The sequence below is a fragment of the Thermomicrobiales bacterium genome (genome assembly GCA_041390825.1).
Lineage (GTDB): Bacteria > Chloroflexota > Chloroflexia > Thermomicrobiales > UBA6265 > JAMLHN01.
Genome location: JAWKPF010000018.1, coordinates 1 through 57,671 on the forward strand (window position 1 = coordinate 1; position 57,671 = coordinate 57,671).

A 57,671-nucleotide genomic window follows, 5' to 3' on the forward strand; every position below is an offset into this window, starting at 1 on the left:
CGCGGCGATCACGACCAGGAAGATCTGAATCAGGAGCAGCGTGCTGTTCTGCTCGGACTCACCGGGGATATGGTCGCTCACTTGCTTCTTGCTGCCGACCATCGTGTCGGGAACGGCAGTCGGAATCTGCACGAGCGCTGTCCCGGATCCCTTTACCAGCACGGCCGTCGCGGTCGATTCCTGGTAACCGCCGCCGGCGGCTCGCGCCGATTGCCAAAGCTCGAGGGGCATGAAGATCACTGGGGCAATGCGATAGGACTGCCCGGAGACGATGCCGGTGACGTCGAGCTCGATGCCCTCCGGTTCGAGTGTTAGCGAGTCGCCGACCCCGATCCCTTTCTTTGCCAGCGATTCGTCGATGACGACTCCGTTCGTCGTGTCACCGATCCACGTCCCCTCGTCGATCGAAGGCGTCACCATGCCAGCCGGGTCCACTCCGAAGAGCGAGACCCCAATGAGCGAATCGCTCGCCTCCGACTTCACGCTCGCGGAGGAGATACCGATCAGTTCCGCCGCTTCGACTCCGGGCAGCGACGCGATCGACGACGCATCGTTAGCCTTGATCGTGGAGCGATCCAGTTGATAGTCGCTTCCTGCGCTGACGACGATGCCGTTGGCGGGTAGCGCCTCGATGGCTGCGGTGTTGCCTTCACTCAGCCCATTCGCGAGTCCGGAGATGATGAAAACCAGACTGGACACCATGACGATGACTAGCGTGATCAGGGCGAATCGCAACTTCGCGTGCCAGATTTCTCGCAACGCCAGAAACACAGTAGTTCTCCCGCAACCGCTCGTCCGCGCAACCGCCGTCGAGCCAAACCCATTCTTTCCTAGTCAAGATTGACTAATCACGGATATACTATCGTCGAGCACGCGGATAGTCAAGAATGACTAATCGAAAATGAAATGAGCAGCGCCTTGGATACTCAGATCGAGCAGACGCAGATCGACACGACGGGATGGGACGAACGAGCCCTGCTCCTGCTTGGCGTCCTCATGAGTCAGGATCAGCACGGATACCAGATCAATGAGTTCATCGAACGGGCGCTCTGTCGTGTGACGACGATGAAGAAGCCAACGGCCTACGCGCTGCTCGATCGGCTATCCGCGCGGGGGTATATCGACGAGTATCACGAGCAGGCAGGCAACCGGCCGCAACGACGGGTCTATTCGATAACCCCGGACGGGCGTTCGTTGTTCTACGCACTGCTCAGGGAGAATCTGGCTGAAACAAGCAGCGCCACCGACGAGGGCGACATTGGCTTGATGCTGATGCAGTATCTGGAGCGGAAGGATGCGATCGAGCGGCTGCGACAGCGACTGGCGAAGGTCGAGGCGCTGATCGCGGATCAGGCGGAGATTCCGCCCCACAAGGGCAAGATCAGTGTCGACCTGGCGCTCGACCATCTGCGCGCCATTCGCATCGCCGATCGGGATTGGCTCACGCGGAAAATCGCCGAGCTCGAATCCGAATCGGCCGCATCATGACCCATCGACGATACTCAGATCGTCGACTTCCCGCTTGAGATCCTCAAGATCGGTGAACTCGCGATAGACCGATGCGAATCGAATATAGGCGACGTGATCGACCTGTTTGAGTTGCTGGAGGACGGCTTCGCCGATCGCCGACGACGGGATTTCGGCATTGCCCTGGGCGAGGAGATCGGCTTCGACTCGTTGGACGAGTTGATCGATCTGCTCTTCGCCGACCGGGCGCTTGGTTAGCGCGACGCGCAGTTTCTGGCGCAGCTTCTCCGGATCGAACTCCTGGCGGCGCCCGTCCTTCTTGACGACTACCAGGCCCGCGAGATCGATTCGCTCGAAAGTCGTGAAGCGTCGTCCGCACAGCAGGCATTCTCGCCGGCGGCGAATAGCGCTCCCTCCGGAGATCTCCCGGCTATCGGTTACTCGCGAATCAGGCGCCTGACAATATGGGCATTTCATCCGCGCGCCTCCTCTCGTTCATCGGGCCCACGGACATGTCTGTCATGCGATCTGGCTAACGTTCACGCAGGAAGCGGATGATGCTCGATTCTTCATCGAACTCATCGTCCGGCAGGACCGGGCTGTAGTGCGGCGCGCGTGGCGCGTGGTCATTCTGGCCCGTTCGATAGACCTGTTGGCGCTGCTGTTGCGGGTGCTGACGCGACGGCCGGCGCATCTGGTGCTGGAATTCCGGCATCTGATCCCGGTCGTTGAAACCGGTGGCGATGAGCGTGATCATCACGGAATCGCCCATCGATTCATCGATCGACGTGCCGTAGATGATCTCGGCATCTTCGTCTACGGCCGCGCGGATGATCTCCGCCGCGTCACTCGTTTCGGTCAGCGTGAGATTTGAGCTCCCGGTGATGTTGTAGAGCACCCCGGTGGCGCCTTCGATGCTGGTCTCCAACAGCGGGCTCGCGATCGCTTCCTTGGCCGCATCGATCGTGCGGGTTTCGCCAGTGCCGAACCCAATCGCCATCAACGCCGACCCCGCGTTGTGCATGATCGTGCGCACGTCGGCGAAGTCGAGGTTGATGACGCCCGGCTTCGTAATCAGATCCGAGATACCACCGATCCCTTGCCGCAAGACATCGTCCGCGGTGCGGAACGCCTCGGTAATGGGCGTTTTCGGATCGACCAGTTGCAACAGCCGTTCGTTGGGGATCGTGATCAACGCGTCGACGCTTTCACGCAGCGCGGTGATCCCCTCGTCGGCAGCCTTACGTCGCCGCGTCCCTTCGAATTCGAATGGCCGCGTGACGACACCAACTGTCAGCGCGCCCGCGTTCTTGGCAATCTTGGCAATCACGGGCGACGCGCCGGTGCCCGTGCCTCCACCCATCCCGGCCGTGATGAAAACCATGTCCGTGTTGCGCACCAGCTCCTGAAGCTGGTCGGCGCTTTCTTCGGCGGCCCGCATGCCCACCTCGGGCCGCCCACCGGCGCCAAGCCCCTTGGTTAGCTTGTCACCGATGCGCACCGAGATGTTGGCGTTGCTGTTGAGCAGCGCCTGGCCATCGGTGTTGACGGAAACGAATTCGATCCCGTCGACCCCCATCTCCACCATCCGGTTGATGGCGTTGCCACCGGCGCCACCGACGCCGATGACCTTGATGCGGGCGAAGGTCTGAGGTGCAAGACGATTTGACACAGGGCGCTCGATTGGCATGACGGGCTGGTCGCCCGAGACGGTGCGTGGAGTGGTCTGAAACGGTGTTGGACTGGGCTCGGAGGGCGACCGAAAGTCACGGCGCGGCTGCTCGGCTGATCGCTGTCCCTCTGCTGGCATCCACTCGTCCTTCGCACCAGCCGGGGAAACTTGCCGCCGATTGGTGAGTTTTGCGACACGTGACCGAAGTCACTCGATGATACGGTCCGGCCGTCCAGTTCGATCGGTTTTCGCTTGCGCGGGAATCACGAGACGCCCGGACGGCGAGTTACCGGACGGTTGGGCAGTATATCACGGCAACGGTTCGGCTCTGGCGTACAGCGTCCCAGCGCGCAAACCCTCCCGGCTCAGAACCGAATCACGAGTGGGCTGCGGATGCCTTTCGGTCCTCGGAACGGGCAAGCGCGAGTTGCAGCAGGCGCTCCACCAACTCGGGAAGACTGATCCCGGAGGCTTCCCACAGCCGTGGATACATGCTGATCGAGGTGAATCCTGGCATCGTATTCACCTCGTTCAGCAAGACCTGACCGGTGTCGACGTCGAGGAAGAAATCGACCCGCGCCAGCCCGGCAAGATCGAGCGCAATGAACGCTTCCACCGCGATGCGCTGTATCTCTGCCTGCACGTCAGCAGGAATGTCCGCTGGAACCAGGAGCTGGCTCCCCTCGTCGACGTACTTCGCGCTGTAGTCGTAGAACTCGTTGACCGAGACGACTTCGCCGACGACAGATGCAATCGGATCCTCATTGCCGAGCACAGAGACTTCCAGTTCGCGCGCGTTGACGCCCTTCTCGACCACGATGCGCCGGTCGAGCCGGCCAGCCAATTCCATCGCCGCAGCCAACTCGGTCGGGTTGTGCACCTTGCTCACGCCGACGCTGGAGCCCATGTTGGCCGGCTTGACGAAGCATGGGTAGCCCAACTGGATACTGATCTTGCCTGCCACGGCGCCAGGGTCCCGTTCCCAATCCCGCCGGTTCACCAGCAGCCACGGCGCTTGTGGAATACCGTGCTGCTCGAAGACCAGCTTGGCCATCGCCTTGTCCATGGCAAGCGCCGAACCGAGCACATTCGAACCGACGTAGGGGATACCCGCCAGCTCCAACATCCCCTGGACCGTCCCGTCTTCCCCCATCGGACCATGCAGGACGGGAAAGACTACGTCGATGTCGGCCCCGAAGCCGCCTGGCAACGATTGCGAGGTCGAAGCCAACGCAATCTCCAACGTTTCCGCATCAGGCTCGGAAGGACCCTCGAGCGCAAAGAGCGGCGACGAAGCCGTAAGCTGCGCCATCGAGTCAGACCCGGTCAGCCACTGCCCCTCCCGCGTCACGCCGATGGGTATCGCTTCGAAGCGGGTTTCATCGAGCGCTCCCAGAACGGTCTGCGCCGACCGGAGCGAAACATCGTGCTCGCCCGACTGGCCTCCAAAGATGACCGCGACCCGCACTTTCCGCCCGGCTGCGTCGTCGATCCGATCCTGTCCGCTCATAGCACGCTCCTTCCGGCGAATTCGCCGATGGGTTCGATTTCGGTTTCCAGATGCACGCCAAAGCGGTCGAGCACCACCGCTTGCGCGTGCGCGATCAGCGCCAACACCTGTTCCGCGGTGCCAGTGCCATCGTTGACGATGAAGTTCGAATGAATGGTCGAGAACCGCACCCCACCGATCGCGAAGTCCTTCAGACCGGCCGCTTCGATCAACCGACCTGCGTAGTCGTCTGGCGGATTGGTGAACGTCGAGCCGGCGCATCGTCCGGTTGGCTGGGTACGGTGGCGATAATCCGCATGGTCGTCGGCCAGGCGCCGGAGTTCCACCGGATCGCCTTTCGGCAGCACGAGTTCCACCCAGTTCACCGCCACGCCGCGGGGTTGGGAAGCGTCCTTCAGGCGAGTATGCCGGTAGGTCGGGTTCAGCCAGGCTCGGTCGTGCCGCTCGGTCGATGCGTCGGACAGCGCAATCTCGACAACGTCCAGGTGGTCCTTCATCTCCGTGCCGTGCGCTCCGGCATTGTTGACGGTGGCGCCACCGATTGCCCCGGGCAGCCCGACGCCCCAATCCATGCCGGCCCATCCCTGCTCGCAGCAGTGACGGCCGACCCAGGAGAGCGGCGCCTGCGCCCCAACCCGAACCCGCACCCAATCGCCCTGGTCTTCATGCGTGAGCAACGACTCTGCGCGCTCGCCCGGAGTGCGCGCCACGATGACGAGCCCTCGAATGCCCTCGTCCCCCACCAGCAGATTGCTGCCACCGCCGATAACGGTCACCGGCAGGCCTTCGTCGTGCGCCCATGACAATGCGGCCATGACCTTGTCGGGGTGTCCTGCACGGACGACATAGTCGGCTGGGCCACCGATTCGCCAGGTCGTCATGTTGGCCATCGGCGCATTGGCCAACAGCTTGAGGTCAGGAAAACCGGGAATGGTCGTCTGGGCAAGCGAAGATACGGTGCGGTTCATAGCAGGGACCGTGCGGACTAGTCGATCGAACCTCGTTCGAGCGCGCGAACGAGGGCGGGAGCGGCATGGGTGACATCGCCAGCGCCGATAGTGAGCACCACATCCCCTTCCTGCAGAAGAGGATAAACCGCCGGGACCACATCGGACACCCCGCCGACCAATTGGGCACGCGGTCCAATCAGCCGTTGCACGTCCGCTGACGACACCGTGCCGCCGTCGATTTCTCGTGCAGCGTAGATGTCCAGCAGGGCTATCTCATCCGCCTCAGCAAGCGCGGCCGCGAAATCATTCAGCAACGCCTCTGTGCGCGAGAAGGTATGCGGCTGGAAGACAGCCCAAAGTCTGCGATCTGGGAATCGGTCACGAGCGGCATGCAACGTGGCCGCGATCTCCGTCGGATGATGAGCATAGTCGTCGATGACCGTCACACCGGCAGCCTGGCCCACCAGTTCGAACCGGCGGCCTACGCCGCCGAAGGTTGCCAGCGCCACGACGCTCGCTTCCATGTCGAAACCGAGGTGGGTCAACACCGCAAGCGCGGCGACTGCGTTCATGACGTTGTGCTTGCCAGGCACCTGAAGCTCGAGCGGGATTGGCCGACCGCCACGCGGCGTGACAAACCAACGGTCATCTCGCTTCGTCACGCGCCAATCGCTGCCAGGCTCCTCACCAAACGTAATGACCTGAAACGGTTCGACTGCCAACCCGGGCAGGATGCGCGCCACACCGGGATCATCCCCTCGTGCGACCAGCACCCCGCCGGGCTCGATCTGCCGCGCGAAACGGGCAAATGCCTCGTCGTAGCTCTCAGGCGTGAAGAGATCGGGATGATCGAACTCGATGTTGGTGATAATCGCGGCATCGGGATGCAAGGTCCAGAACGATCGGTCGTACTCGTCCGCCTCGACCACGATGTGCGCTCCATCGGTCCAGGCCGAGTTCGAACCGCTGCTGCCAACGACTGCGCCTACGAAATACGACGGTTCGGCTCCGAGCGCATGCAGCGCCGTTGCAAGCATTCCGGAGGTGGTCGATTTTCCGTGCGATCCTGCCACCGCGATGGACGTTTTCTTGCGGGCCAGCATGCCGAGCAGGAGCGCGCGCTTGATGATCGGAACGCCTGCTTCACGCGCTGCAATGATTTCGGGATTGTCGCGGACCGCCGCCGTTATGACGACCAGGTTCGCTATTGCGGCCAATTCTGTGAGGTCATGACCGCGTTGAATGACGATCCCCCTGGCCGCAAGCTGCTCGGTTTGGGCATTGGTCCCGGAATCAGACCCGGTCACGACGAATCCCTGCTCGTGCAAGACCGCCGCAAGCCCGCTCATGCCGATCCCGCCGATACCGATGAAATGAACACGAGCGGGTGGATTGGGAAGCACGTCGAGCGTCATCGGGTTGCCCTCGCGTTGTGTCCGGAAAGCGTTGCCACGGCCTGTCGGAACTTGTCGCCCCGATCGAACTCGTCACGGAACAGTCCGAATGAGGCGCACCCTGGGGAGAGCAGCACGACATCCCCCGCTCGCGCAAGCGAGGCCCCTTTCTCAACGGCGGCGTCCATCGAGTCGAATGGCCCAAACCAGGAACCTCCCGCAGCCGCGATCGCATCCATCAGGAAGGGCGTGGCAGTACCCTCGAGCAGGATCACGGATGCGGCTTTGGTCGCCAGGGCTGTTCCAAGCGATGCCAGATCGAGCTTCTTGTCGAAACCGCCCGCAATGACGTGCACGCGGCGTCCGGGATACGCATCCAACGCCGCGATTGCAGCGGCCGGAGCAGTGGCGGCAGTATCGTTCACGTAGAGCACGCCATCGATCTCGGCCACGAGCTCGTTCCGGTTTGGAACCCCCTGGTAGGCATCGAGACCAGTTCGAATCGCCTCCTCGCCAGCGCCTCGCATGATTGCCGCGGCGATAGCGGCCATCGCGTTCATGCGCTGATGCATCCCCTGATAGACGAATCGATCGGGCAGCTCGACGCAGCCAATCGAAACAGCAGTCACCCAGCAGACGGTGCGGTCTTCGAGCCAGAATCCATGATCGACTGGCCGAACCGAACCAAACGAAACGATGCGGGCCCGGGTGTGCTCGGCCGCGCGCCAGGCTTCTGCGTTGTCCCGGTTGACGATCAGCGAGTCGTCTGGCGAGAGGTGCCGAGCAATGCTGCGTTTGGTCTCGGCGTAGTCGTCGAAATCGTCATAGGTATCGAGGTGATCTTCATGGATGTTGGTCAGCACGGCGATCGACGGTCCAATCTGACGCTCGTCCATCGCCTCCAGCTGCCAATTGGAGATTTCCAGCACAACCGGGGTGTCGGCTTCGAGCTCGGCAAGAAACGCCACCGCGGAAACGCCCATGTTGCCAGCAAGCACCGTATTCGGGCGCCAGGCCCGCAACAGGGCTCCAGTCAGCGTCGCGGTGCTGGTTTTCCCCTTTGTGCCCGTGATGCCGATGACCGGGGCCGGCGAGGCCTGCAGAAAGATCGACATTTCCATTTCGACAGGAACGCCGCTGTCCCGCGCCAGCGCAAGAAAGGGTGACGAACGACGCACCGCAGGGTTGCGCACCACCAGATCGGCGCCTTCTGGCGTGAAATGGCGCTCCTGATGACCACCGAGCGCGAATTGGATGGGAAGGTCGCGCAACTCGCTCAACGTGTCGGCCAGTTCCGCTTCGGATTTTCCGTCGGTGACCGTTACGATCGCGCCCTGTTCGGCGAAATACCGCGCGACGCCCAGACCGCCGGCACGCGTGCCGAGACCCATCACGGTAACCCGTTTTCCCTGATATGAGATCACCCTGGGGATTCCTGGAGCACGGGGATCAGAGGAGCGCGAACGCCACGCCGATCAAACCAAACATCATGCCGATGATCCAGAAGCGCAGCGTCACCTGCGTTTCCGACCAACCGTCTTCCTTCTCTTCGAAGTGATGATGGAGCGGGGTCATCTTGAAAATGCGCTTGCCGCCCGTCCACTTGAAGTAGCTGACCTGAAGCATAACCGAGACGATTTCGGCCACGAACACGATGCCAACGATCGGAAGAAGCAACCATTGGCCGGTCATGAAGGCACAGACCGCAAGCGTCGCACCCAGCATCAGCGAGCCGGTGTCCCCCATGATGACCTGAGCGGGATGCGCATTGAACCAGAGAAAACCCAGCAAGCTGCCAACCATGGTGAAGCTGAACGTCACAACGCCTACCTGCCCCTGCTGGTAGGCAATCACGCCATAGGCGACGAACGCGATCGCGGAGAGCCCACCGGCGAGGGAGTCGAGCCCATCGGTGATGTTGACCGCGTTGGACATGGCGATGATGGTGAGAATGGCGATCGGGAGGTAGAGCAACCCCAGGCTGTAGCTCCCCATGAAGGGGATATAGACGTGATGCAGTCCGAGGCCGTACGGGTCGGGGAGATAAAGCAGCAACCCCGCTATGAACGAAATCCAGGTTTGCCAAAAGAGCTTGCGGCGCGCCGTCATCCCATGCCGCTTGGCGCCGACGAAACTCTGCCGATCGTCGAGCGCGCCCAGGATGGCAAACGCCACCAGAATGCCAACCGGCAGCAACATCGAGAGCCGACCGGCGAGATTGAACACCACCGTCAGGATGACCACCGTGGTCGACACCATGATGCCGCCCATTGTTGGCACACCCATCTTGACGATATGGCTGGCTGGGCCCTCTTTGCGGATCTGCTTGCCGGCCTTCTTGACGCGCAGAAGGGTGACGATAGGCCGGCCGATCAGCACAGTAACGATGAACGCCAGGCTCGCCAATGCCAGCGAGACGGCCATGTTCTGATTCGGATCGGTCGGCATGACGCTCGTCACGAGAACGCCGAAGTTCAGGTGACCGGCAGCAGTGGCATCGCTCATGCGATTGGGTTCGAATCCTCAGTAACGTTCACGAGCGCTCGCACGATACGCTCCATTTCCAGCCCGCGCGATCCCTTGAGCAACACAAGATCCCCGTCGGAGAGTTCAGACAGGAGGCTGGCGGTGAGTTCCTCGCGCTGGTCTTCGTGGAATGATTGCACGCTGAGGGATGAACCGTCGACTTTGGCCGTTTCACGCGCGGACTCGGCAATTTTCATTGCCAACTCGCCAAACGTCAGGAGCAGGTCAACCGATCGCGCCGCCGTCTCCCCCACAATTCGATGCTGTTCATCGGTTTCCGCGCCGAGCTCGCGCATTCCGCCGAGTACGGCAATGCGGCGCGCAGCAGGAGTCTCACGCAGCACGCGGAGCGCGCTGAGGACCGATGGGGCGCTGGCGTTGTAGGTGTCGTCGATCAAGCGTGAGCCGTTAGGACCTGCAACCGCCACCAGGCGGATCTGCACCGACCGGTCGCTCAACGGTTCGAGCATGTCATCGAGCTCGAGTCCGAGCGCATGGCCGCACAGGAGCGCCGCCATCACAAGCTCCACCGAATGCGCGCCCGCAAGCGGCAGAGAAATCCGCCGTGTCGGCCAAAGCCCGTGCAGCGTGAACGCGATGCCGTCGTTCCCGAAGGTTTCCAGGTCGCCGTACCAAAGCGTGTTCGTCGCATCCGAACCATAGGTCAAGACCGTGGCCCCGGTATGTTCGGCCATGGCGCGAACGCGAGGATCATCCCCATTCAGCACCGCGAAACCGGACGAATCGAGCGCGGCCGGGAGTTCGCGTTTGGTCTCGGCAATTGCCTCGATGCTGCCCAAGCGCTCCAGATGGATTGGATGCACAGTGGTGACGACCCCGACGTGCGGTTTGGCGATCTGCGCCAACAGCGCAACTTCGCCCATTGCGTAAGCGCCGCCCATTTCGAGCACCGCCGTCTGAACGTCCGGCCCGATCTCCAGAATCGAGAGCGGAAGTCCGATTTCGCTGTTCATGTTCCCAGGGCTGCGATAGGTGACGTATCTGGCCCCGAGCACCGCGGCTATCGTCTCCTTGGTGCTGGTCTTGCCGAGACTCCCGGTGACCCCTACCACGCCAATATCGAGCTTCGCGCGCCGCGCGGCCGCCAGCTGCTGAAGCGCTTCGACTGGATCGGGGACCGCGATCAGTGGAATGCTCATGTCGGCGTGCTGTGCCGCCCAATCGGCGCGCACGAGCGCGGCGGACGCCCCGTGCGCAGCCGCATCGGCCACGAACGCGTGCCCATCGTGCACCTCGCCCTTGACCGCGATGAAGAGATCGTTGGGCTTCACATCGCGGGAATTGCGCTCGATCCAGCGGAATTCGGTCTCTGGATCGATGACTCCGATCACCTCTGCGCCGGACGCATCGAGTAGTTCCGACAGGGGAATCGGAGGTGAAGTCCGCGCGCGAGCAGGTGCGGGCACTGGTCGAGGTCCTCTCAAGGTAGCCGCTCAGCCACGCGCATGATGGCGCTGCGGCTGCGCGAGTTGCGTTCGATTTCAGCATCGGTTGGCCGAATGGCTTTGCCTATGGGCCGAACAGATGGCTTGGCTGCGCAAGTGCAAACTGGCTGCTCTGGCGGGCAAATGCAGGTTGCGCTCTCACGAGCGATGAATTGCTTGACGATGCGGTCTTCCAGGGAATGAAAACTGATGACCGCCAATCTACCGCCCGGACCCAGCGCACGCACCGCGGCAGCGAGCGCGCGTTCGAGTGTTGCCAATTCGTCGTTGGTGGCAATGCGCAAGGCCTGAAAGGTGCGCGTCGCCGGGTGAATTTTCCCACGTTTACCACCTGAGGCGCGCGCCACGATCTCTGCCAATTGGGACGTGGTTGCGATCGGCTGCCGTTTGCGTTCCTGGGCGATGGCCGCAGCGATTCGGCGCGAATTCCGATCCTCACCATAGCGCCAGATGAGATCGGCGATCGATGGTTCGTCCAGCGTGTTCACCAGGTCGGCAGCGGTCGGGCCGGACGAACGATCGAAGCGCATATCGAGCGGTCCATCGAGTCTGAGCGAGAAGCCGCGTTCCGGGTCGTCGATCTGAAACGACGAAAAGCCAAGATCGAGCAGCACGCCGTCGAGCGGGAGCATATCGGCCACCTCCGCTGCCTCGTAGAGCGTGTCGAACGAGGCGTTGACCAGCACCAGCCGATCTCCGAACTCCATCGCCTCGCCTCTGGCAATCGCTTGCCGATCGAGATCGAAGGCGATTACCCGGCCATCGGGAGCCGATCGCTCGAGCAAGAGCCGCGTGTGCCCACCTCCCCCAAGGGTGCCATCGGCGTAGCGTCCCCCTGGCTTCGGACGGAGCGCATCGACGGCCTCCTGCCAGAGAACTGGGAAATGGTGGTCGGGTGCGAGGTCGATCACGCGATTCACCGCCCCGAACGTCTCCTGGGGTCTAGATCAATCCGGCAAAACGGCTGGCGAAATCGGCCGATTGTTCGTCCATCGCCGTCTGTTGCGCCTGCCACCCCGCCTGACTCCAGATTTCGATCGAGGTGTTGACCCCAACGATGATTGCTTCGCGCTCGATACCGGCCCACGCTCGTAGCTCTGGTGGGAGAAGAATGCGTCCCTGGCTGTCGAGCTCGAGGTTCGCCGCCTCGGCGTACATCAGCCGCCGGAACGCTCGGGCGTCCGGATCGGCCAGCGGGAGCGCGTCGACCTTCGCAGCCAGCGGCACCCAGCTTTCCAAAGGATAGAGCACGAGGCAAGCATCGATGCCGCGCGTCAGGATGACCGTGCCGGACAACGATTCACGAAAGCGGGCTGGCACAGCCAGTCGCCCCTTTTGGTCGACGTTGTATGCATATCGCCCGAGAAACATAAACCCGCGTGTGGATCGCGTGGTCAGTGGGCCTGGCGCTGCGCGAGCCAGGTTATCCACATTATCCCCCACTTATCCCCACATTTCCCTCCACTTGTCCACATGGTAGGGATTTTGGCCTCCACGGACAAGCTGTTGTTGCGGTAAACGAGGAGCGAGCGCCAGACGGTGGCCAGGACGCGCAACACGAATCGGTCGGAACGTAATCTGGTCGATGCTCTCCAGGTCAAGGCGAGAAGAGCTGCTCGGCCAGACTATCCAGGTCGCGGATACGTGTACCGGCGAGCAGTTCCGGGAGCCGGTAGAAGACGTCTCCGCCCGGACCATGTTGGCCATGGATCTGCGCATGGCGTCGCAACGCCATCGCCAGCGCGCGCCGAGCGAAATCAGCGTCGACGGGCCATTCATAGCCATCGATGAATGCGCGTAGCAGTCGCCTGTCGCCGGCGAAGACATCGAGGTGGAGTTTGGCGAGTTCGACATGAGGATCAGCAGCCATTGCGTCGCCCCAATCGATGATCCCGGTCAGGTGTCCATTGGCGACAAGCGGGTGGCGCTCGAAAATGTCGCTGTGGACGAAGCACGGCGGAGCAACCGGAACGGTGTCGATCCAGGCATCGACCTTGTTCACGAGTTCACTCGGAAACGCGCCCAAGCGCGCGCCATCACCGGCGGTGCCGGTTTGCCAGTGGGCGATCGACGGAAGCCCATCATGCGGCAGAGTGTGGATCAGGCGGAGTTGCTGGCCGAGTTCGGACGCGATGGTGATCCGCTGATCGATCTCCAGAGAAACCTCGCACCAGCTTTGCCCCCGCATTCGGGTCAGAATCAGATATGGCAGCGGTTCGGGTTCACCCGGAAACAACACCCCATGCGCGATCAGCTTCGGCGCGCGAATTCGATCGTCCTGGGCCAGACGCTGATAGGCGCGGCGCTCGTTCTCCCAGGTGGCATGCCATTCGCCCGCGAACCCGAAAAACTTGACAACCAGGTCAGTCGCAACAACCACAGGATACGAGCCCCCGGGTCCAAGGAACGCGTCGGCGGCGAGCCGCAAGCGATGCCGGTCGAACGCTTCGGACGCATATGGGAGCCACACTTCAGGACGCTCCCGGAGCTCAGACCAGCGTTCACCTGGTGCGAGTCGTGGCGGCTGCAACTGGGCCAGCGGCTCAGCCGTCGCCGATGCGGGCCAGCACTGCGCCGGCTGCGATCCGGTCCCCGACTGCCACCAGCATCTCTTTGACGGTTCCCGTGCGATGAGCGCGGATCTCGTTCTCCATCTTCATCGCCTCGACGACAGCGATCAGGTCCCCCGCCTGCACACCTGCGCCGGGCTCGGCGCCCAAACGCAGCACGGTCCCCTGAATGGGACTGACCAGATCAGCGCCGTCCTGCCCACTCTTTCCACGTCCAGATCCACTGCGCTTCGGCGCCGCCTTGACCGGTTGCGCGGCCAATGGGTTGCGCGGCCCGGCGCCAATGGTGCGCACGGTGAAGCGCCGTCCATTCACCTCGACGATCTGGTCATGCACGGCAGGCGGTTCGGCCACCGCCTCGGCGCTTCCCTCCCAGGCTGGCGGAATGACCTCGGGATGCTCCGTGAGGTAGCGGGTCGTGACACCGCCGGCTACGAACGATGGTTCGTCCACTACGCGACGGTGGAAACCGATTGTGCTTGGAACCCCGCCAATCTCGAACTCGTCCAGCGCTCTCCGCGCGCGGGCAATCGCCTCGTTCCGATCTCGCCCGGCAATCACGAGCTTGGCGATGAGCGAGTCATACGCCGGAAGCACCGCGGTTCCGGGTTCGGCGGCGGAATCGATCCGCACGCCCGGCCCGAGTGGAAAACGCAACTGCTCGATCGTTCCCGGCATCGGGGCAAAGTCCCGTCCCGGATCCTCGGCGTTGATGCGAAACTGAATTGCGTGCCCCCGGATCTCGATCGAGTCTTGCGTGAAGCTCAACGGCTCTCCCATCGCGACCAACAACTGCTCCCGCACCAAATCGATGCCGGTGGTCGCTTCGGTGATGGTGTGCTCCACCTGGATACGGGTGTTCATTTCCAGGAAGTAGAACTCCCCGGACGGCTCGACCATGAACTCGACTGTGCCGGCGTTCACATAGCCGACCGCCCTGGCCAACGCGACCGCCGCCTCGCCGAGCGCGACACGAGTTTCGGGAGCCAGGCGCGCAGCAGGGGCTTCTTCGATCAGCTTTTGGTGGCGGCGCTGGACAGAGCAGTCGCGTTCTCCGACCCAGACCACATTGCCGTGCGTGTCGGCCATGATCTGCATCTCGATATGCCGGGCGGCGCCGAGGTAGCGTTCGGCATAGACGATCGGATTGGCAAAGTAGCGGGCCGCTTCTCCGGTACTGCCGTTGAACGCGGCTTCGACCTCGTCAGCCGACTGCGCGACACGGAATCCGCGTCCGCCTCCGCCGGCCGACGCCTTGAAGGCGACCGGAAAGCCGATCTTGCCGGCAGTGTCGATGGCATCATCGATACCAGTGAGCGGTTGTCCCGTACCAGGCACGACCGGAACGCCCGCAGAGAGCGCGATCGCGCGCGCTTCGATCTTGCTGCCCATCGCGGCGATCGCCGAAGCAGGAGCGCCAACATAGACGAGTCCCGCTGACACGCAGCGCTCTGCGAAGATCGGATTCTCAGAGAGAAACCCGTAGCCAGGATGAACCGCGTTCGCGCCGGCCTCCCCGGCACGCGCAAGAAGCTGATCGATATCCAGGTACGGCAACCCATTTGCATCCGAAAGGGCATAGGCGTCATCGGCCAGGCGCACATGCAGGGCGCGTTCTTCTCCCGGTCCATACACGGCAACCGGGGAAAGACCCAAATCCCGGCAGGCGCGAATGATGCGCACGGCGATTTCGCCGCGATTGGCGATCAACACCCGATCGAACGACATGCGGGACTACTCCTCAGCTTCGGCCGGCTTCACAACGGTTTCGTAGAACCAGGTATCGATCAAGTCGGGATCTTTCAAATCCCACGGGAGGGGCGCATACCGGATGCTCAGATTGTCTTCCACGCCCCGGCAAGCGCCATGCAGCATGGCGACATCGGCATTGGCAAGGCATGCGCGGCGGAAATCGGCATAGCCGTTGATCTTGCGCGCCATCGCCCACCCAATGAAACTGGCAAGTTCGGCGTTTTCGGGGTCGAGCATGTACGCGTTCACGAAACGCGCATACCGCGTGCGATACGACCCCCAGGCAACCCCTTCTCGGAAATGACCGACCACGGCATTGTTTTCCGGTGAGTAGAGCTGTGTGAAGGCCTCCTGGACCGACCCCGGAAGCGTCCCCTCGAGCGCACTGACCTGTTCGGCGATCGACGCCCGTGCTTGCTCGAGTTGCTGGAGTTGCTCGTCGGTCAAGCTCGACTCATCGAGCGGGCCAGCGCCATACATCGAGCTGGCCGCAACCCAGCTTCCATCTTCCTGATAGCGGCAGTTGGTAAACCGCTCGAGCGATCCAGGATCGATGTTCGCGCCGGAGGTTTCGGTCCAATAGCGGCCGAAGTTCTCGCACCCTTCATCGGCCGATACCGTTGCCAGTGGCAGCCGATCGGCAAGCCCGGTAGTAGCAGACGGCGCATTGCGCGATGCAAGCCAGACGGTCAGCAACAATGCGCCGCAGATCAGTCCTGCCAGCACCACTCCACCGAGCGACCGACGGTCGAAACGGCGGCGAATGGTATTGGACTGTGCCGGCGTCTCGATACTCACGCGTGTGGATACATCCCGACCTTGGGGCGAAAAATCAACGCGCGCAACGGTACCACGCCGGCGATTCGGTCTGGCGATCGCTTCGCCAAACAACGCGCGTGACTTCTTTACAATTCCGGCCAGCAGCGAGCAATTGACGACTCGTCGAGGAGGACGATATGGCAGTGGGACACGATGAAACAACACGGAAAATGACCGGATGGCAGGCAGTCGTGGAGGCGATGCGGGCGGAAGGCGTGCCGTACGTTTTCGGCTTGCCAGGAGACCCGGGGCATCTCTACGACGCGGTGTACGAGTTGGAGCAGGACGGCGGTCCGCGAGCGATAGGTGTGCGCTATGAGACCTCGGGCGCGTTCCTGGCAATGGCCTACACGCGGGTGACCGGCAAGATCGCGGCATGTTTCGGGTGTCCCGGACCCGGGATTGCCAACCTGGTTCCAGGCGTCCTGGAGGCGTTCTCCGGTTGCACTCCGATGCTGGTGCTGGGTGTGCGTGCCAGCCGGCAGACCAACGGCATGGGCGCGTTTCAGGAAACCGATCATATCGGCATGATGAAACCGATCACCAAATGGGCCACAACGGTCGAGGTGGCTGAGCGCATCCCGTGGACCATCCGCCGCGCCATTCAGCTCGCAAACACGGGACAGCCTGGCCCCGTCTATGTCGAACTTCCCGCCGATATCGGCATGGGCGTGCATGAGATCGGCCCTTACCGCAAGGCGAGCAGCGGCACTCGCCCAGGTCCGAACGCGGACGATCTGTTGCGAGCGGCCGATCTGATCGCCGGCGCGAAGCGGCCGCTCATCATCACCGGAGGCGGGTGCTACCTCTCGGGAGCTGGCAACGCGGTAGCCGAGCTCTCGGAGCGATTCGGAATCCCGATCCAGACCACGCCGGCCGGCCGCAGTTCGGTGGCAGAGACGCATCCCCTCTTTTGCGGAGTGGTCGGGCTCTATCGCACCACCTTTCCGAAACAGGTCTATGAAGCCGCCGATCTGATCGTGACGGTCGGCTCGCGCATGGAAGAGTTCCAGGGCGGTTTTCTCGATCCGGGCGCTCCGAAACAAGTCATCCAGATCGAAATCGATGATTTCGAGATCGGGCGCAACTGGGTTCCTGAAGTCGCGATTCAATCCGACGCGCGCCTGGCAGTCGAATCCCTGACCGGGGTGCTGATGGATCGCGGGTTGCCGCGATTCACGAGTTGGGCAGATGAGATCGTCGCTGGCCGCAAGCAGTCCATCGCGGCCGCACGGGAAGATGCGGAGGCCTCGATGGCCACCGCTTCGATGCCGATGCAGGGGAAAGCGATCGTGTCCGAAATCAACCGCGTGTTTGGGCACGACACGATCCTGGTGAAGGAAAACGGCGGACAGGATCTCTGGGTCTACTACTGGCCGTACTACCAGGTGCTCGACCAGCAATGTTGCGTCGCTCCGGCCGAGCAGACCGCCATGGGCTACGGCATCATCGGCGCGATGGCCGCCAAACTGGCCGAACCCGACAAGAAGGTCGTTTCCACCTCGGGTGACGGCGCCTTTCAGATGTCGACCCACGAGCTTGGCACCGCCGCGCAGAACAAGCTGGGCATCACATGGGTAGTGCTGAACGACAACGCGTTCGGCTGGGTGCAATGGATTCAGCGGCGCGCGCTCGATAGCCGCATCGTGGCGACGTCATTCGAACCAGGAATCGATATCGTCGCCACGGCGAAAGCGGCTGGTTGCGACGGGATCAAGGTCGAATCACCGGACCAACTCGGGCCAGCGCTCGAAGCCGCCCTCGCCGCCAATGCAAAGGGCATTCCCTTTGTGGTCGAGGTACCGGTCGATCAATCGCACCATCACGCCGAGTTCGACCGCTTCCACGGCTATGAGCCGCTCGCATCGAGCGCGACGGCATAGCAACGCATTCCGGAGTCCGGCGTCTGAAACGAATGAGCCAATGGCTCTATTTCAGCTCGTCGCCGAACTCCGGATCCAACACCCCCGCCACAGCGGGTTGCATGCCTCGGTCGATGAGATCCTGGCGATTTGGGCGTTTCAAGGTAATGATGTCTCCGAGCGTGGCGAAGTTGCTCCCGGAGAGGCGGCAAATCGGTCGGAGTTTTTCCGGATCCACCCGGTCGTTGGTGATGATCCGCTCGGCAATGTGGATACGCACCACCTCACCCGCCACCAGGTTGCCATCACCCCCGCCGAACGGAATCACATCCACGAGTTTGCATTCCATCGAGATTGGCGCTTCGCCCAGCCGCGGGCTCTTCACAATGTCAGAGGCGAGCGGAGTCAGTTTTACCCAGGCAAATTCGCTTTCGTGGCGATGCAAGTCCGCGGCGGTCAGGTTCAGTTCTTCGAGCAAGTCCTCGCCACCGACGTTGTAGACAAAGTCTCCGGTTTCTTGCGCGTTGCGCATCGAGTCCTTGATACCCGAGCTGACGAAACAGACAACCGGCGGTTCGGACGAAAGAATCGTCGTGAACGAGAAGGGCGCGATGTTGGCCGTGCCATCGGGCGCAAGCGTGGAGATCCAGGCCACCGGCCGGGGAATCACCATACCGGTAAGCAGGAAGTAGGTCTCGCGTTCGCCAGGATTCGCGAGGTCGAAGGTGCGGAAAGCGTCACTCATACCAGCGGCCGCAGTCCAGCCAAGATCTCGTCACGCCGCTCCTCCAGCCATGGAGGCAATTGCACCGCCGATCCGAGCTCGGTCTCATCGACACCGAAGCCGGGCGGATCGGTGGCAACCTCGACCAGCAGCCCGTCGTGGGTGCGCAGATAGATGCTCTTGAAGTACTTCCGATCGCGCACCTCGGTGACCTCATAGCCAAGGCCCAGGAGATGTTCGCGCCAGGCGCCGAGCTGTTCGTCATCGGTAGCCCGCCAGGCGACATGATGCGTCTGCCCGACCCCTTCCCGCGCTTTCGGTGAGGTCGGACGCCAGCCAAAGAGCGTGAAATCCGAACCGTACGCCACATTTTCGCCGTCATAGTTCGCCCAGAAGTAGTGCTTCGTGTCCGGGTCGTCCTGGTTCAGGCTCATCTTGACCAGGTTCAAACCAAGTGCTCGGGTGTAGAAGTCATGCGCGGCGTCGAGGTCGTCGGTCATGCCGGTGACATGGTGGATGCCATGCAGCCGCATCTCATCGGTCGGCGCGGTGATCGTCTCCGGCCAGGTCTTGGCGCGGATCGCATCTTCGTCGCGTCCTTCCGGGAATCGACTCGGCGGAGGAATCATGAGATCCCGGCCCAGCGCGTTGGCGGGTTCGTCGATCTGGAATCCCGGGCCGTCGGTGGCGATTTCGATCACTTGCCGGTCGGGATCGGTGAAATAGATGCTCGTGAAGTAGCCGCGGTCATATGGTCCGGTGACGCGGACACCGTTGTCGGTCAGCCAACGTTTCCACATGAGCAGCGTGTCGTCGTTCCTGGTACCGAGTGCGACATGGTGGATTCCACCCACACCATACCGACCGCGCATCGCCTGCGGCCATTCGAAGAACGTGAGCAATGAGCCGGGTGCTCCCGCTTCGTTGCCGAAATAGAGATGGTACGTATCGGTCTTGTCGAAGTTGACCGTCACCTTCACCATCGCGAGCCCGAGGAGATCCCGATAGAAGCGCATGGTCTGGCGCGCATCGCGGCAGACGAGGGTGACGTGGTGGAATCCCGCGGTGACGAGCGATGACATGCGGCCCTCCTGGTGGTCAATAGCCCCGATCGCCGTAAAGCCGGCGATAGAGACCCGCGAGGAACGTGAGGATCACGCTGCAACCAGAGCGCGCTGTGAGATCTTTCACATCGCGCGTGGGATCGATTTCGACGACGTCCATGGCCGCCACTTTGGGATGCTGACCGCACAGCCACATCGCTTCCAGCAACTGCCAGGCGCTAAGTCCCTCCGGGGAGGCCGCAGATGTGCCGATGGTGAACGGGTATGCCAGGCAATCGATATCGACGCTGACGTAGATGAGATCGGTTCCGTTGCCGGCCAACTCCAGCGCTTCGGCGGCGCAGGCTTCCATGCCCCGCTTTTCGACCTCGCGGCCGGTGATGATCCGTGTGCCCTGGTCGAGCAGCTCCTTGTAGTAGGTCGACGAATTCATGAAACCGTGAATGCCGACCTCGACGAAGTTCGCCGGTTCGATATTCGGCGCGCGTTCGAGGATCTGGCGAAACGGCGTGCCGTTGTGATTGCCGTAGTCGAAATTGCGCACATCCATATGCGCGTCGAAGTTGATCACCCCGATCTTTTTTCCGGGATTGGCCTTCGCGAAGCCCCGGATCGCGGGCGCGGTGATGGAATGGTCCCCGCCAACGATGATCGGTACGAACGGTTGGCCCAGACCGAGCACGCCGGCAATCGTGTCCTCGATGTTTCGATGCGCGGTTTCCACGTTTGTGAGACTGCCGGCGATATCGCCGAGGTCGCGAGCAGTCATCTTCTGAATATCCGTGTCCCAGTCAGGCGAAAAGGTGACATTGAAGCGAAACGCCATGCGCACCGCTTCCGGTCCGCCGGCCGCTCCCGACGGTGTGATCGAGGCGCCCGAATAGGGCGCGCCGATAAAGCCGGCATCGAGGGGAGACGCGAAATCCCATTCCGTCAGCCAGTTGCTGATGCGGACTTCGTGCGTGTCCTGCCATGGCGCCCGCTTGGTAACCGAGGGCGCCTTCAGTGTCGGAATCGAAGGGTGAGGCATGGCGAACGGCAGCTCCTACGCAGTGACGGTCTCGTTCTCAGTCTCTTCGTTGCATGGAACATTGAGCCAGCCGGACTTGAACGGCTCGACCGTGCCAGCTTCCGGGTGGAAGCGATGCCGCCAGAGGCAACCGTTGTCATTCCCGAGCAGATGCAAGGAAACCGATGTGAACTCCGATGTCGTCTTGACCTCATGGATATCGGTCGCAGGAAGAAGCTCATACATGTCGCCCGGAACCAACGACCGGCTCACCTGGGTTTCGAGCTTGGCGACGCCGTCCACCGAGCCATCGTCGGTGCGGGTGTAGACGATTTCGTCCTGGTTGCCCCGATAAAGCCCGACGATCCCCCAGGCAAGATGGTCATGAACTGGTGTAGAGGCTCCCGGCGGAACGACGAGACTGGAAAATGCCAGACTTCCGTCCCCCGCGCGATAGAGCAACCACATGCCAATGCCGCTGCCCATGCCGCTCTCGGCTTTGGGCTCCATGAACTCCTGCGGCAGCCAATCTGGGTCGCGCATCAGCTCGGCCAGATACGGCTCGATCCACTTCACGATGGCGGCCGTGTCGTTGGTGCTGCCGCGAATCTCGTCCACCTTCTCGATGAAGGCGCGCATCTTCGGCGAATCCACATGCCACTCATCGCGGCCAGTGGGAGGAGCAGTAATGACGACGCACATCGATCGTTCTCCTGACGTTTCAGACAATGCAAACCGCCGCGCGGCCTATGGCCGCACGGCGGAAGTCTCCCATAATCAGATCGACAACTTGGAATGGCGAATCAATCCTCGCCGAGATACGCCTTGCGCACCATGTCGTTTGCGATCAGCTTCTCGGCTGAATCGGCAAGCACGATCTCACCGGTTTGCAGGACATAGCCGCGGTTGGCGACACTGAGCGCCATCAATGCGTTCTGTTCGACCAGTAGCACCGTGGTCCCCTGCTCGTTGATCTCACGAATGATGCTGAAGATCTGGTCGACCAGAATTGGTGAAAGCCCCATGGACGGCTCGTCGAGCAGCAGCAGCTTCGGATGCCCCATGAGGGCCCGCCCGATCGCCAGCATTTGCTGCTCGCCGCCGGAGAGTGTGCCGGCTTTTTGCCCGGCCCGTTCCTTCAACCGGGGAAAGAGCTCGTAGACGCGATCCAGATCGCCGTCATCGACCTTGCCACGGGCATAGGCGCCCATCTCGAGGTTCTCCAGCACGGACATGCGCGGAAAGACACGGCGCCCTTCCGGCGATTGCACAACGCCGAGCGATGTGATTTCGTGCGCGGGCATCCCGACCAACGATCGGCCTTCCAGGTTGACCGTTCCAGCGCGAGCATGCACCAAACCAGAGATCGTCAGCAGCGTCGTGGACTTTCCCGCCCCGTTCGAACCGATCAGGGATACGACTTCGCCCTGATCCACCGACAGCGAGATGCCCTTGAGCGCATGAATGTTGCCGTAATACGTGTGGACGTCGTTGAGTTCGAGCATTGCCATTGCGTTAGCGTCCCTCGCCCTCGCGGGCTTCGCTGGATGCCGCAGCGGCTTCCGCTCCCGATTTGCCCAAATAGGCTTCGATGACCTGCTGATTGCGCTGCACATCAACCGGCGAGCCGTCCGCGATCTTTTCCCCGTGGTCCAGCACCGCGACCTGGTCGGAAATGCCCATGACCACGCGCATGTCGTGTTCGATCAGCAAGACGGTCAGATCGAGCTCCTTGCGCATGCGGTCGAAAAACCGCGTCATCTGTGCAGTTTCCTGTGGGTTCATGCCTGCGGTCGGCTCGTCGAGCAGAAGCAACTTCGGCCAGCTCGCCAACGCTCTGGCGATCTCGAGCCGCCGCTGATCGCCGTATGACAGATTCTTGGCCGTCTCGTTTTCCTTTCTCGAGAGACCAACGTAGGCCAGCCATTGAATCGCCGCATTGCGGGCGTTGCGCTCCTCGATCGTCACTGAGCGGAGCTTTAGCAGCGCGCCAAACGGTCCCGACTTGAGCAGTGGGTGCATACCGATCAGCACGTTTTCCAACGCGCTCATGTTGGCGAAGAGGCGAATGTTCTGGAAGGTTCGGGAAATGCCCGACGCCGCCACCTGGTCCGGGCGAAGCCGAGTGCCGGTAGCCGACTGAATCACTTGGCCGTTGAACTCGATCTGCCCCTCGGTCGGCTCATAGATGCCAGCAATCATGTTGAAAAGCGTCGTCTTCCCTGCCCCGTTCGGACCGATCAACCCCTGAATCGTCCCGCGTGGAATTGCCAGATCGACATTGTTTACGGCGGTCAAGCCGCCAAAGCGCTTGGTGACGCCAGTCGCGCGCAGGACCACATCGGTCGCAACTGCTGCTGGCGCAGTGGTGGGTGCCGTGCTCATCGACCTTCGTCTCCCAGGCTCAGCTGCTGCTCGTCTTGCTCGACATCCCAGAACTGCTGATTCTGCGCTTCAGCGATGTCCTCGGTTTCAGGATGAAGCTCTGCCTTGCGTCGCGAGCTTGGGATAAGGCCCTCGGGCCGCAATAACATCATGATGACCAGCGCCAACCCGAAGACGAGGAATTTGTCCTGCTTCAGGTCGTGATGGGCAAGAAAATCGTTGCCGATCTTGTCGCCGAACCAGTGCATAGGCCGGTTGAACTCTTCGGCGAAGATGCGGTCGAAGAACCCGATCAGCAACGCGCCGACGATGGCGCCGTAGATATTCCCGATTCCTCCCAGGATGACCATCGCCAGAATCGTGATCGAAACGGAAAACTGGAAGTTGTCGGGGTGGACGTACTGGAAGTAGGACGCATAGACCGAGCCAGCGAACCCAGCAAAGGATGCGCCGATCGCGAAGGCCAGCAGTTTGGTCTTGACGAGATTGACGCCCATGCTGGAGGCGGCTATCTCATCCTCACGGATGGCGGCCCAGGTGCGGCCGAGCCGCGAATTGTAGAAGCGCCTGATCATGAAGAACGAAAGCACCGCGATCGCCAGAATGAGCCAATACCAGTTGCGCTGGTCCGTTGGCGTGAACGAGATCGTGTGCCCAAAGATGGTGATTGGCGTCGGCATGCCGATCGGGTTGATTCCGGCAGTGCCGCCCGTGATGCCCTCCGCGTTCAGGAAGAAGTTGGGAACGATCTCGCCAAATCCAAGCGTCACGATGGCGAGATAGTCGCCACGCAGGCGCAAAGTTGGCGCGCCAAGCAGAATGCCGAAGACCGCTGCCGTGACCCAGGAAAAAGCAAGCGCCGGCCAGAAGTGCTGCAACCACTCAGGCACATAGCCACGTTGCACGAAAACGCTCGTGGGCGAGGTCAGGAACCCCATCGTGTAGGCGCCGATGGCGAAGAACGCCGCGTATCCGAGGTCGAGCAATCCGGCATAGCCAACCACGACATTCAGGCCCATGGCCAGAATGACGTAGATCATCATCGGACCCAGTGAGCCGAGCCGACCCAGGCCAAGCCAGGAATCAATGATGGGATAGGCCGCGAAGATTGCGATAGCGAGCGCGAGCAACAGGCTCTCGCGGTGCTTCAGGCCCCAGCTTTCACCGTTGGGTGAGGACGAGCCGCCGGCAGGGAGTGACTGAACGACCGTGGCCATCTCAGACCTTCTCCGCCGTGTGCTCGCCCAGGAGACCGCTTGGGCGGAAGATCATGATGATCACCAGGATGCCGAAGATGACCGAATTGGTCCACTGGGCGCCCCAGCCAGGAATGTACTCCTTGACCATGCCATCGCTCATTGCCCAGATGAGGCCGATCAGGAATCCGCCCAGGACTGCACCGCTCAGGTTGCCAATCCCGCCCAGAACCGCGGCAGTAAAGGCAAAGAGCCCGTAGCGGAAACCCATTTGGGCGCGCGCGATGTTGTTGTAGTACAGCGCGATCATGCCGGCAGCGCCGGCCAGCAAGCCGCCAATGATGAACGCCATGGAAATCGTGCGATTGACATCGATACCCATCAGAGCCGATGCCTGCCGGTCTTGCGCGGTGGCGCGCATGGCCTTGCCGGTTCGCGTCGTTCGAATGAACCAGGACAGGAGCAGCAACAAGGGAATGGTGATCACGAAAACTGCCACGTCGGCCGGTTTGAGCCTGACTTTGGTGTCCAGCCCGAAAACTTCGGTGAGAATGTTGTAGGTTCGATACTTGGTGGGAATGAGTGCCGGAGGGGAGATCGGCACGGGACCCTTCCAATAGATGGCAATCTGCTGCAGGATGAAGCTGATACCGATTGCGCAGATAAGTGGCGCGAGTCTGGGAGCATTGCGTAAACGCCGGTACGCAAACCGGTCGATGGAAAAGTTGATCGACGCGCTGAAGATCATCGCCCCGAGCAGCGCGATCAGGAAGACCCCAATGATCTGAAAAACGGGGTCGGTGCTCGTGATGCCCGTGGCCGTCACGATGGTGATCGCAATGAACGCGCCCATCATGAAGACCTCGCCATGGGCGAAGTTGATCAGTTCCACGATGCCGTAGACGATCGTATATCCCAGTGCAATCAGTGCGATGAGCGCACCATTCGCCAATCCCTGAATCACGTAGTTCAGGAACAGTTCGTAGTTGAATTCCATCGACTACCTATTCTCGGCGTGCTCGCGTCGGCGATACCGCCGATCGAGGGGTTGATGGGGCCGGATCGGAACAGGGGCCGGATGACTCCGGCCCCTGTTCCGTCGAGGTGCTATGAGATGGCGGCCTGGAAGGTGATCTGATTGTCGATCACCTGCGAAAGCCCGATGACCGAGCTGTCGGTATCGCCGTTCTCGTTGAAGCTCCAGGTGAAGCCAAGGAGACTGACGAATCCCTCGGTGCCGAAAAGCTCGCTCAAGATCGCGGCGCGGTCATTGACGCCGGCGCGGCCGATCGCCTGGATGACTGCAACGACCGTCTCATAGGAGTAGACCGCGTAGGCATCCGGGGAGTGCCCGAGGCGCTCCGTCACACGGGTCACGTAGTCTCCACCCGGGCCACCCAGCTCGAGCAGCTTGTCAGGCGTGTAACCGCCGAAGGTGATGTAGGCGCCGTTGGCCGCATCGGCCGCGCCATCGACAAAGGTCTGGTTGTTCAGACCGTCAGAGCCCAGGAAGATGACTTCCTCGCCCATCACACCGCGCATGTCCTGCAGGACCTTGGACGCGTTGTTCTCGACGGTCGCGCCGAGGTAGACGATGTCCGGACCCTTGTCCGCGATCGAGGTCATGAGCGTCTGGTAGTTGTCCAGGCTCTTGTCGTAGCTCTCGGCGCCGAGAATCTCGCCACCCAGCTCCTCGAAGACATTCCGGAAAACGGTCGCGACGCCCTTGCCGTAGAGGCTGTTGTCGTCGAGGACATACGCCTTGGTGCGGGCCTGCTCATTGAACGCCCAGCGCGCGCCAGCGCCTCCCTGAATCTGGTCGGCCGGGCAGACGCGCATGTAGTTGCGCGTTCCGGTCGGATAGTAGACGTCTGGCTCGCCCTCTTCGGTGGCGCCCTCGACCGCGACAGTCAGACCCGGATAGGTGTTGGCGAAGGAGATCATCGCCATCTGGGGGGTCGCCTGGTTGAGGATCGGGATCGCAATCTTGGCGGCGCCGGAGTTGTAGGTACCCATCAGCACCATCGCATCGGCGTCGTTGATCGCCTTGTTGGCGTTCTCGGTTTCCTTACCAGCTTCCCAACCACCGTTGTTGGCAGCCACACCGTCGTCCAGCGGCTCATAGACCAGGGCATAGCCGCCAGCGGCGTTGCCGAAGTCCTCGAACGCCATTTGCGCTGCGGCAACGGCGTCGCCGCCGGTCAGTTCCATCGAACCGGTGAGGGGCCAAGACGAATAGATCTTGATCGTGCCCTTGCTGGTGTCGGAGCTATTGACATAGCCCGGCTGGCCAATCGTGGCGGCTGCTGGGAGATCGGTCTCCGCATCCTGCGCGCGCGTGGCGTGCACCGCCAGCGCTTGCCCGATCAAGCCCGCCGACAGCCCTGCGGCTGCTGCGCGCTTTCCGAACTCGCGGCGGCTGATCTTGGAGCCATACAGCTGCGCGACCAATCCGGCAATCGAATCCTTTGCCATTGGATTACATTCCTCCTGCGTTGCCGTGCAGTCGGCCCGCTGCCGACCTAAGAACACGGCGAGCTCTTAAGGACCAAATCCCGACAACGTACCCGCGAGTCTGCCGCTCGATCGTGGGCCGCAACCGACCCAATGCCTGATCGTGCCCTCGGACCCGGTACACTCGTTCATAACGCTACGGAATTCTGACACCAAAAAATAGCGAAGGCCCTACCGAATGTCAACCAGCTAGGCATTCTGCACAATCGTTGCTCGGCTAGACTTTGCGAATGCCGGAATTCTCGCGGCCGCTCTGGCCGTCTACGACGCATACCTGGGACCCATGACCGACGCATCCATTTCTCGACTCGACCGCTACCTGGTTGATGACCGGTTGACGCCGGATCAAAAGGCTCTTTTGGCTCGAGCGCGTCAGTCTCTGGTGGACGAGGGCTTCTATGCGTACGGGATGCTCGATGAACGGCAGCAGTGGGTGGTAGCGGTCGACGACGAACTGGGGCAAGCTGACGTGCGCCTGGACGCGGATGCTTTCGTCATCGAAATCCGAGGGGTGTCGCCTGGATTATTTTCCGAAGAGGAAAGCGAGTGGAGGCGTCGCGCGCTGGAGCGTTTGGCGCGGCGTGTGATCCCCAATGTCGCCAGGGGCATGCTGGAACCCAATCAAACTGCAAGCTGGAGCGACAACGATCAGGGCGTTGCCGTCGGCATGACCTACCGACTGCCGTTCGAACAATCCAACAACATCGGTCCTTTTGTGCGGGCAGCGCTCCCGCGCATCGACGACCTCGTGACCGAGGTCGAATCGCAACTTCGTTCATAGGAAGACGATCAGGAGTTCGAGCATGAGTGGTGACTTCGATAGTCACGGTTGGCGCATGCGGGTGGCCGCGGCGCGCGGCACCGGCCGATCTGGCCTCACGCTGGCTGGCGGCATGGTGCTCAATGTGTTCACCGGCCAGCTGGAAGAGAAATCGGTCTCGATTGCTGACGGCCGCATTACTGCGGTCGGTGGCGCTGGAGGCACGGCGGAAATCGTCGACTGCCGAGGCAAGATCATCGCTCCGGCCTTTGTCGATCCCCACATTCACACCGAAAGCTCGCTGCTGTGGATGCCCGAGTTCGCGCGCGCCGTGATCCCCCACGGCACCTGCGCCATCGTTACCGATCCACACGAGATCGCCAACGTCGCCGGCCTGCCCGGTCTCGACGCCATGCGAGCTGCCGCCGTTGGCTTGCCGATTCACATTCGTTTCACAGCGCCGTCCTGTGTGCCAGCAAGCGCCTACGAGAGCCCTGGCGCGAAATTCGGAGCCGAGCAAATTTCCGAAATGCTGGCGTGGCCGGAGACCGTCGGTCTGGGCGAGCTGATGAATGTGGCCGGGGCGGTCTCTGGCGACCGCATCATCGGTGAGAAGTTGCACGCTGCATCAGGACGCCGCAAGGACGGACACGCACCGGGTGTCGGGTCGCTGCGATTGCAAGCTTATTTGCAGTCCGGGGTGACATCTGACCACGAATCGACCGAGCTCGCGGAAGCGCGCGCGAAGCTGGAGCTCGGGCTCTTCATCATGATCCGCCAGGGCACGACCGAACGAAACCTCGAGGCGCTTCTGCCGTTGGTCGATGACTGGACCTGGCCGCGTTGCGCATTCTGCTCCGACGACCGGGATTGCTTCACGCTGCAGCACGACGGTCATGTCGATGCCATCGTGCGCGACGCTATCGCTGGCGGCATGGACCCGTTCCGCGCTTATCGGTTGGCCACGTTCAATCCGGCCGACTATTGGCGGCTCGACGGCATCGGCGCGGTCGCCCCAGGATATGAAGCCAATCTCAACATCCTCACCGACTTCGAAAAGGTCGAAATCGAGTCAGTGCTCTTCCAGGGCCAAACCGTCGCGTCTCGGGGCGAAATGGTGGTCGACCTGCCCGAGAATCGGCCGCCGGACTTCCTTCTGAACACGATGCATGTCGCTCCACTCAGCACTGCATCCTTCCGGCTCGAACCGGCACACGCCAAGAAAGCAATCGTTGTCTACGATGGCCAGATCGTCACAGGTGTGCAGAACGTCGACCCGGTCGTGGTCGACGGTCAGGCCGTCACCGATGTCGAGAGCGATTTCCTGAAGGTGGCCTGCATCGAGCGGCACAATGCCACCGGGCGTGTGGGGGTCGGCTATGTGCGCGGATTCGGTCTGCAACGAGGCGCGATCGCGAGCTCGATTGCGCATGATGCGCACAACATCGTAGTCGTCGGCGTTTCGGACGAAGACATGCTGGCCGCAGTGGAGCACGTCATTTCCATGAAGGGGGGACTTGCCACCGTGGCGGGCGGGACCGTGATTGCCGATCTGCCCCTTCCGATCGGAGGCATCATCTCCGACCAGACACTGGCAGCGGTTTCGGAGCGTCTGGAGCACGTCGAGCAGTCCGCCAACGATCTCGGCTGCCGGTTGACGTCCCCGTTCGGCCTGCTTGCGTTCATGGCGCTGTCGGTGATCCCGAAGGGTCGCGTAACTGACAAGGGATTCGTGCCCGTTGCCTGAAAAAGCGGTACAAGTCCAGGCGCCTACAACCTGGCATCGGGGCCGACGAGGGAGCGGCTCGAGCTGGGGTTCGGTACCGGCTGGTGTGGCGAGTCGATACTTCGTGTCAGTGCTACACTAAGTCGCCCAAATCAGGGCGCAGTTTCGCTCGCTGCATGAGGTTTTCCTTGCCACACCGCTCGACGTCGAAAATCGACATTCGTACCTATGATGTGGTCGTCATCGGCGCTGGTGTCGCCGGTCTCGCCTTTTCGTTGGCGCTCCCGGTCGGGTGGACGGTCGCGCTCCTCACCAAAGGCGTCCTTGGCGAGAGCAACACGCGATACGCGCAAGGAGGCATCTCCGCCGCCATCGGTCCGGACGATTCGACTCGCTTGCACGAAGAGGACACCCTTGTCGCCGGTGCGGGCTTGTGCGACCCGGCAGCCGTTCGCACTCTGGTCGATGGCGCGCCCGAGGCGGTCGACCGCCTCCTGGCGATCGGCGCGAAGTTCGACCGCAGTCCGCAATCCGGTGAGATTCTGCTCGGCCGCGAAGCGGCGCACAGCCGCCACCGCGTGCTTCATGCCGGTGGCGACGCAACCGGGGCTGAAGTTGAGCGGGCGCTCGTCGCGGCCGCCCGGTCGCATCCGGATATCGACGTGTTCGATCACGCGTATGCGCTCGATCTCATCGTCCAGGATGGGAGGGCCACCGGGATCGTGGCCGAGCTCGCAAGCGGCGACCGCGCCGTACTGGCGGCTCCGTGGGTGGTGGTTGCTGCAGGCGGCGCCGGGCAACTCTGGGCGGTGACCTCGAATCCCAAGGGCGCAACGGCCGATGGCCTCGCCATGGCATTACGCGCCGGGGTGGCCGTGGCCGATCTCGAATTTGTGCAGTTCCACCCAACCGTGCTCGCGTTGGCCGGCACCGAGCCGTTCCTGGTTACCGAGGCGGTGCGCGGTGAGGGCGCATATCTCCGCGACGACGCCGGCGAACGCTTCATGCTCGACATTCATCCGCTGGCCGAACTGGCTCCCCGCGACGTGGTGGCGCGCGGTATTCAGAGCGCGATGGCGAGCGGCAATACCGACCATGTCTGGCTCGACTTGCGTCACCTCTCTGATGAGCTGGTCTACGAGCGCTTCCCCACCATCGCGGCGGAACTGAAGGCGCGAGGTCTCGATTTGGCCAACGACCTGATTCCAGTCGCGCCCGCAGCGCACTACTTCATCGGCGGCCTCGCCGCGTCGACTGACGGCCGAACAAGCCTGCCGGGACTGCTCGCGCTTGGGGAGGCTGCGTGCACCGGTGTCCACGGTGCGAACCGGCTGGCCAGCAACTCTCTCCTGGAAGGCCTGGTCTTTGGTACCGAAGCGGCGGCCATGGTGACCGCGCAAGGTCGCCCCGCATCGATCGATGCTGCGACGCTCGATCTTTCCGGTATTGCCGCCGAATCGACAGAGGGGGACATGACTGCGATCGCGGAGGCCGTCGACGCGATCCAGCGCACCATGAGCCTGCATGTCTCTGTCGTGCGATCGGCAGACGGATTGCGCGCCGCAGCCGAGGATGTGGCAGCCCAGCTGCAAGTGCTGGAGACGGCGGGCGGCACCGACCGGATCGCGGTCGAAGCACGCAACATTGCCGAGGCCGCCAGCAAGGTCATAGCCGCCGCGCTTTTCCGGGAAGAGAGCCGCGGAGCGCACTACCGCTACGACTTTCCGTCCACCGATCCAGCGCTCGCGGGTCAACATTCGTTGCTCTTGCCAGATGCCAACGGGATCTGGCGATTTGGCGCGCTCTCGGATGCGTTCGACCGGTCGTCACGTCCACTCGAACCGGTCGCGCGCTGAACGGCACACTGCCCTTGCCGCATCCCAGCTACGCCTCGGCGCTCGCCTTCATAGAGGCGCGCAGCAACTACGCGCGCGGATCGATCAGCAGTCCGTCGAGTTCGACGGGCGGCCCGCAGATGGGACTCATCCGCACCCGGGCGCTGCTCGATGCCCTCGGCGCTCCCGACCGCGCCTACCCCATCGTGCACATTGCCGGAAGCAAGGGCAAAGGCTCGACCAGTGCGTTTCTGGCCACGATCGGGAAGGCCGCGGGATACCGCACAGGACTCTCGACCTCGCCTCATTTGCATTCGTTCCGGGAGCGGATGGCGATCGATGGCATGTCGATCGACCAGGCCGAGTTCGCGCACATCGCGAACCAGGTGCGAAACGCCACGGAGACCATCGAACTAGAGCGGCCGGAGTTTGGGGCGACAACCGCCTTCGAGATCTTGACGGCGATGGCGCTCCTCTACTTTGCAGAAATGGACTGCGAGCTTGCGGTGGTCGAAGTTGGCCTCGGAGGCGCTTTCGACGCAACCAACGTTGTGACATCCGCGGTCTCGGTGATTACCCGGCTCGACCTGGAACACACCCAGGTGCTCGGCGACACCTTGGCCGAGATTGCCGCCAACAAGGCCGGCATCATCGAGCCGGGCAGACCGGTGATTGCTGCCTGGCAAGCAGCCGAAGCCCTCGACGTAATCGAGCAAACTGCCAGGGCGTCAGGCTCGCTGCTCCTGGCCGCCGGGCGCGACTTTTCGTGGCAGGGAAACTGGCAATCGTTTGCATGGGCGGATGCTGCCCATCGCATCGACAATCTGCGCAGCGGTCTCATCGGAAATCATCAGATGGAGAATGCATCGCTCGCCATAGCCGCCTGGCGCGAACTGGCGCATCTTGGCTTCCACGCTTCAGACGATGCGATTCGCGCCGGCATCGCGCAGGCGTCGCTTCCTGGGCGGTTCGAGCAGGTTGCAACCAATGAACGCACATGGATTCTCGATGGAGCGCACACGCCAGTCTCTGCGGCAGCGCTGGCCGATGCAATCATTGATGCGTTTGGGCAACCGATCGGCGCTATCGTCGGACTCCTGCGCGACAAGCACCCTGCCGAGTTCTTTGATGCGCTCGCTCCCGCAATTTCCCATCTGATCGTGACCCAGCCGAAGAACCCGCGTGCAGTTCCAGCGGATGACCTGATTCTCACCGCTCCCACAGTCGATTCCCAGACAGTTGCCAGCAAAGATCTCGAGACTTCTCTGGTAACGGCACGAGAGCGATTTCCCGACGGCCTTCCCGTTGTCATTACCGGATCCTTCACACTCGTCGCCGAAGCCCGAGAACGCTTCGGGCTGGCCCTGCCTGATCGATGAGAAGCGCAACACCCGTTCATCCCCGCGGATTTGCGGTCAATTTCGATCAGGTAGACTGAACGAACGGGTAATTCCTACGAACATTGCAAGTTCTTCGAAAAAAGGACATCCCGATTGGCAGTCGCTGACGTATATGAAGCGAACGAGAGCCGGGCGGACGGCATCGGCCTCCGATTCAGGGCAAGCAGCAGGTCGTAAGATGGCTGGCTTCCCGGGAACGGACCCGCTTGCCGACCAGACCTCGGTTTCCGACGCCGACCTGATCTCATTGGTGACCCAAGGTGATCAGGATGCGCTCGCCGCCCTGTATGAGCGGTATTCGCGGGCGGTGTATTCGTTCTCGCTGCGAATCGTCGGCGATGCACAGGTGGCCGAAGAAATCCTGCAGGAGGTCTTCGTCCGCGCCTGGCAACAAGGAGGATCGTTTCAGTCGTCGCGTGGGACGCTCATCACCTGGTTGTTGAGCATCACCCACAACCTGTCGATCGACGAAGTACGCCGCCGGAAACGCCGGCCGCAAAAAGCAGAATCGGAGCAGCCGGAATCCATCCTGGCAACATTGCCAGACGATGGGCTCGAAGTCGAAGAAGAAGTTTGGCTCTCGAGTCTCCGGGTATCGATTCAGGACGCGCTGCAGCAACTGCCAGCAGCGCAGCGTGAGGCCATCGAACTGGCCTATTTCCAGGGTCTGACCCAACGGGAGATTGCCGACACGCTCGGCGAACCGCTGGGAACGATCAAGACGCGCATGCGGTTGGGCATGCTGAAGCTTCGGGAACAGCTTGGCCCGTTGGTGAGCGAGCGAAGCGATCCGAACGAGGTGAACTTGTCGTGAACCAGCACCCTGCGGAACAAGACAGCACCCGGCGACAGGCCCGCGCCTTCACCACCACCAACGATTGCCGTTTGGTGGATGACGCGATCGATGAGTACGTGCTCGGGATCGCCGACACCACGCGCGCAGTTGCCATCGAACGTCACCTCCTCAGTTGCCGCCGATGCGCCGAGCTTGTGGCGAGCTACGAGCGGATCGCGCTTGGGCTTGCGCTCGCGGTTCCCGCCGTTTCGCCGCCGCTGAGCGCCAGGGCAGCCACTCTTTCCCGCGTAGCGGCAACACCGCAGGCAGCGCCGCACCCATCCGGTGTCTTTGCCGGCGATCTCGACATCTTCCGCACACCGACGCTGCCCGATTCGAGCGAGGTTGCCACTTCCGCTCCGTCACCCGGCCAAAGCCAGAACGCCTGGTGGAGGGTCTACGCCGCGCCGCTGGCAACCTTGCCTCTGTTGTTCGCGCTGGGACTCGTCGGCGCATGGGGCTTCAACAACTACATGAAGTTGAACGACGCGCAGAGCGCCATAGCTCAGCTGGATCAGCAAGTCCAGAGCCTGGACGAGCAGTACAACATGGACGAGCAGCAAGTCGTTCGGCTTGCCTTCTCGCCCACTTCTCAGCGATACAACATGACCTCCGATCCCTCGGCAGGCAACGCGTCCTTGAACGGCACGCTCCTTGCCGATCCAGTCACTGGTCAGGCAGCGCTCCAGGTGGAAGGTCTCGCGCCGGGCACATACTCGGTGCTGGTGCAATTGAGCGACGGGACCATGGTGCGCAAGGCGACCTTCCTGGTCGGTGACGACGGAACCGCGTCCACCCCCATCGATCTCGGAGAGCAAGTCACTGATTTCCAGTCGGTGCATATTCGCCCCAACAGCTACACGGAAACCGATGTGGCAGTCGATGGCGAGGCAATCGATGTGCTGATGGCCATCATTGGCCCGAACATCAATCAGAATTCCGGCACCGGTCTACAGAGTCAGTAGCGCTTCGATCTGCTCGACAATCTGATGCTGAATTGCGTTGTCGTGGGACGCCGCGTATAGTCAGTTGGCGCCCGGCCGCTTTCCTGGCGCGGCAGAACGACAGGTGGACCCAACGAGCACGTCGACCGTCTTTTCCATTTCGAAGATCGAACCGGCAATTGTCGCGTCGGAGATCACGGCAGTCGACACCGGTTCGGCGTCCGACATCGGACCAGCGCGTGGCCCGATCTCAGTCGTCATCCCCGTGATGAACGAAGAGGGCAACCTACCCGAGCTTCATCAGCGCTTGAGCACCGTGTTGGCGACCACCGGCGTCGAATGGGAAATCCTGTTCGTCGATGACGGTTCGACCGATGGCACCTGGCGTGAGATCACCCGGCTGCGCTCCATCGACCCGCACGTCAAAGCTATCCAGCACCGTCGCAACTTCGGAAAAGCCCAGGCGCTTGCCAATGGATTCGCCCTGGCGCGCGGAAATACCGTGATCACCATGGATGGAGATCTGCAGGACGATCCGGACGAAATCCCTCGCATGCTCCAAACGCTGAACGAGGGATATGATCTGGTCTCAGGTTGGAAACAGAACCGCCAGGATCCCTGGGGCAAGACAGCGCCGAGCAAGCTCTTCAACTGGACGGTGCGCACCGTTACCGGCGTCCAGCTCCACGACTTCAACTGTGGCTTCAAGGCGTATCGCGGCGAAGTCACCGACACCATCCGCGTCTACGGCGAGTTGCATCGGTTCACGCCCGTGCTTGCGTCCGCAGAGGGGTTTCGAATCGCCGAACTGCCGGTCAAGCATCACGCGCGCTCGTGGGGCAAATCCAAGTACGGTCTGAAACGGCTCTTCAAGGGATTCCTCGACCTCATCACCGTTTTCTTCCTGACCAACTACCGCCAACGCCCCATGCACCTCTTCGGCGTTCCCGGCATTATTTCGGTGGCGTTGGGCGTGCTGATGGGCCTGAAACTTTCCTGGGACCGGCTGGTCAACGATGAGATCATCGGCACCCGACCGTTGCTCTTGCTGTCCGTGCTGTTGATCGTCGTCGGTGTCCAGTTCTTTGGACTCGGCTTGCTGGGCGAATTCCTGGTGCAGGAATCGCACCGGCCGACACCCGAACCGGCCCGTTTCTTGCGCCGCACATTGGGCATCGGGCCCGGGTTCACCGACAGTCCGGACGGTGACGAGCGCTTCTCGAGCGCGAGCTAACCGAGCGCCTCGCCCATGCTGCATCGGGTGCTCAAGCGCCTCACGTCGATTCCAACCCCAGTCATCTTCGGCGTCTCGCTGGTCATGGCGTTGCTCTTGCTTTGGCAACAGGACGCGCTATCAAGCATTCGGCCCGCCATTCGCAATGCCGACCCGTGGACCATCGTCGCTGGACTCCTGCTCTATCTCGCTGGACTTGCGCTCCTGTGTGTCCGTTGGAACGTGCTGGTCACGATGGTCAGCGGAAGCACCAGGCACTTGCGTGCCTCGGAAGCGTTCATCACCTCGGTAGCGGTGAACTACGCTGCGCCACTTAGTTTGGCGCTCCCGAGCAGGGCCTATCTGACCAAACGCGCGCTCGGCCTCGGAACCGCCGACACGGCTTCGATCACGTTCTGGGAAGTCGCCACCGATCTGGCCGTTCTTGCCGTTGGCACCTCGATCTGGATTCTCGTCGGGGGCTGGCGTGGACAGGGAGTCGATGTCGATGGCCGGGTAGTCGGTCTCGGAGCGCTCCTCGCGCTGGGCGGTCTGCTGGCCATCGTCATCGCAATCAAACGCGCGGCCAGATTGCGCTCGCTCGTGCTCAAGATGCGGACGCATTTTTCCGAAGCCCTCAGGCACCCGGCCAGACGTCCGCGTCAGACCTTTGTGGCGCTGCTGGTAACCGTGGTCTATTGGGTCGTCCAGGGCGGCGTGATCTATCTGCTCATGTTGGCGCTGGAAGGGTCGAGCCCGTCCCTGTCGCTGATTCTCGGACTCACCACGCTTCCGATCCTGATCGGCATGCTCAGCCCGGTGCCGGGCGGCGCAGGAGTCCGTGAAGCGCTCATGATCGCCGTTGCCAGTGTGCACGGCGCGAACGAGGCTAACGTCTTGCTGGCTGGGGTGACCTATCGCATCGCGCTTTTTGCGGCGATACCCGTCTTGTACGGCATTATTCGCGTGCTGATCGCACTGCGCGACGGCGGTGAAGAAGAAGGCGCCCTTCCGGATCAGGATGGTTTGCAAACCGATAGCTAACCGGGCAACCGAGGAGAAACACGGCCAATTGACCGCAATCGACACATCCACCATCGACGCACGGGAAACCAGCAACTACGCCAAGCACAGTTCCACGAACCCCGTGCAGCGCAAGCTGATCGACCGATTTCATCACGTCGTGCTCGGCAAGATCGGCGAGCTTGCGCCTGAGCGCTTCCTCGACGCTGGCTGTGGCGAGGGGTTCGTCTCGGGCCTCCTGGTCGAGCGCTTTCCTGGCATGGAAGTCAGCGCGTTCGATTTCAACCCGTCGTCAGTCGCCCTCGCACAGGAGCGCAACCCATCTGTCGATTGCCGTGTCGCGAGCATCTACGACATTCCCTGGGAAACCAACAGTTTCGATGCCGTTGGCTGTTTCGAAGTGCTGGAACACCTGCACGAGCCAACCGATGCGCTCCGCGAGTTGGCCCGCGTGTCGAAGCGGCACCTGGTGCTGAGCGTGCCGCACGAACCGTGGTTCTGCTTCTCCAACGCGGCGCGGGGCAAGAACCTGGACATCCACCCGCGCGGAAGCGATCCCGATCACCGCAACTTCTGGACGCGCGCCGCGTTCGGTCGTTTCGTCGAGCAAGTCGCCGATGTCGAGTGGCTGGGCGGCTCGCTCCCCTGGACCATCTGTGTCGCGCGGGTGCGGTGAGAACGGCAAGAAGGCGCGGCGATCCGGGGACTGGTTCCTGACGCGCCCCGGGCTCCTGTCGTCCGAATATGTGCGTGCTTCGAAGGCCCGAGGGCGTCGTGTATTATGGGAAGACGCCGGACGCGCGGACTCCCTGCTCGGTTGCACGATGCCCTCATTTACTTCCTACCGCCTCCAAAATCAACAACTCGGCCCGAAAAAGACCTGCCCGAATTGTGGGCGCATGTTGCCGGCAACCCTGACGTTCTGCCCAAACTGCTCCGCCGACATGCGCAACGTCCCGGAAAACCTGCGCTCCTCGCAGGAACAGCGCACGCAGTTTCAGATTCCTTCCTTTCTCCTGACCGAGCCGACCAAACGCCGGTTCGACGAGGAAGGCATCGGCACCGGCGTTGTCTGGGTCGGGCTCATATTGATCGCCTTGCCAGTCGTCACGTCGAATCTTTCGCCACTCACGCTCGCATCCTGGGTGCTCGGGGTCATCCTCACCGGATATGGCATAGCCAGAACCCGTGTCGACAGGCAATCGATGATGCGCTCGGGCATGGTCACCGCTGCAGCCGGACTGCTCACACTCGTTGTGATGGGCAACCACCTGTGGCGCCAGGAGCAGTCCCCGATCCCTGCCGATCCCGAGCTCGCGTCCCTGGCGCTCTCGCCGAGCAGTGAGGCGGAGGAGCTCGATGCGTCGCTGGCGTCTATCCTGACTGGATCGAATCCGATGTTCCGCGGGGCCCCGGCTCACACCGGCGTTCTGGCTGGCCCCGGGATCGATGGAAACCCCTACCGCAGTTGGCGCTATGACACGGGGGAGGACTTGCGCTCGACGCCGGCGATTGCAGGCGCCGTTGCCTATTTCGGCACGCGTGACGGCTATCTCGTTGCGCTCGATCTGCTGACCCGCAAGCCCAAGTGGACCTTCGATCTCGGCGGCTATCCCGTCACCGCGTCGCCTGCCGTCGACGGACGCACGGTTTACATCGGCAGTGGCTTCAACGCGTTCGCGGTCGATGCGGATACCGGCATTCAGCGCTGGAAATCCCAGATGGAGTACGCGGGCGAGTCCTCTCCGACTGTCGCGGACGGCGTCGTCTACGTCGCCAGCAAGGAGAACCACCTCTACGCTTTCGATGCCGCATCCGGGGAACAGCTGTGGTCGTTCAAGACCGATGGACTGCTCTTTGGAACCCCCTCGATCGCCGAGGACGCCATCCTGATCGGAGGGGATGATGGTGATCTCTTCTCGATAAGCCGAGACAACGGCCACCTGCTCTGGAAGACCACCCTCGATTCCGCCATCTATTCGACGCCAGCCATTAGCAACGGGCGCGTGTTTGTCACCACCGAAGGGCAGACGGTTTCGGCTGTCGATCTCGAAACGGGCGACCTGATCTGGAGCTATCCCGTTGGAGGCGCTTCGTCCCCAGCGGTGGCCGACGGCATTGTCTATGTCGGCAGCTCTGATGGCGCGCTCTACGCCATCGATGCGGAGTCGGGCGGCACACCGATGTGGCTCTTTGCGACCGGGAACAAGACGGTTCAGTCACCCGTGATCGCGGGCGAGCATGTGGTCGTCGCGGCCGGCGCGATGCTCTACAGCCTCGATCGGGAAACCGGCGAGGTGGTCTGGCAATATCCGGTCGGTGACACGATCACCACCGAGCCAGTCATTCTCGACGGCTATCTCTATGCGGGTGACAAGAACGGCTACTTCTACGCGCTCACCGGCGACGCCCACCTGGCCACGCCCGAGTCTGGCAGTGCCGGGAACAGCAACGGGAAACCCGGATCGACATAGACGAAGAGCGCGCGGGCCGAGTTCGGCCCACGCGCTCCGGATAGCGTCCTATCGCAGTTTCAGCGTTTTCCATGGGTCCGGCATTGCCGGAACCGGAACTTCGATGAGGGTCGGTTCGTCCGCGCGGATGGCATCCGCCAGGTGCTGCGCCAACTGATCGGGCGACTCGGCCCGGCGACCCGTGACACCGAACGACTCCGCCAGCTTCACGTAGTCTGGATTGACGAGATCTGACGCAATCTGGCGCCCGCCCATATCGACCTGCTGAATGCGCTTGACATTGCCATAGGCGTTGTCATTGAAAACGATGGTGATCAGTCCGATGTTGTGCTGCACCAACGTCGAAAGCTCGTTCAGGGTGAAACCGAAGCCACCGTCGCCGTTCATAGATACGACCGGAACATCTGGCTTGCCAACCTTCGCGCCCATGGCAAGCGTGAAACCGAACCCCAGCGTTCCCTGATAGCCGCAACCGAGATAGGTGTTCGGCTTGTAGACGGGGTACCCAAGGTTCGACCAGTAGCCAAGCTGGGTCATCTCGCCGACCAATACCCCGTCTTCCGGCAAGGTTTGCCGAATCGCCTTGGAGTAGCTGGCCTGCGGTTCGATCGACTCGACCCTTGCTTGCAGACTCGCCTTGAGCTCGCGGATCGCCGTCAGCTTCTCACGATCGAGCGCGCGATCGGGTGAAACCGCGTCGACCAGAGCCGCCAACGCGGCTTTGGCGTCGGCTTCGATCTCGATCGTCGCGCGGCAGTTGCGCACGATTTCTTCGGGATCGATGTCGATGCGGATCAGCGTCTGATCGGGCCGCACCTCGATCGGGTCGCTCACCGGACCCAGGAAACGTGTGCCGACTGCCAGGATCACATCGGCGCTCGGGCGCAGTTCCTTGTCGGCCAGCTGACCGACTGAGAGATCATCGCGATCGTCGATCACGCCCTTGCCATTGCGAGAGGCAATGATCGGCGCCTGGAGCATCCGGGCCAGTTCCAGCAGTTCCGGTCCTGCATTGGCAACAACCGAGCCACCGCCGGTATAGATCAACGGGTTCTTGGCGCCGTTCAGCGCCTTGGCAGCTTTCGCGATCAAGTCCGGATCGCCGGCGAATCGCGAGCGCTTGGCGACCGGAGGCCCAATGGTCACCTCGCCCGAAGCAAAAAAGATATCGGGCGGGACTTCGACGTATGTTGGCCGCGGACGGCCGGAACGGATCTCGCTAAGCGCCCGGTCGAGCGCGCCGGGAATCTCTGCCGGCGTGTTGGCGCGTGCCTGGAACTTGGTGAACGAACGAGCCATGCCGAGTTGATCGGGAATCTCGTGCAACAGCCCCCGGCCAACGCCGATCATGTCGGAGCGAATCTGCCCGGTGAGGCAAAGGACGGAGGAGTTGCAGGCGTATGCAGTCGCAAGCGCCGCTGATGCGTTCATGACGCCGGGACCCGGTACGACGACGCAGACACCTTCTTTTCCGGTGACACGCGAATACCCGTCGGCCATATAGGCGGTCGCCTGCTCGTGGCGGGTGTGAATGACGCGAATCGCATCCTGGTTCTCGTAGAAGGCGTTGAAGAGACCGTCGAGCTGTACGCCGGGAAGGCCAAAGACGGTATCGACGCCATTCTGCTTCAGGGTTTCGACCGCCGCTTCGCCTCCGGTCAGAGTGCGGGGGACATTGGATTCGACGGTTTCCCTGGTGACGACGGCTGAACTCACGCTGTTCCCTTTCTGAAATGTGTCAACCGGCGCCTGCAACAGTGGATGGCAAACCGGCGCACAGATTGTACGTGCCGATCGGAAACCCGTAGCAGATCGATTCAGTTATCGACGGATGTGGTCAGATTCGTCCCGCAGCTCGTGCGGCGCCCAGGGCAGCGATGACCGTATCCAGGTGCACCACGAATTCTGCGGTGATTTCCAGCCGATGCCGCAACGGAGGATCGGACTCGAGCTCTCTGGTGTTGCTCCAGCCGCCATCAGCGTCCTGCACCTCCGCGAACCATTCACCCATGCGCGCGATCCACGGAACATACACCTCGTCACCGGTCGCCAGGTAAAGCAATCCCGACCCCCAGGCGCTCTTGCAAACTTGCTTGGTGTCGAACTGCTCTTCGCACGAATTCATGGAAAACTGCTGATAGCGGCGCGCGTATTCGAGCCAACGGCGCTCACCCGTCGCCATGAAGAGCTGCGTCAGGAAACGACGCCGCAATCCCTCCGTTGTAGAAGAACTGAAACGGCTGCTGCGCTCTTGCACGACGCCGTCGGTCGAGGCTGGTCGGGGTCCCGGTCAGCAGGCCATTGCTCGTCCAGATGGTGTAGAGGCGATCCGGCAACTCGGGTTGGGCATCCCACAACCGCGCGAACCACTCACCGGTCTTGCGGGCGAGGTCGAGGTTTCCGGTGATGACCGACGACATGCCAAATTGCGCGGTTGGAAAAAGGAGCTGCGGATCGGTGGGTCCGGTGCGTTCACGCGTCATGACGACTCCACCGGAGTCTGGGTCGTGGAACCGCGCTGCATATGTCATGGACTTACGCGCGATGTCGAACCGGCGCATCAGCCAGGCGCCATAAGCAAGGATGGTCTCGGGATACGTGTTAGTCGTGCGATTCGCGTCTGCATCCCACTCCAAACCGCCGTGAAACTGGCCGTCTTGGCCCAGACCGGTGCGTTCGATCCAGTCGAGGACCGCCGCGGCGGTGGAGGTCTCTCCGCTTACCGCCAGGGCCCAGGGAATGCGATACCAGGTGACACGGCCGCCGAAGTCGTCAGCAACGCTGCCGTCTGTGTCGATGTGCCTCAACAGGAACGCGACCCCACGCGAGCGGGAATCCTCGATCCGGGACAAGAGCTCGCCGGTGACCGATTCGGTGGTCGTCATGGAGTCCCTCGCTTCGATCACAGGCGGCGTACGCGCGGATCGAGCCGGTCGCGCAGGCCATCGCCAAACGTGTTCAATGAAAGGACGAGCAGGAAGATGCAAATCCCCGGGGCCAGCACGTACCAGGGCGCTTGTTGGGGATAGCTCTGGGCGTTCTTGAGCATCGTGCCCCAGGTGGCGGTCGGTGGCTGAACCCCGAGACCCAGATAACTCAGTCCAGCTTCCACCAATACGGCCACCGCCATGGTCAACGTCACCTGCACCAGAATGGCCGGGAGCGCATTCGGCAGGATATGTCGCCAGAGCAACCGGCTGCCAGTTGCCCCGATTGCCCGGCTGGCGGTAACGAAATCCTCTTCCTTGAGCGCCAACACGCTGGCCCGGACGAGGCGGGCAAACCGCGGAATGAAGATGATCCCAACCGTCAGGATGATGCTCTGCTGCGATGCGCCCCGCGCCGCCACGATCAGAATGGCGAACAGCACGCTCGGGAAGGCCAGCAGTGCGTCCTGCAAACGCATGAGCACACTATCGACCCAACCGCCTCGGTACCCGGCAATCAATCCAACCGGAATGCCGATTGCCATAGCGATCAACACGCCAATTCCGGAAATCACGAACTCGATGCGCGCGCCATAGACAACCCGGCTGTAAATGTCGCGACCGTATTCGTCGGTTCCAAACCAATAGGAGCGAGACGGCGGATGCAGCAGGTCGACACCGATTTTGTTTGGATCGTGTGTTGCGAAGAGCGCAGGCGCCACTCCCCAGGCGAGGAAGAGCAGCAACACGAGCGCCGAAACGATCAACACCGGATCCGCTTTTCCGCCGAAGATGCGCCAGCTCAGCGAACGCTTCTGGCCCCCGAGTGGAAGCTGCACCGGATCGAGCGACGCGTCCATCGCCTACGACACCCGCATACGCGGGTTGAGGAACCCATATGCAATGTCGGTCAACAGATTGGCCAGGATGAGGCCGATCGTCACGAACAACACCGAAGTTTGGACCAGGGGATAGTCACGGTCGAAGATCGCCTGCACCGTTAGCCAGCCGACCCCTGACCAACCAAACACCTGCTCGATGATGACCGCGCCGCCCAGCAGCGCGCCGATTTCCAGCCCTGCCACGGTCAACACCGGGATGAGCGCGTTCTTCATGGCGTGCCGCATGATGACCGTTTTCTCGCGCAGTCCCTTCGCCCTGGCGGTGCGAACATAGTCGGCGCCAAGCACCTGGATCATGTCCGAGCGCAGGAAGCGCATTAGCGTCGCAGCGAGATAGGTGCCCAGCGTAATGGATGGCAGAATCAGCCGTTTGAGGTTTTCGGCCGGATCCCCTTCCGAAAGGGAACATATCCGGACGCCGGGAGCCATCCCAGCCGGACAATGAAAATCAGAATCAGCGTCAAGCCCAGCCAAAAACCCGCAGCCAATCCAGCGCTGACAAAGCCCATGGCCGCCCGGTCGATCAGGGATCCGCGTTTGATTGCCGCCAAGACTCCGAGCGGCACTGCCAGGAGCAACGCGAAGATGGTCGCGCCGATCACGAGTTCCAGCGTGGCTGGCAACTTCTGCATGAAGAGATCGATGGTCGGCCGCTTGTTCTTGAGCGAATTGCCGAAATCGCCTTGCGCGAGATCCTGTATCCAGTACAGGTACTGCACCGGGATTGGTTTGGTCAGTCCTGACCTCACGCAGCGCTTCGAGCTTGGGGAGGTTCTCGGGTTTGGCGGCTTCCCGCCCCATTTGCATAGCGGCCGCCGCCTGGCGCCATGCGAATGAGTCCAAAGACAAGCATCGAAACGATGATCATCGTCGATGGCCTGCAGGATTCGACTGGCGGCAAAGCGGGCCATGCAACTCCGGGAACGTGCGCGGCGCCGTCAACCCGGACGGCGCCGCGCAGTGAGGGCGTTTCCTATCCCTCGCTGATGGTGGTGTCGTTGAGCAGCACCAGCTCAGCGAGTTGATTCCCCAATTCGAACATTGGCGCGGTCACCGAGACCTTCGGCGTCTCCTGGATGACCATGATCGGCAGTTCTTCGACGAAGAGCTGCTGCATACGGGCATATTGCTCCTTGCGCTCATCGAGATCGAGCGTCTCGTTCGCGCTCACCGCCAGTGCAGCCGCTTCCTCGTTGGTCCAGCCGTCGGTCAGATGCGGTTGCAGACCGAGACTGACGAAGTAGTTCGGATCGGCAAACCCTGGGAAGACGTTCCAGATGACATCGTAGGTATGGTTGAGGTAGTTATCGAGCCAGACCGAAAGTTCCTGGATTTCGATGTTGAGCTTGACACCAGCCTCGGCCAGTCCAGCCTGCCAAATGGTCGCCGCCTGCTCACCTTCCGGGTAGCCCTGAATGCCAAGCACGGTGAACTCCAGGTCGGCCGCGCCTTCCTCCTCGAGAATGGCCTTGGCGGCGGCGGGATCATAGTCATACCCAGGCACATCGGCATACGCCCAACTGTCCATCCCGACGAAGGTCCATTTCGGCGCGCCGCCGCCGGCATAGACCACCTGCTGCACCGCGTTCTTGTCGAGGCACATGGCGAGCGCCTGGCGAACGCGGGCATTGGTGCGGATGGTTTCGTGGTTCTTGCCCAGCATCTCGAAAAGCGGAATGCTGCTGGTGGGCACATTGATGACCACCACGCTGTCATCACCTTCCAGCGCGGTCGACTGCGTTACCGGAATGTTCAGCACTCCCTGGACATCGCCCGATTTCAGGTTCGTGATGGAAACCTGCGGATCGGGAAGGATGTTGAAACGCAATGTCGCGACGCCCGGGCCTTCGCCATAGTAGCCGTCATAGGCTTCGAGCGAGATGTGATCGTTCGGCACCCATTCGACGAACTTGAATGGTCCGGAGCCGATTGGGGTGTTCTCGATATCGGCAGCAATCGCTTCGGAAATGATCGCAATCTGGGTCAACCCGTCGAGAAAATCTGCCTGCACCGCGGAGAGTTTGATGCTGATGGTCTGATCGTCGATGACCTCATACGATGCGACGTTGGTCAGCCGGCTCGACCAAACCGTCTCTTTCTCGACCACACGGCCAAACGAGAATTCGACATCTGCCGCGGTCACAGGTGTGCCGTCGTGATAGGTCGCTCTCAACCAGTAGCGATCGTAGTCGTGTCGTCCGGGTTCTTCCATGACGCCGCCAAATCACCCACATAGGTGAGAGATCGCCTGCATGTCACACCAGTATAGCTAGAACACCGGCTTACGGCATCATATCGTAGGCGGCAAAGTTCAGCTCACTTGCGGACCAGAGCAATCGATATCGCTTCGGCTGCGATCCACGAGCGCGCCCAGGCGCGACGCCCTGGCGGCAGCGCGCAATGCATCAGCCTGAGACGTCGCGATGGCGCCAAGCGCGCCCACGCTCACTCCAGCCGCGGCCGCACGAACCAGCAGTTGCCGCCGGTCGATCCGCCCAGTGAAGAATTCCTGCATCAACGTACGTGCGTGATCGGTCATTGGTCGTTCCTCCGTGAACGAGCCTGCAGTTTCCGGCTCGTTCGCATGCTGATTGCGCTCGTCGCGGAGCGTTGCACGAAATCACAAATGCCTTTACGAATCGTTACACCAAGCGCCGTGACTGTCAACGCGATATCCAGTTCGAGCTAGTTCGGAAGATCGCCGCTCGAACACAAGGAGTCCAGCAATCGACGCCAGGATCGCAAGACCAAGCAAGACGAGCAGGTTCGTCGTCGGGATCGTGCCGTGCGCCAATGCGGTCGGCGGATCGTAGTAGTCGAAGATCGAAAGCGGCTGCAGCGGCTTCAGGAAGTTCCAAAGGGTAGAAAAGTAGTCGATCACATACGAGACGATCAACAGAAAACCAGCCGCCCAGCCCACCGCCTGCCCCATGTGGTCGGCACGCGCGCGGAAACCAGCAGCGCCACCCCGGCAATCGCGAGCGCCAGAAGGAACGAGGTTCCAACCTGCGCGACAAAGTGGCGATTGTCCATCGTTCCATCAGGCTTGGCGATGAGAATACCGGCGATGTTCCCCAGCGACGCCACAATGGAAACCCACAGGGCAATCAGCACCACCGTCAGCACCCGGGCGAAATAGAACTGTCTCCGGGAGACGGGCCGCGACAGCGAAACCTGCACCTGCCCGCTCTCCATCTCTCCCGCCAAACCACGCGCCGCGATCCAGATCACCACTGCCGAGACGAGCAGGTGATAGACAGGGTGGGTGAACCCGAGCGCCAGAAATCCCGGCAACCCGACCTGTTCGACGACCTCTGGCGTGACGTTCAGCAACGCCAGGAAGGGTTTCGGCACCAAATCCATGATGGAAACGAGTTGATCGAGATTGCCAAAGGCGTCGATCGCGACTGGTTGGATGTACTCGAACACGAACAACCCGATCGTGAGAGCGATCAAGCCGCCCCGCGACCTGCGGATCAACTGCCCCGCCAGCGTCAGCACCGTTCTCACCGTGGACCCGGACCTGACCCGTAGAATCCGGCGAAGATGTCGTTCAGGCTTGGCGGCGCGATGGTGACCGACTCCACTTGCCATTGGCCCAGGAACGCCAGCAGCTCGTTTGGATCGTGATCCACGAGCAGGGACAGCGCCCGGCCGTTGCGAGAGATCACTTCGGCCCCAGGGATGACCACAGATGCGTCGAGTGGCCGCGCCAGCAGAATCTCAGCCCGTCGTCGGTGCTGCGCGCGCAGACCTTCGATCGATTCCTCTTGCACCAATCGCCCTTCCCGCACGATAGCCACGCGCTCGCAGAGCCGATCGACCTCGCCCAGGTCATGGGATGACATGAAATGGTGCGTCCCGCGGCGTGACAATCGAGTAGGTGCGCTTCGAACGCGCGCTGGATCAGCGGGTCGAGCCCGTCGGTTGGCTCGTCCAGGATCAGCAGTTCAGGATCGTGCTGGGTCGCGGCGATGAGCGCCAGCTTCTGGCGCATGCCCTTGGAATAGGTTTTGAGGGGACGACCCAATGCTGCTTTCGACAGCTCGAGCAGATCGAGCAGTCGCCGTTGAAGCGGCGCGTCGGAACCCGAAAGCCTGGCAGCGAACGCAAGTTGGTCTGCTCCGGTGAGCTCGGGGAAGAGCGAATCGGATTGCACCAGATAGCCAACATGCGACCGGGCTCGCACGCCATCGGTCCAGGTGTCGTGCCCGAACATGCGGCTCGAACCACGCGTCGGCTTGATGAATCCCATCAGGGAGCCGAATCGTAGTCGTCTTTCCCGCGCCGTTTGGGCCAAGAAAGCCATAGAGGGCGCCACGCTGCACAGTCAGGGAAAGGTCTGAGAGAGCGTCGACTCCGGAATAGGTCTTGGTGAGTCCCGTGGTCTCGATGGCGGGGCCGGTTCCGGAGCTGCTCATCCGGTGAGCGTAGCATTTCGCCGGACGTCAGAGCCCAATGGCATGGTCTGGCGGCGATCGGTCCATGTGGTATAAGCAACCCCGAGCGTTCGGACTTGGGCAGGAGCGGCGGTGCGCAGCGAAAAGGACAAGTGGAAGGTTCCGGAATCCGACCCGGCCGGGACTGCCAAACAAGACCGTATCGACATTCCCAATCCGAGTGGAATGAGCGGGATCGAGGACACCGACCGCGGTCCGCTCATCTTTGCGGCATGTGCGGCGCGCTCAATCCCTCGACCAATTTCTATTGCGCCGCATGCGGCACCACCCTGGTGGATGCCTTTCACGCCACTGAGGGATTGCGCGTGTTCGAGCGGCCGGACGCCGCCTCCCGCATCATCGACATCGTGCCTCCCGGGTCCGAGCTGGATATCAACGACGACCCCGACGCTCCCGACGACTATGTGCGCATCCGGCTCCGTAATGGGCGGCTCGGCTACATCAGGCTGAACGAGGTCGCAGCGCTACAGAACGCCGATCCGCATCTGCTCGACCCGGACACGCCGGACCCGAACCTGAACGCACGCGGATGTGTCTCCCCAATCGGCGCGCTGGCGGCCCTTGGGTTGCTGATCGTACTCGGTGGCCTGGCGACCTATCTCCTGATGCAAGGCGACTCCGGCCAGGGCGGATTTCTCGCTTTTGTCACCTGCGTCATCATCGCGCCAGTGGCACTGTTGATGATCTTCATGTACCTCATGGCCCGTGATCGTGAGGACCAACGCCAGGCCGACGAAGAACAGCGGGACTAGCGAGGCGTCATGCAGGAGCGATCGTTTCGGCGCGTTCCGCGTCCCAAAGCTGTCGCTGCAACTGCAAATGACCCAAGTGCACCGCGGTGTGCTCGAGCGCGTGAGCGATGCATTCTGCGCGGGTGCGACGGGCTTTCGGACATGCCGCGCTCAGGGGTTGCTGGCCGATAGTAGATCGACGCCAGATCTTCGTCGTCGATGGTGAAAAAGACCTCTTCTGAGCCTTCGAGCCATCGATCGTACCGCTCCCGTAGCTGAGCGAGCGAACCTGTCGATGCGAACTCCGCCCTGCGATTGCGGTCCATGTTACGCCCACCTGCGGCCTCGAGAATCCAGAACTCGCCCGCGCCGACCGTATGAGTCGCCAGCGCGAAGAACGTGTTCACATCACGCATTCCGTCGCGGGGAAGCCAGGTGTTCAAGTCGTCTTCGGGAATACCGTCCAGTTGCTCGAAGATCTCCGCCACCAGTTTCTGCAACATGGCCATCGTGGCCGGTAGCATCGGATTGGTCATATTCAGACTCCCTTGAATTGGTCGAGCCACGACTCTGCGCCGATGGTCGTGGGCAACCCGTGACCGGGATACACCACGACATCGCCGGGCATCGCCGCCAGCCGCTTCAGCGACGCCGACATGTCGACCCCGGATGCGCCCGGAATATCGATTCGCCCATGCCCGTTGGGGAAAAGCACGTCCCCGCTGAGCAGCAATCGGTCGGGCTCGGAATAGAGCGCGATGTGACCGGGATCGTGGCCCGGCAGGTGCAAGACCGTGAATTCATGCGCCCCAAGGGGGACCAGATCGCCCTCGTGGAGCCACCGGTCGGGAATGACCGCCTCGAGTTCGAACGGGAGATCGGGGCTGCCGGGGTTTTTCAGCCGGTCTTCGGTCAACGGATGCGCGGCCACCGGCGCGGAAAACCGATCGTGCAGTTGATTCGTCGTTCCGATGTGATCCCAATGGGCATGCGTCAGGACGACCAACACGACCTCTCCGCCCAGCTCCGACACCCGGTCGTCGAGCAGTTGGTCGACATCCATCGGAGCGTCGATGATCAGAATCTGCTTCGACTTGTCATCGAACACGAGATAGGCATTGGTGTCGATCGGCCCACCGGCAAACGTCTCGACGTGTAGGGTCATCGGGTTTCTCCAAGTTCGGCGGCAATACTCGCCTCGGTTTCCATCGGTTCGGGATCGGGCGTGGGCGGCGGAGGAACCGGCGCCGGAAGAGACGCTCGGGTCCATCCCGGCGATCCAGACCGGCTCACCGTCATGAAGCGGCGCCAGTTCGACACCGAGCCGTTCCAGCAAGTCCTTCGCCCAGATGGCGTGCCACGGACGAGGGTTGACCGGGCGATGAAGCGCATGCGAGTCAGATCCCGCTGAGATGAGCATCCCACGCTCGTCTGCCAACCTTCGGTAGAGGGCTGTCTGCTGATCGGTATACGATCGGTAGTGCGCTTCCAGGCCGTCCATCCCCGTTTCCGCAACGATTCGATCGATGTCCTCTTCCGAAACGATGCCGACCGCGTCCGCGCGGCCTGGATGCGCGATCGAACAGACGCCGCCGGCTCGGTGCGCTGCTTCGACGACATCGGTCAACGGCAGATCGGCGGTGAAGGCGCCTCCAAGCGCGACCACCAGCTCCGCGGCCTTGGTGAGGTTCGGCACATGCTTCATCTCGATCGCAGCGCTGAGCACATGAAATGGCCAGAGCGGTCGCCCTGCACGCACCTGCTCGAGATTGGGAAGCGGCTTGCCATCAGCTTCGATCCGGCGGGCGGCATCGGCCGCGTTCTCCTGGAGTTGGAGATCGATCGTGTGCATCAACTTCAAAAATGGCTGCGCGTCCGGGTCGGTCCGATCGGGTCGAATACCGTAGCAGAGAATATGGAGCTGACGGCCGTTCCAGCCGCAGGTGACCTCCACACCGGGGATCACGTGCACGCCGCGAAGCTTGCCCAGCTCGATCGCTTGCACAACAGACCGCTGCGTATCGTGATCGCAAATCGCCGCCACGCGAAAGCCTCGCTGGGCCAGATGGTCGATCAACGCCGAAGGCGTCCATGCTCCATCGCTTGCCAGGGTATGCAGATGGAGATCCACGGGCGCGCGCGCTGGAATGGCGATCCGCTCGGTTGGCGCGGCATGTCCATTGGAAGTAGTGGTCATCGAGTGCCTTTGAAATGGGTCCAGTGTCCAGAGTCCAGTCTCCAGAGTGTAGTAGGGAATGCCTGAGTGCGCGTGAACTCGCGGTAACTCTGGGCACGGGAAACTGGACTCAACTTCATCGACGTGTCACCATCGGCTCATCAGAGTTCGAGCGACCAGCACGAGGGCAAAGAAACGATGGCATTCGATCAGGCAACGATCTTCAAGGCGTACGACGTGCGTGGCATTGTCCCGGACGAGCTCGACGCCGACCTGGCGTACAAGGTTGGCCGCGCGCTGGTGCTCTATCTGGAACCGGAGCAGGTGGCTGTTGGGCACGATATGCGCGTCTCCGGTGACTCTCTGGCTGGAGCCATGATCGATGGGATCCGCGACCAGGGCGTCGATGTCATCGATGTCGGCCTGGTATCCAGCGATGCGCTCTATTTCGCGGTCGGGAAGTATGGCTATGACGCGGGTGTGATGATCACCGCTTCACACAATCCTCCGGCGTACAACGGATTCAAGATCTGCAAGAAAGAAGCTCGCGCGCTCTCGCTGGACGACGGCCTCGATCAGATCCGCGACATCGCGCTCGGCGGCGAGTTTCCCGAACCAGCCAAGCGGGGCGACATCATCCAGAAAGAAGTGCTCCCTGCCTACGTAGAGCACGCCCTGAGCTTCTTCGACACAAGTCGGTTCAAGCCGTTCAAGGTCGCGGTCGACGCTGGCAACGGGATGGCGGGGCGCACGATTCCGCTACTTTTCCAACATCTCCCAGGCGAGCTGGTCCCGATGTACTTCGAGCTCGACGGCACCTTCCCGAACCACCCTGCGAATCCGATCGACCCGGCAGCCATGGTCGACCTGCAGAAAATGGTCGTGGAGCAGAAGTGCGATCTTGGTGTGGCGTTCGATGGCGATGCGGACCGCATGTTCCTGGTGGATGAGCACGGCAAGCTGATCGGCGGCGATATCACCACCGCCATGGTGGCCATCGCGCTGCTGGAACAGCATCCGAAATCGACGATTTGCTACAACCTGATCTGTTCCCGCTCTGTGCCAGAAACGATTCTGGCGCATGGGGGACGACCGTATCGCACTCCCGTCGGCCATTCGCTCATCAAGCGGATCATGCGCGCGGAGGACGCCATCTTCGGCGGCGAGCACTCCGGCCACTACTACTTCCGCGACAACTGGTATGCGGATTCGGGCCTGATCGCCATGCTGGCTGTTCTGAGCCTGCTGTCGAAAGACGATAAGCCGCTCTCGAAGGTCGTCGAACCGCTCGAGAACCGCTTCCGCAGCGGGGAGATCAATCTCAAGGTCGACAACAAACCGGCGGCAATCGCGCGCGTGAAGTCGCACTTCACCGAGCAGGGAGCTGCGATCGACGAGTACGACGGCCTCACCGTCGAGTTCCCGGACCGCTGGCTCAACATTCGCTCATCGAACACCGAGCCATTGTTGCGCGTGAACGTCGAAGGCGACACTGAACCGGCAATGACCGAGTTGAAGGACGAGGTACTCTGGGTGATCGGCGCGTAGATGGCCGCCGGGGACCGGGTTCAGATCATCAAACTTCGCCCGGACGGGAGCGAGGCCACAACCTACGAAGGTGTGGAGCTGCCAGGGCCGTTTCCGGAGGATTGGCGCGCGTTCCGCGCCGAATGGACGGTCGGCGTCATCAATGCCGGCGGCCTCGTGTTCGAGATCGGCGACTACCTGCACGAGTATTTCTCGCCAACCGCCTGGTTCGATGTCTTTGCCCTCTTCTCCAGAGACGGCCAACTGAAGGGTTGGTACGCCAACGTCACCTGGCCGACGATGTTCGAAGAGGGCCCAGACGGAGAGACCGTTGTTTGGCACGATCTCTTCATCGACTTGATCGGCTTCCCGGACGGCCAGTATCTCGTGCTGGACGAGGACGAACTGGAGGCCTCAGATCTGATGGAAGACGAGTCCGACCTGGTCACGCTCATCCTGTTGGCGCGGGACACGCTGATCGAGCGATTCAGGGCACGCGACTTCCCGTTTCACGAGTAGTCCAGCATCGACCGCGAACCCGTCGACCAGCGCTTGTTCCGCGGCGGCACTCGACAGTTACTCGACGAGTGACAATCGATTGTATTGCGCCATCACTTCGACGAGCCGATCGAGCGGAATTGCGTGCGCGATGCGGTTGTCGGCGCCAGCGATCGTCGTGGCCATGCAGAGGGCGTTGACGATCGATTCCTCGGTTGCCTCGACGGTCGCGTGAAAGAGCTTCGAGATCTCCGAGTTTGGAAAGGCGAGCACGGGCAGGGGCACGTGACCATCATGGTTCTCCACCTCACCGTTTCCGGTGGAGAACGCAAGGAAGATATCACCACTGCCATCACCGGACATGCTTCCCATCCGGGCAAGTCCAAGCGATGCGCGTTGCGCGAGCCGCTTGCACTGGTGCGGCAGCAGCGGCGCGTCGGTTGCGACGATGATGATGATCGACCCGTCCTCCTTCTTGCGCGAGAAAGTGGGAGGAACGATGTCGAACCCGATCTCCCGGCCGACCGGAACTCCGTCGATGCGCAACTGTTGCCGCAATCCATAGTTCGCCTGCACCAACACGCCGACGGTATAGTCACCGGACGGGGTCGAGACCACTCGGGAAGACGTTCCGATGCCTCCTTTGAACTCATGGCAGAGCATCCCCGTGCCACCGCCAACGGTGCCTTCCTCGACAGGACCAGTGACAGCAGAATCCATGGCCGCGTCCACATGTTCCAACCGGACATGGAATCCATTGATGTCGTTCAGGACACCGTCATAGGTCTCGCACACAACCGGGAGCGACCAATGTAGTCTCCAATCGGTTGCCCCACGGACAGAGCGGCGAATCATCGCCTCGTGCACGGTCCCGACACTATGCGTATTGGTGATGGCAATGGGCGTGGTCAACAGCCCGGATTCCTCGATCCAGTGCGTGCCGGTCATTTCTCCGTTGCCATTCAGCGAGTGGTAACCGGCATAGAGCGGATGCTCGCCGATATCCTCGCGCGGAATGACGACGGTGACTCCGGTGCGGATCGGTCCCTTGCCGACTACCAGGTCGCCCTCTCCTGAGATCAAGGTGGTCTGTCCCACCTTGACGCCAGCGACATCGGTGATGGCATTGTTTGGGCCAGTCGGCAATGTACCAATGACGATACCGATCTCACGCGCCCGGGCGCGTCCGTTCTCGCGGAGATTCATCGATGCCATCCATTTCCTGTCGTGTCCAGATCGGTGCGAAGCTGTTCCCGCCGCGCGGATAGCGCCCAGGGCGATTCTCCGGGAGCGTCTGCCGCTACCGCGGGTTCATCTGCCGATTGCATTGCCGTAAGGATTGCCACCAGTTCGGCGGCAGTTGGTTCCGGTTCGATCGTCCAGCGCGCGATGGCGTCCTCGTGGTCGCTCACAGCGGGATATTGCCATGCTTGCGCGCAGGCGTGCGCACCCGCTTGGTGCGGGCCAGCTCCAACGATCGGATCAGCCAACGGCGTGTCTCGTGCGGCATGATGACATCGTCGATGTACCCCCGCGCGGCCGCCTGATAGGGACTGGAGAAGAGGTCTTCGTAGTCGGATTTCAACTCGTTTCGCAAGACGGCCGGATCCGCCGCTTCTGCCAGTTCGCGCCGGAAGAGCAGGTTCACCGCAGCTTCCGGACCCATCACCGCGATCTCGCCAGTCGGCCACGATGCCACGAAATCTGCCCCGATATTCCGCGAGTTCATGACCACGTATGCCCCGCCGTACGCTTTGCGGGTGATGACCGTCACCCGCGGCACCGTTGCTTCGCAAAAGGCATAGAGGAGCTTCGAACCGTGCCGGATGATACCGGCGTACTCCTGATCGGCGCCCGGCAGGAATCCCGGCACATCTTCGAAAACGACCAACGGAATCGAAAAGGCATCGCAGAATCGGACGAAACGAGCGGCTTTCTCACTCGCGTCGATATCGAGCGTTCCGGCCAGCACCTGCGGCTGGTTCGCGACGACACCGACGCTGTAGCCATCGAGCCGACCGAAACCGCAAATGATGTTGCGCGCGAAGGCTTCCTGCACTTCCAGGAAGTCGCCATCGTCCAGTGTCGCCCGGATCACTTCGTGCATGTCATAGGGCTTGTTCGAGCTCTCCGGCGCGATGGAATCGAGCTCATCCACGCGGCGATCCGCATCGTCAGCCGACGCGAATCTCGGAACCGGATCGAGATTGTTCGAAGGGATGTAGCTGAGCAGGACGCGCACCAGCTCGTTGAGGTCGTCCTCGCCCGCAGCGGCAAAATGCGCGACGCCGCTCACCCGATTGTGCGTATCGGCGCCGCCCAATTGTTCATGAGTAACGGTCTCGCCGGTGACCGTCTTGATGACGTCTGGCCCGGTGATGAACATCTGGCTGGTCTTCTCGACCATGATGACAAAATCGGTCATGGCCGGTGAATAGACCGCGCCGCCGGCGCAAGGACCAGCGATGATCGAGATCTGCGGCACGACTCCCGAAGCGCACACGTTGCGAAAGAAAACGTCGCCGTAGCCAGCCAACCCTTCGACGCCTTCCTGAATGCGTGCGCCCGCCGAGTCGTTGATCCCGATGATCGGGCAGCCATACTGCTCGGCCAGATCCATGATGCGCACGACCTTTTCGGCGAACGCTTCTCCCAGCGAACCGCCAAAGACCGTGAAGTCCTGGGAGAAGATCGCGACCTTGCGGCCATCGATCGTGCCGAACCCGGTCACCACACCGTCCCCATACGGGTTGCTCTCGGACATGCCAAAGTGGCTTGCCCGATGGCGCACCATGGTGCCAAGTTCTTCGAACGATCCCTCATCGAGCAGCGCCAGCACCCGTTCACGCGCGCCGCGCTTGTCTCGCCGCGCCTGACGCGCGGCGGCAGCAGCGTGCTGCGCCTCGATTTCGGCCTGGATATCCGCCAGCCGCTCGGTCCTGGATTTCTGTGCTGATTCGATACTCATTACACGCTCGCTCGATGTTCGCCAAAGACGCGCTTCAGCGCGATTACGACTTGCCCTAGCGTCGCGCCGGCCAGAAAGGCGTCCTTCATCACCGGCAGAAGATTGTCCGTTCCCCGCGCGGCGTATTCGACGCGGTCGAGCGCTGCATCCACCACGGTCGCATCCTGCGCGGCCTTATAGGCAGTCACACGCGCCATCTGTTTTTCCACCATGGCGCGGTCGATACGCTGAATCTGCGCGCCGATGCCTTCTTCGCTGGTGACGTACTTGTTCACGCCAACAATGACCTCATCACCCGCTTCGCGCGCCAGTTCCTTGCGGTATGCGTTTTCGGCAATCGCGGCTTGCATGAAGCCCTGGTCGATGGCATTGACCGCTCCGCCAAACGCATCGACCTGCGCGATCCAGTCACGCGCGTGCTTTTCGAGCTCATCGGTCAGGGACTCGACATACCAGGACCCCGCCAGCGGATCGGCAGTGTCGGTGACCCCCGATTCTTCCGCCAGGATCTGCTGCGTGCGCAGGGCAAGCGTGGCCGCGTGTTCGGTCGGCAGCGCGAGCGCCTCGTCGAAGCCGTTGGAATGCAAGCTCTGCGTGCCGCCAAGCACCGCCGCCAGACACTGATATGCGACCCGCACGATGTTGTTCTCAGGTTGCTGCGCTGTCAGCGTGACTCCGCCGGTCTGGGTATGGAAGCGGAGCATCCACGACTTCGGATCGGTCGCGCCAAACTCATCGCGCATGATGTGGGCCCACATCCGGCGCGCCGCGCGGAACTTGGCTGCCTCCTCGAAGAGGTTGTTGTGCGAAGCGAAAAAGAAGCTCAGCCGGGGCGCGAAGTCGTCTACCGGCAGTCCGGCTTCGGTGGCGGCGCGCACATAGGCAATGCCGTTCGCCAATGTGAACCCGATCTCCTGCGCAGCCGAGGCGCCGGCCTCCCGGATGTGATAACCGGAGATCGAAATCGTGTTCCAGGACGGCAAGACTCGGCTGCAATAGTCGAAGGTGTCGACCACCAGCCGCATCGACGGCTTGGGAGGGAAGATGTAGGTTCCGCGCGCGGCATACTCCTTGAGGATGTCGTTTTGAATGGTGCCACCCAGTCTGGCTGGATCGGCGCCGCGCTCCTCCGCCACGATCTGATACAGAAGGAGCAGCAACGATGCGGGGGCATTGATCGTCATCGAGGTCGTGACGCCAGCTTGGTCGATGCCGTCGAAGAGGATGCGCATGTCGTCCAGAGTCGAAATTGGCACGCCGGTGCGCCCGACCTCCCCCAACGCCCTCGGATCGTCGGAGTCGAGTCCGAGCTGCGTTGGGAGATCGAACGCGACGCTCAGACCCGTCTGTCCGCGGGCGAGCAACAGGTGGTAGCGCTTGTTGCTCTCCTCAGCGGACGCAAAGCCGGCGTATTGCCGCATGGTCCACGGTCGCCCACGGTACATGGTGGGATAGATGCCGCGAGAATACGGCCAGACGCCCGGGTCCTCTGCAGGACCGACGGCGTCTCCGGAACGGTAGACCGGCCGAATCTCGATGTCCGAATCGGTGACGATCGGCGGCAGAGTTGGTTTCTTCGTTGCGCTGGTTGCCATCGGCGTTCCTTCACTCAGCGAGGAAGGATACGGGAACGACGGATGTCCTGAAGGCGAGCGTCAAACGCCAGAGTCGTCCACCAGCTCGGTGAGTACGCCGCTGCATGACTCAGGATGCAGAAAGGCAATCCGCCATCCATGGGTGCCGGTGCGGGGAGACTCGTCGATCAGACGAACCCCTGCGGATTTCAGCCGAGCCAACTCGCCATCGAGATCATGGGTGCGATACGCGACGTGGTGCATGGTGTCGCCGCGTTTCGCGAGAAACCTGGCGATCGGGCCGTCAGGATCTGTCGGGGTGATGAGCTCGATCCAGCCGGCGCCGCTGGCGAAGGTGACCGCTTCGATCTGCTGCTGGGGCAGCAACCAGCGCTCTCCACCGGAGAAGCCCAGGCGTTCATAGGCGGCCAGCGCGGCCTCCAGATCGGCGACCACGATACCGACATGATGTAGCTCGAGCCGGGAACCGATGGCGTTGCTCACTCGTCGATCTCGTCGATCGGGTCTTCTTCGTCGACGAAATCGTCCTCCATCTCGTCGAAGCTCTCGTCGGGAACCGCCGTTGGCGATCCGGCAACCACGATGCCGGCAGATGGCGCAGGGTGCTCTTTGCCGATCGGCAGCTTGTCTTCCCGCAAGATGGCGCCGCGCTTGCGGGCTCCAGTCAGCTCGAAGTAGGCACGCAGCACCTTGTCGGCAATCGGCACCGCATAGCTCGAGCCCTCACCGCCCTCCTTGAGGAAGACCGTGACGACGATCTCGGGCTCAGCGTAAGGCGCGTAGGCCGTGAACCAGGC

Annotated in this window: 58 protein-coding genes (1 of these 58 running past the window's edge); 15 read left to right on the forward strand and 43 right to left on the reverse strand. The window is 62.0% G+C overall.

Translation table 11 applies throughout. From position 1 onward, the window contains the following. A partial coding sequence (locus R2855_11055) for an ABC transporter permease (GenBank protein MEZ4531547.1) occupies window positions 1-771 on the reverse strand: 771 nt, incomplete at its 3' end. Between the two features lie 135 nt (window positions 772-906). Between R2855_11055 and R2855_11060 the strand changes: the two genes are divergently transcribed. After that, window positions 907-1,488: a PadR family transcriptional regulator gene (locus tag R2855_11060; protein MEZ4531548.1), complete on the forward strand. Its 582-nt coding sequence runs from the start codon at window positions 907-909 to the stop codon at window positions 1,486-1,488. On the opposite strand, the gene nrdR is transcribed toward R2855_11060, so the two are convergent. The 13 genes from nrdR to R2855_11125 form a co-directional block, all read right to left on the reverse strand. Continuing rightward, window positions 1,483-1,944 carry a transcriptional regulator NrdR gene (gene nrdR, locus R2855_11065; protein MEZ4531549.1) on the reverse strand — a complete coding sequence of 154 codons (462 nt, stop codon included), beginning with the start codon at window positions 1,942-1,944 and terminating at the stop codon, window positions 1,483-1,485. The two genes, R2855_11060 and nrdR, sit on opposite strands and share 6 nt — an antisense overlap. A 55-nt stretch (window positions 1,945-1,999) precedes the next feature. After that, a complete protein-coding gene (gene ftsZ, locus R2855_11070) occupies window positions 2,000-3,139 on the reverse strand; it encodes a cell division protein FtsZ (protein MEZ4531550.1) in 1,140 nt (379 codons plus the stop codon). 376 nt (window positions 3,140-3,515) lie between these two features. Further along, window positions 3,516-4,649: a D-alanine--D-alanine ligase family protein gene (locus R2855_11075; protein MEZ4531551.1), complete on the reverse strand. Its 1,134-nt coding sequence runs from the start codon at window positions 4,647-4,649 to the stop codon at window positions 3,516-3,518. Then, a complete protein-coding gene (gene murB / locus R2855_11080) occupies window positions 4,646-5,617 on the reverse strand; it encodes a UDP-N-acetylmuramate dehydrogenase (GenBank protein ID MEZ4531552.1) in 972 nt (323 codons plus the stop codon). Before murB ends, R2855_11075 begins: the two co-directional genes overlap by 4 nt. Before the next feature lie 17 nt (window positions 5,618-5,634). Beyond that, window positions 5,635-7,014 (reverse strand): UDP-N-acetylmuramate--L-alanine ligase, encoded by a 1,380-nt coding sequence (gene murC / locus R2855_11085; GenBank protein MEZ4531553.1) that lies wholly within the window; start codon window positions 7,012-7,014, stop codon window positions 5,635-5,637. Further along, a complete protein-coding gene (gene murD / locus R2855_11090; GenBank protein MEZ4531554.1) occupies window positions 7,011-8,417 on the reverse strand; it encodes a UDP-N-acetylmuramoyl-L-alanine--D-glutamate ligase in 1,407 nt (468 codons plus the stop codon). Before murD ends, murC begins: the two co-directional genes overlap by 4 nt. Before the next feature lie 25 nt (window positions 8,418-8,442). Then, window positions 8,443-9,498: a phospho-N-acetylmuramoyl-pentapeptide-transferase gene (mraY, locus tag R2855_11095; protein MEZ4531555.1), complete on the reverse strand. Its 1,056-nt coding sequence runs from the start codon at window positions 9,496-9,498 to the stop codon at window positions 8,443-8,445. Continuing rightward, window positions 9,495-10,946: a UDP-N-acetylmuramoyl-tripeptide--D-alanyl-D-alanine ligase gene (gene murF, locus R2855_11100; protein MEZ4531556.1), complete on the reverse strand. Its 1,452-nt coding sequence runs from the start codon at window positions 10,944-10,946 to the stop codon at window positions 9,495-9,497. The genes mraY and murF overlap by 4 nt, the downstream gene beginning before the upstream one ends. A 14-nt stretch (window positions 10,947-10,960) precedes the next feature. Continuing rightward, window positions 10,961-11,896, reverse strand: coding sequence for a 16S rRNA (cytosine(1402)-N(4))-methyltransferase RsmH (rsmH, locus tag R2855_11105; GenBank protein ID MEZ4531557.1), 936 nt, complete (start codon window positions 11,894-11,896; stop codon window positions 10,961-10,963). 31 nt (window positions 11,897-11,927) lie between these two features. Next, entirely contained in the window at window positions 11,928-12,356 is a 429-nt protein-coding gene (gene mraZ, locus R2855_11110) for a division/cell wall cluster transcriptional repressor MraZ (protein ID MEZ4531558.1), read from the reverse strand. A gap of 226 nt (window positions 12,357-12,582) precedes the next feature. Next, a complete protein-coding gene (locus R2855_11115) occupies window positions 12,583-13,455 on the reverse strand; it encodes a phosphotransferase (GenBank protein MEZ4531559.1) in 873 nt (290 codons plus the stop codon). Between the two features lie 73 nt (window positions 13,456-13,528). Further along, window positions 13,529-15,283: a biotin carboxylase N-terminal domain-containing protein gene (locus tag R2855_11120; protein MEZ4531560.1), complete on the reverse strand. Its 1,755-nt coding sequence runs from the start codon at window positions 15,281-15,283 to the stop codon at window positions 13,529-13,531. A 6-nt stretch (window positions 15,284-15,289) separates the two neighbouring features. Continuing rightward, the gene (locus R2855_11125; GenBank protein ID MEZ4531561.1) at window positions 15,290-16,105 is read right to left on the reverse strand and encodes a hypothetical protein; all 816 of its coding nucleotides are present in this window, start codon (window positions 16,103-16,105) and stop codon (window positions 15,290-15,292) included. A gap of 158 nt (window positions 16,106-16,263) precedes the next feature. Between R2855_11125 and R2855_11130 the strand changes: the two genes are divergently transcribed. Then, the gene (locus R2855_11130; GenBank protein ID MEZ4531562.1) at window positions 16,264-18,009 is read left to right on the forward strand and encodes a thiamine pyrophosphate-binding protein; all 1,746 of its coding nucleotides are present in this window, start codon (window positions 16,264-16,266) and stop codon (window positions 18,007-18,009) included. Between the two features lie 46 nt (window positions 18,010-18,055). On the opposite strand, the gene R2855_11135 is transcribed toward R2855_11130, so the two are convergent. The 9 genes from R2855_11135 to R2855_11175 all read right to left on the reverse strand — a co-directional run bounded on the left by R2855_11135 (window position 18,056) and on the right by R2855_11175 (window position 26,841). After that, window positions 18,056-18,733, reverse strand: a complete 678-nt coding sequence (locus tag R2855_11135) for a flavin reductase family protein (protein ID MEZ4531563.1) — start codon at window positions 18,731-18,733, stop codon at window positions 18,056-18,058. After that, a complete protein-coding gene (locus tag R2855_11140; protein ID MEZ4531564.1) occupies window positions 18,730-19,794 on the reverse strand; it encodes a VOC family protein in 1,065 nt (354 codons plus the stop codon). The genes R2855_11135 and R2855_11140 overlap by 4 nt, the downstream gene beginning before the upstream one ends. A gap of 16 nt (window positions 19,795-19,810) precedes the next feature. Next, on the reverse strand, window positions 19,811-20,806 hold the full coding sequence (locus tag R2855_11145) for an agmatinase family protein (GenBank protein MEZ4531565.1): 996 nt from the start codon (window positions 20,804-20,806) through the stop codon (window positions 19,811-19,813). Between the two features lie 15 nt (window positions 20,807-20,821). Then, window positions 20,822-21,487, reverse strand: a complete 666-nt coding sequence (locus R2855_11150; protein MEZ4531566.1) for a hypothetical protein — start codon at window positions 21,485-21,487, stop codon at window positions 20,822-20,824. 101 nt (window positions 21,488-21,588) lie between these two features. Continuing rightward, the gene (locus R2855_11155) at window positions 21,589-22,296 is read right to left on the reverse strand and encodes an ABC transporter ATP-binding protein (GenBank protein ID MEZ4531567.1); all 708 of its coding nucleotides are present in this window, start codon (window positions 22,294-22,296) and stop codon (window positions 21,589-21,591) included. Between the two features lie 4 nt (window positions 22,297-22,300). Next, a complete protein-coding gene (locus R2855_11160) occupies window positions 22,301-23,170 on the reverse strand; it encodes an ABC transporter ATP-binding protein (GenBank protein ID MEZ4531568.1) in 870 nt (289 codons plus the stop codon). After that, window positions 23,167-24,387, reverse strand: coding sequence for a branched-chain amino acid ABC transporter permease (locus R2855_11165; GenBank protein MEZ4531569.1), 1,221 nt, complete (start codon window positions 24,385-24,387; stop codon window positions 23,167-23,169). Before R2855_11165 ends, R2855_11160 begins: the two co-directional genes overlap by 4 nt. Window position 24,388: 1 nt before the next feature. Then, a complete protein-coding gene (locus tag R2855_11170) occupies window positions 24,389-25,363 on the reverse strand; it encodes a branched-chain amino acid ABC transporter permease (protein ID MEZ4531570.1) in 975 nt (324 codons plus the stop codon). Between the two features lie 110 nt (window positions 25,364-25,473). Further along, a complete protein-coding gene (locus tag R2855_11175) occupies window positions 25,474-26,841 on the reverse strand; it encodes a branched-chain amino acid ABC transporter substrate-binding protein (GenBank protein ID MEZ4531571.1) in 1,368 nt (455 codons plus the stop codon). Window positions 26,842-27,163: 322 nt separating this feature from the next. Between R2855_11175 and R2855_11180 the strand changes: the two genes are divergently transcribed. The 10 genes from R2855_11180 to R2855_11225 all read left to right on the forward strand — a co-directional run bounded on the left by R2855_11180 (window position 27,164) and on the right by R2855_11225 (window position 39,090). After that, window positions 27,164-27,661 carry a hypothetical protein gene (locus R2855_11180; protein ID MEZ4531572.1) on the forward strand — a complete coding sequence of 166 codons (498 nt, stop codon included), beginning with the start codon at window positions 27,164-27,166 and terminating at the stop codon, window positions 27,659-27,661. A gap of 22 nt (window positions 27,662-27,683) precedes the next feature. Then, window positions 27,684-29,387, forward strand: coding sequence for an adenine deaminase (gene ade / locus R2855_11185; protein ID MEZ4531573.1), 1,704 nt, complete (start codon window positions 27,684-27,686; stop codon window positions 29,385-29,387). A 167-nt stretch (window positions 29,388-29,554) separates the two neighbouring features. Continuing rightward, the gene (gene nadB / locus R2855_11190) at window positions 29,555-31,222 is read left to right on the forward strand and encodes an L-aspartate oxidase (protein MEZ4531574.1); all 1,668 of its coding nucleotides are present in this window, start codon (window positions 29,555-29,557) and stop codon (window positions 31,220-31,222) included. A 14-nt stretch (window positions 31,223-31,236) separates the two neighbouring features. Further along, on the forward strand, window positions 31,237-32,580 hold the full coding sequence (locus tag R2855_11195) for a folylpolyglutamate synthase/dihydrofolate synthase family protein (protein ID MEZ4531575.1): 1,344 nt from the start codon (window positions 31,237-31,239) through the stop codon (window positions 32,578-32,580). A 199-nt stretch (window positions 32,581-32,779) separates the two neighbouring features. Continuing rightward, entirely contained in the window at window positions 32,780-33,415 is a 636-nt protein-coding gene (locus tag R2855_11200) for a sigma-70 family RNA polymerase sigma factor (protein MEZ4531576.1), read from the forward strand. After that, a complete protein-coding gene (locus R2855_11205) occupies window positions 33,412-34,401 on the forward strand; it encodes a zf-HC2 domain-containing protein (protein ID MEZ4531577.1) in 990 nt (329 codons plus the stop codon). Before R2855_11200 ends, R2855_11205 begins: the two co-directional genes overlap by 4 nt. A gap of 103 nt (window positions 34,402-34,504) precedes the next feature. Then, the gene (locus R2855_11210; GenBank protein MEZ4531578.1) at window positions 34,505-35,614 is read left to right on the forward strand and encodes a glycosyltransferase family 2 protein; all 1,110 of its coding nucleotides are present in this window, start codon (window positions 34,505-34,507) and stop codon (window positions 35,612-35,614) included. 15 nt (window positions 35,615-35,629) lie between these two features. Further along, window positions 35,630-36,637, forward strand: coding sequence for a lysylphosphatidylglycerol synthase transmembrane domain-containing protein (locus R2855_11215; GenBank protein ID MEZ4531579.1), 1,008 nt, complete (start codon window positions 35,630-35,632; stop codon window positions 36,635-36,637). A gap of 28 nt (window positions 36,638-36,665) precedes the next feature. Beyond that, window positions 36,666-37,292, forward strand: coding sequence for a methyltransferase domain-containing protein (locus tag R2855_11220; GenBank protein MEZ4531580.1), 627 nt, complete (start codon window positions 36,666-36,668; stop codon window positions 37,290-37,292). A gap of 223 nt (window positions 37,293-37,515) precedes the next feature. After that, complete coding sequence (locus R2855_11225) at window positions 37,516-39,090, forward strand: PQQ-binding-like beta-propeller repeat protein (protein ID MEZ4531581.1); 1,575 nt, start codon at window positions 37,516-37,518, stop codon at window positions 39,088-39,090. Between the two features lie 48 nt (window positions 39,091-39,138). Here the strand turns inward: R2855_11225 and R2855_11230 are convergent, their stop codons facing one another. The 12 genes from R2855_11230 to R2855_11285 form a co-directional block, all read right to left on the reverse strand. Next, entirely contained in the window at window positions 39,139-40,806 is a 1,668-nt protein-coding gene (locus R2855_11230) for a thiamine pyrophosphate-binding protein (protein MEZ4531582.1), read from the reverse strand. A gap of 121 nt (window positions 40,807-40,927) precedes the next feature. Beyond that, the gene (locus R2855_11235) at window positions 40,928-41,302 is read right to left on the reverse strand and encodes a hypothetical protein (protein ID MEZ4531583.1); all 375 of its coding nucleotides are present in this window, start codon (window positions 41,300-41,302) and stop codon (window positions 40,928-40,930) included. After that, on the reverse strand, window positions 41,259-41,975 hold the full coding sequence (locus R2855_11240) for a hypothetical protein (protein MEZ4531584.1): 717 nt from the start codon (window positions 41,973-41,975) through the stop codon (window positions 41,259-41,261). The genes R2855_11235 and R2855_11240 overlap by 44 nt, the downstream gene beginning before the upstream one ends. A gap of 17 nt (window positions 41,976-41,992) precedes the next feature. Continuing rightward, entirely contained in the window at window positions 41,993-42,877 is an 885-nt protein-coding gene (locus R2855_11245) for an ABC transporter permease (protein MEZ4531585.1), read from the reverse strand. 3 nt (window positions 42,878-42,880) lie between these two features. Continuing rightward, complete coding sequence (locus R2855_11250; protein MEZ4531586.1) at window positions 42,881-43,348, reverse strand: ABC transporter permease; 468 nt, start codon at window positions 43,346-43,348, stop codon at window positions 42,881-42,883. Next, complete coding sequence (locus R2855_11255) at window positions 43,282-43,668, reverse strand: ABC transporter permease (GenBank protein MEZ4531587.1); 387 nt, start codon at window positions 43,666-43,668, stop codon at window positions 43,282-43,284. Before R2855_11255 ends, R2855_11250 begins: the two co-directional genes overlap by 67 nt. Before the next feature lie 224 nt (window positions 43,669-43,892). Then, the gene (locus R2855_11260) at window positions 43,893-45,131 is read right to left on the reverse strand and encodes an ABC transporter substrate-binding protein (GenBank protein ID MEZ4531588.1); all 1,239 of its coding nucleotides are present in this window, start codon (window positions 45,129-45,131) and stop codon (window positions 43,893-43,895) included. A gap of 99 nt (window positions 45,132-45,230) precedes the next feature. Then, window positions 45,231-45,458: a twin-arginine translocation signal domain-containing protein gene (locus R2855_11265; GenBank protein MEZ4531589.1), complete on the reverse strand. Its 228-nt coding sequence runs from the start codon at window positions 45,456-45,458 to the stop codon at window positions 45,231-45,233. 93 nt (window positions 45,459-45,551) lie between these two features. Further along, the gene (locus R2855_11270) at window positions 45,552-45,839 is read right to left on the reverse strand and encodes a hypothetical protein (protein ID MEZ4531590.1); all 288 of its coding nucleotides are present in this window, start codon (window positions 45,837-45,839) and stop codon (window positions 45,552-45,554) included. After that, window positions 45,812-46,420 carry an ABC transporter permease subunit gene (locus R2855_11275; GenBank protein ID MEZ4531591.1) on the reverse strand — a complete coding sequence of 203 codons (609 nt, stop codon included), beginning with the start codon at window positions 46,418-46,420 and terminating at the stop codon, window positions 45,812-45,814. Before R2855_11275 ends, R2855_11270 begins: the two co-directional genes overlap by 28 nt. Before the next feature lie 5 nt (window positions 46,421-46,425). After that, window positions 46,426-46,695 carry a DUF4162 domain-containing protein gene (locus tag R2855_11280; GenBank protein ID MEZ4531592.1) on the reverse strand — a complete coding sequence of 90 codons (270 nt, stop codon included), beginning with the start codon at window positions 46,693-46,695 and terminating at the stop codon, window positions 46,426-46,428. After that, window positions 46,587-47,174, reverse strand: a complete 588-nt coding sequence (locus R2855_11285; GenBank protein MEZ4531593.1) for an ATP-binding cassette domain-containing protein — start codon at window positions 47,172-47,174, stop codon at window positions 46,587-46,589. Before R2855_11285 ends, R2855_11280 begins: the two co-directional genes overlap by 109 nt. A 417-nt stretch (window positions 47,175-47,591) precedes the next feature. Here R2855_11285 and R2855_11290 point away from each other — a divergent pair, with 417 nt between their 5' ends. Then, window positions 47,592-48,131 carry an SH3 domain-containing protein gene (locus R2855_11290; GenBank protein MEZ4531594.1) on the forward strand — a complete coding sequence of 180 codons (540 nt, stop codon included), beginning with the start codon at window positions 47,592-47,594 and terminating at the stop codon, window positions 48,129-48,131. On the opposite strand, the gene R2855_11295 is transcribed toward R2855_11290, so the two are convergent. Continuing rightward, a complete protein-coding gene (locus R2855_11295) occupies window positions 48,128-48,646 on the reverse strand; it encodes a hypothetical protein (GenBank protein ID MEZ4531595.1) in 519 nt (172 codons plus the stop codon). The two genes, R2855_11290 and R2855_11295, sit on opposite strands and share 4 nt — an antisense overlap. Window positions 48,647-48,648: 2 nt before the next feature. Further along, on the reverse strand, window positions 48,649-50,307 hold the full coding sequence (locus R2855_11300) for an MBL fold metallo-hydrolase (GenBank protein MEZ4531596.1): 1,659 nt from the start codon (window positions 50,305-50,307) through the stop codon (window positions 48,649-48,651). Window positions 50,308-50,484: 177 nt separating this feature from the next. On the opposite strand from R2855_11300, the gene R2855_11305 reads away from it, so the two are divergent. Both R2855_11305 and R2855_11310 read left to right on the forward strand, forming a co-directional pair. After that, complete coding sequence (locus R2855_11305; GenBank protein MEZ4531597.1) at window positions 50,485-51,834, forward strand: phosphomannomutase/phosphoglucomutase; 1,350 nt, start codon at window positions 50,485-50,487, stop codon at window positions 51,832-51,834. Beyond that, the gene (locus R2855_11310) at window positions 51,835-52,332 is read left to right on the forward strand and encodes a DUF402 domain-containing protein (GenBank protein MEZ4531598.1); all 498 of its coding nucleotides are present in this window, start codon (window positions 51,835-51,837) and stop codon (window positions 52,330-52,332) included. It abuts the gene before it with no gap. A 57-nt stretch (window positions 52,333-52,389) separates the two neighbouring features. Here the strand turns inward: R2855_11310 and R2855_11315 are convergent, their stop codons facing one another. The 6 genes in view from R2855_11315 to mrdA are tightly spaced (at most 60 nt apart) and all read right to left on the reverse strand, a layout consistent with a single transcriptional unit that may run on beyond the window. Next, window positions 52,390-53,517 carry a P1 family peptidase gene (locus tag R2855_11315; GenBank protein ID MEZ4531599.1) on the reverse strand — a complete coding sequence of 376 codons (1,128 nt, stop codon included), beginning with the start codon at window positions 53,515-53,517 and terminating at the stop codon, window positions 52,390-52,392. Beyond that, window positions 53,514-53,723, reverse strand: coding sequence for a hypothetical protein (locus R2855_11320; protein ID MEZ4531600.1), 210 nt, complete (start codon window positions 53,721-53,723; stop codon window positions 53,514-53,516). The genes R2855_11315 and R2855_11320 overlap by 4 nt, the downstream gene beginning before the upstream one ends. After that, window positions 53,720-55,279 (reverse strand): acyl-CoA carboxylase subunit beta, encoded by a 1,560-nt coding sequence (locus R2855_11325; protein MEZ4531601.1) that lies wholly within the window; start codon window positions 55,277-55,279, stop codon window positions 53,720-53,722. The genes R2855_11320 and R2855_11325 overlap by 4 nt, the downstream gene beginning before the upstream one ends. Further along, window positions 55,279-56,874, reverse strand: coding sequence for a methylmalonyl-CoA mutase family protein (locus R2855_11330; GenBank protein ID MEZ4531602.1), 1,596 nt, complete (start codon window positions 56,872-56,874; stop codon window positions 55,279-55,281). The genes R2855_11325 and R2855_11330 overlap by 1 nt, the downstream gene beginning before the upstream one ends. A gap of 60 nt (window positions 56,875-56,934) precedes the next feature. Beyond that, a complete protein-coding gene (mce, locus tag R2855_11335; protein MEZ4531603.1) occupies window positions 56,935-57,357 on the reverse strand; it encodes a methylmalonyl-CoA epimerase in 423 nt (140 codons plus the stop codon). Further along, window positions 57,354-57,671, reverse strand: the end of a protein-coding gene (gene mrdA, locus R2855_11340) for a penicillin-binding protein 2 (protein MEZ4531604.1). It continues 2,238 nt past the right edge of the window; the window shows 318 of its 2,556 coding nt (coding positions 2,239-2,556); the start codon falls outside the window, past its right edge; its stop codon occupies window positions 57,354-57,356. The genes mce and mrdA overlap by 4 nt, the downstream gene beginning before the upstream one ends.

Bases quoted from the DNA above. Each gene is read 5' to 3' on its own strand.
- R2855_11060 (MEZ4531548.1), top strand. From the start codon at position 907: ATGAGCAGCGCCTTGGATACTCAGATCGAGCAGACGCAGATCGACACG.
- nrdR (MEZ4531549.1), bottom strand. From the start codon at position 1,944: ATGAAATGCCCATATTGTCAGGCGCCTGATTCGCGAGTAACCGATAGC.
- R2855_11075 (MEZ4531551.1), bottom strand. From the start codon at position 4,649: ATGAGCGGACAGGATCGGATCGACGACGCAGCCGGGCGGAAAGTGCGG.
- murB (MEZ4531552.1), bottom strand. From the start codon at position 5,617: ATGAACCGCACCGTATCTTCGCTTGCCCAGACGACCATTCCCGGTTTT.
- murC (MEZ4531553.1), bottom strand. From the start codon at position 7,014: ATGACGCTCGACGTGCTTCCCAATCCACCCGCTCGTGTTCATTTCATC.
- mraY (MEZ4531555.1), bottom strand. From the start codon at position 9,498: ATGAGCGATGCCACTGCTGCCGGTCACCTGAACTTCGGCGTTCTCGTG.
- mraZ (MEZ4531558.1), bottom strand. From the start codon at position 12,356: ATGTTTCTCGGGCGATATGCATACAACGTCGACCAAAAGGGGCGACTG.
- R2855_11120 (MEZ4531560.1), bottom strand. From the start codon at position 15,283: ATGTCGTTCGATCGGGTGTTGATCGCCAATCGCGGCGAAATCGCCGTG.
- R2855_11130 (MEZ4531562.1), top strand. From the start codon at position 16,264: ATGGCAGTGGGACACGATGAAACAACACGGAAAATGACCGGATGGCAG.
- R2855_11135 (MEZ4531563.1), bottom strand. From the start codon at position 18,733: ATGAGTGACGCTTTCCGCACCTTCGACCTCGCGAATCCTGGCGAACGC.
- R2855_11140 (MEZ4531564.1), bottom strand. From the start codon at position 19,794: ATGTCATCGCTCGTCACCGCGGGATTCCACCACGTCACCCTCGTCTGC.
- R2855_11145 (MEZ4531565.1), bottom strand. From the start codon at position 20,806: ATGCCTCACCCTTCGATTCCGACACTGAAGGCGCCCTCGGTTACCAAG.
- R2855_11150 (MEZ4531566.1), bottom strand. From the start codon at position 21,487: ATGTGCGTCGTCATTACTGCTCCTCCCACTGGCCGCGATGAGTGGCAT.
- R2855_11155 (MEZ4531567.1), bottom strand. From the start codon at position 22,296: ATGGCAATGCTCGAACTCAACGACGTCCACACGTATTACGGCAACATT.
- R2855_11160 (MEZ4531568.1), bottom strand. From the start codon at position 23,170: ATGAGCACGGCACCCACCACTGCGCCAGCAGCAGTTGCGACCGATGTG.
- R2855_11165 (MEZ4531569.1), bottom strand. From the start codon at position 24,387: ATGGCCACGGTCGTTCAGTCACTCCCTGCCGGCGGCTCGTCCTCACCC.
- R2855_11170 (MEZ4531570.1), bottom strand. From the start codon at position 25,363: ATGGAATTCAACTACGAACTGTTCCTGAACTACGTGATTCAGGGATTG.
- R2855_11175 (MEZ4531571.1), bottom strand. From the start codon at position 26,841: ATGGCAAAGGATTCGATTGCCGGATTGGTCGCGCAGCTGTATGGCTCC.
- R2855_11180 (MEZ4531572.1), top strand. From the start codon at position 27,164: ATGACCGACGCATCCATTTCTCGACTCGACCGCTACCTGGTTGATGAC.
- ade (MEZ4531573.1), top strand. From the start codon at position 27,684: ATGAGTGGTGACTTCGATAGTCACGGTTGGCGCATGCGGGTGGCCGCG.
- R2855_11200 (MEZ4531576.1), top strand. From the start codon at position 32,780: ATGGCTGGCTTCCCGGGAACGGACCCGCTTGCCGACCAGACCTCGGTT.
- R2855_11215 (MEZ4531579.1), top strand. From the start codon at position 35,630: ATGCTGCATCGGGTGCTCAAGCGCCTCACGTCGATTCCAACCCCAGTC.
- R2855_11225 (MEZ4531581.1), top strand. From the start codon at position 37,516: ATGTTGCCGGCAACCCTGACGTTCTGCCCAAACTGCTCCGCCGACATG.
- R2855_11240 (MEZ4531584.1), bottom strand. From the start codon at position 41,975: ATGACGACCACCGAATCGGTCACCGGCGAGCTCTTGTCCCGGATCGAG.
- R2855_11245 (MEZ4531585.1), bottom strand. From the start codon at position 42,877: ATGGACGCGTCGCTCGATCCGGTGCAGCTTCCACTCGGGGGCCAGAAG.
- R2855_11250 (MEZ4531586.1), bottom strand. From the start codon at position 43,348: ATGGCTCCCGGCGTCCGGATATGTTCCCTTTCGGAAGGGGATCCGGCC.
- R2855_11260 (MEZ4531588.1), bottom strand. From the start codon at position 45,131: ATGGAAGAACCCGGACGACACGACTACGATCGCTACTGGTTGAGAGCG.
- R2855_11265 (MEZ4531589.1), bottom strand. From the start codon at position 45,458: ATGACCGATCACGCACGTACGTTGATGCAGGAATTCTTCACTGGGCGG.
- R2855_11285 (MEZ4531593.1), bottom strand. From the start codon at position 47,174: ATGGGATTCATCAAGCCGACGCGTGGTTCGAGCCGCATGTTCGGGCAC.
- R2855_11290 (MEZ4531594.1), top strand. From the start codon at position 47,592: ATGTGCGGCGCGCTCAATCCCTCGACCAATTTCTATTGCGCCGCATGC.
- R2855_11295 (MEZ4531595.1), bottom strand. From the start codon at position 48,646: ATGACCAATCCGATGCTACCGGCCACGATGGCCATGTTGCAGAAACTG.
- R2855_11300 (MEZ4531596.1), bottom strand. From the start codon at position 50,307: ATGACCACTACTTCCAATGGACATGCCGCGCCAACCGAGCGGATCGCC.
- R2855_11305 (MEZ4531597.1), top strand. From the start codon at position 50,485: ATGGCATTCGATCAGGCAACGATCTTCAAGGCGTACGACGTGCGTGGC.
- R2855_11310 (MEZ4531598.1), top strand. From the start codon at position 51,835: ATGGCCGCCGGGGACCGGGTTCAGATCATCAAACTTCGCCCGGACGGG.
- R2855_11315 (MEZ4531599.1), bottom strand. From the start codon at position 53,517: ATGAATCTCCGCGAGAACGGACGCGCCCGGGCGCGTGAGATCGGTATC.
- R2855_11325 (MEZ4531601.1), bottom strand. From the start codon at position 55,279: ATGAGTATCGAATCAGCACAGAAATCCAGGACCGAGCGGCTGGCGGAT.
- R2855_11330 (MEZ4531602.1), bottom strand. From the start codon at position 56,874: ATGGCAACCAGCGCAACGAAGAAACCAACTCTGCCGCCGATCGTCACC.